The sequence below is a fragment of the Xenorhabdus mauleonii genome (assembly GCF_900113945.1).
GTDB classification, from domain to species: Bacteria; Pseudomonadota; Gammaproteobacteria; order Enterobacterales; family Enterobacteriaceae; genus Xenorhabdus; species Xenorhabdus mauleonii.
Map to the genome: position 1 here is coordinate 1 of NZ_FORG01000013.1, position 57,671 is coordinate 57,671.

A 57,671-nucleotide genomic window follows, 5' to 3' on the forward strand; every position below is an offset into this window, starting at 1 on the left:
GCGGCGGTCTCGCGCAAGCTGGATAAACCGCTGGCTGTGTTAATCCAGAGCAGCAGTGCGGCAGGCAAAAGCAGCCTGATGGATGCGGTGCTCAACCTGATGCCGGATGAAGAGCGTATCCAGTACTCGGCGATGACCGGGCAAAGCCTGTATTACCTCGGCGAAACCAGCCTGCAACACAAGATACTGGCTATCGCCGAAGAAGAGGGGGTACGGCAGGCGGCCTATGCGCTCAAGCTGTTACAGTCGGACGGGGAGCTGAAAATCGCGTCAACGGGTAAGAATGAGCAGAGCGGCGAGCTGGTGACGCGGGAATACAAGGTGCAAGGCCCGGTGATGCTGATGTTAACGACCACGGCGATCGATGTGGATGAAGAGCTGTTGAACCGCTGTCTGGTGCTCACCGTCAATGAATCGCGCGAGCAAACGCAGGCTATCCACGCCATGCAGCGGCACCGCCAAACGCTGGAAGGGTTGCTGGCTGACAGCGAGAAAGGGTATCTGACAAAGTTGCACCAAAACGCCCAGCGGTTGTTACGGCCGCTTAAGGTGGTCAATCCTTACGCCCATCAACTCACCTTTTTAAGCGACAAAACGCGGATGCGACGCGACCATATGAAATACCTGACGCTGATACAGGCCATCGCCCTGCTGCACCAGTACCAGCGGGAGGTGAAGACAGCGAACCATCGTGGGCAGGTTATCGAATATATCGAAGTCATCCAAGACGATATCGTACTGGCTAACCAACTGGCTCATGAGGTGCTGGGGCGCACGCTGGATGAAATGCCGCCGCAGACGCGCAAGTTGCTGTTGCTGATACAGGACATGGTGAGAGAGCAAGCGCAACGTCAGCACTGCCAACCCAACGAAATCCGTTTTACCCGGCGGGATATCCGTGACTTCACGCACTGGAGCGACAGCCAGTTAAAGAACCACTGCCAACGGCTCACTGAAATGGAATACCTGCTGTTACACGGCGGCAGCCGGGGGCACCTGCTGCGCTATGAACTGCTGTGGGATGGGGAAGACAACGGCGCGGCGCATCTGTGTGGCCTGTTGGACGTCGGAGGAACGGCAAGGGAAATGACGGGCGATGAACGAAAGTCTGACCTGAAGGAGAGCAAGTCTACGCCAAGTCTGGGTCAAGTCTGGCCGAAGTCTGGGGAAGAGAAAACCGCCCCCGACCAGACAGGGCAAGGGCGGAATGACGTTCAAGTCTGGGCAGATGAAAATACAGTAATAAAAGGCAAAAAGAAAACGGTGCCGTTGTCACTCCCCGAAGGGGAACACACGGCACAACCGGATATCACCGGCGATGATGGCAAGTCTGGGGTAAAGGCAGGTAAGTCTGCGCCAAGTCTGGGGCAAGTTCGGGTTAAGTCTGGGCAACAAAAAGCCCGTTCAGCACAGACAGGACAAGGGCAAAATGACGTTCAAGTCTGGGCAGAGGAAAATGCAGTAATTAACCGCAAAAATAAAAAAGTCTCGCTGCCCACTGCCCATTCGCAGACCGAAACGGAGGTGAATAATGGCAAACCGTAAACCGCGCAAGGGCAGCTTCCTGAGCGTTGATGAGGTGTACCGTAAGCCGGTCGGTCCGGCGCATGACCCGAAAAGCCTGTATGCCTTGCTGCTGCGCTTTGTGACGTGGCGGCGGGAGCGGAACTGGTCAGAGACTACGCTGAAAGTGCAGACCCACCATGCCTACCACTTTATCCTGTGGGCCACGGAGCGGGGCTTGTACTATGCCGCCGATATCACCCGACCCATCCTGGAGCGCTACCAGCGTCACCTGTTCCTGTACCGCAAGAAGAACGGTGAGCCGTTAAGTACCCGAACCCAGCGCACCCAGTTACAGCCGTTGCAGGTGTGGTTCAAATGGCTGACGAAACAGAACCTGATACTGGCGAATCCGGCGGCGGATCTGGAACTGCCCCGGGAAGAAAAGCGGTTGCCACGCTATATCCTGAGCATCGACGAAATGGAAGCCATCCTGAACCAGCCGGACTTAACCACGTTGCAAGGCGTGCGAGACCGGGCACTGATGGAGTTGTTCTGATCAACGGGTATCCGGCGCGGGGAAGTGGTCAGGCTGGATGTCTACAGTGTGGATGCATCGCGCAAAACCCTGACCATCCGGCAGGGCAAAGGGAATAAAGATCGGGTACTGCCCATCGGGGAACGGGCGCTGGGCTGGCTGCTGTATTACCAGAACGAAATCCGGCCACAACTGCTGGTCAATCCTGATGTCAAAGCGTTGTTCGTGGCGATGGACGGGCAGGATGGCTTGCAGGCCAACGGCATCAGCAATATGGTGACCGCCTACATCAAAGCCGTGGGGATCGAGAAAAAAGGGGCGTGCCACCTGTTCCGGCCGCGATGGCTACACAGATGCTGGAAAATGGCGCTGATCTGCGCTGGATACAGGCGATGCTGGGACACGCGAGTGTCGAATCGACGCAAATCTATACGCAGGTATCGATACGGGCATTACAGGCGGTTCATGCCAGCACTCATCCGGCTGAGCGGCAGACGGATGAGCCGCAGGATAATGACGACACCGGCTTGCTGGCTGACCTGTACGTCGAAGAGCACCCCGACACGGAAACCCCACCGGACAATCCCACGCCGACCTCAACCCCCAAATCTCGCTGACAATCCGCAAGCCCCCGTTGAGTTGAGCAGGGTTCGGCGCGGGGGCAGACCGTGGCCGGACTGCCCGTCAGCCCCGGTGCGGCGGGGGTAAATAGGCAATGGCCGGCCTGACCTCAAGTGTCCCCGTTCCGTCTGGCGTGGCCGGGCAAAGCCTATTCAACATAATGTCGGGGAATTATACGCACTGCGCCGGGCAGCTTCCGGCGTTCACCTCCCCAACGCCAAGCGGCTTAATGCGTATAATACACATTATGTCAGGCGCCCCCGCTGTTCGGCCTCGCAGGGTGTGGCGCACAAGGCTGCGCCTTCTGCTCTAACCTCCTGAGCCAATCTTCGGCAAAAATCTGTGTTTTGCTTTAGCTGCCTTGCGGCGTCCGGCCAACATCCCTGAAGGCGGGTTGGCCTGCGCCTCCGGTTTTACCTCCCCCGCTGCACTGGCTACGCGCGGCTCGCACTGCGCTGCGCTCCGTTGCTCGTTGCCGTGCTTGCCATTTCAGCCCCGTGCAGCCCCCTGAGGGGGCTTCCCTGGCACAAAAGTTGCTGCCATGCAAACCGTGCGCCCGTTGCCGAACAGAGCGCTAAACTGAAACCCGGGCATCGGGAAAAGCCGGTGTTCAAGGGCAAAAAGTGCGTCAGGGGTTTTTGGGTTCAGCCGCGAGAATGCATCAGAAAAACTGGCCTATAACTTGCTAAATATGTAGGGAAAATCGATATTCGTCGGCCAACTTGACACTGAAGGGCGTTGTTACCGCCCAAAACGCCGTCGACCACAATGCGTTGGCTTCCCGAGATATGGGTGATTGCAGTACGTTGTCACCGGAAGCGTGTGGCAAAGCGAAAGAGCTGAGCCAGCGTATTCTGGATAAAGGTCTGCCGTCAGTGGAGGACATGCGCGGTAAACTGGCATCGTGTCAGGATGACAGCTGCCGTAAAGGGATTTGGACAGAATACCGGCGGGCCAGTGACGCCACCATTAACACCCTGAAACAGAAGGAGTTGAATGGTGAGTTAAGCCGTGAAGAGCTGGCCTTTATCAACAATGATTTGGACAGAAAACTAGCGGTCTCGGGCTATCGAGCCAATGACAAGCTAGGCCGTTCAGAGCAGAGCAGTTGGCTAAATGGTGGCGGTGAGCCACTCTCCGGGTTCTTCAACACGGAATTGAGGCAGAAAGAACGGGAGAATGCAGGATTATCCCCAACAGATGCCGCGCAGTATGTGAAAGAAGAACAGCGGAATTTGATGGTGTTGGAAACAGCGGCGGGAGTTATTGGGGCAAAAGCCAGTAATAAGGTTCAGACAAATTCATCGTCAAAAGTTTCTTATTCTAATACTGATGTTTGGAAAGGATCAGTTGTTCAGTCAAGAGTCAATGTTAGAACGGGAGATAGTTCAACGGGGTCTGGTTTGGATTATGCATGGAAAAAGCATGGTGGTAATTGGGGTGCAAACAAATCTCATTTCACTGTTAATAAGGATGAATTAAAGGTTATTCTCCAGTCAGACCGTGTAGTTACAACACCAGTACACTATTCTCAGACGACAGGAAATTATATGCGTTTTGTTGATATGGGGCGTCCAATAGGAATTGATGCAAAGAGCGGGGGAAATCCTACTTCTGTAATGACTGTGATTACAGATAAAAAAGGAAATCTAGTCAATACTTTTCCTGGCAGAACATCGGTTAACTGATTATGTATACGTTTGTATTGTGGGATACGGATAAATATCAGCCAATTAGGCTGATTGAAAAACACGCAGGAAATGAATTTTTTTTAGTTCAAACTGATAGGGAGAAGTATCCTCTTCTGTCTGAGCTGTCGGACTGTGATGAAGAATTTTATAATGGTAATGAAATCTTACAAATTCTACTAACAGAAATTAGTGAGATACAAAAAGGGGTCAATGACACAGAAACACATATTTATTTTCAACGAATTATTGAATTGATTCTAGAGGCGATTAATACAAACAAGAGTGTGGTGATCACTCCATTTGCAGATTAAGTTAAATTATCTCTCTAATTTAAAATTAATTTTTTGATTAAACATTGCAGTAGATTCATATATTGCTGCAATGTTTTGCTATAGAAAACTGAAATTAGCTTCCCACCTGTATGAACTGCACCTTAATTAGTTATGTCTAACTTTTGCGTCTCAGCCAGTTTGCGGCAAAAAAACTCTTTCTGCTTTAGTGGCTATACCACCGTCCGGCCGCTATTCACCCGTTGCCGAAAGGGCGCTACACTGAAACCCGGGCATCGGGCAAAACGGGTGTTCAGGGGCCAAAAGTGCATTAGGGGTTTTTGAGTTCCGCGGTGAAAATGCATCGGCAAAGACAATATGTAACTGTATGATTTAACAAGTAAAATAAGTGTTATTCTGTGAAATTCGCACTGAAATGAGTTGTTGTTGAGCATAACGCGCTGGCCTCCCGAAATATTGGTGATTGCAGCACGATGTCACCAGAAGCCTGCGGCAAAGCGAAAGAGCTGAGCCAACGCATTTTGGATAAAGGTATGCCGTCAGTTGAAGACATGCGCGATAAACTGGCGGCTTGTCAGGATGACAGCTGCCGCAAGGGCCTCTGGACGGAATACCGGTAGGCCAATGATGCGACCAATACCCTGAATCAGATGGCAGTGAATGGCGAACTGAATCGTTAAGAACTGGTTTTATCAATCATGAGTTGGGTAAAGAGCTGGAGAATGCAGGGTTATCCCTAACAGATGCGCATAGTATGTAAATTTAGAACGATCGTGGAAAAACTTGATGGCGGCCAGAGTCAGTAAATGCCAAAAATATACCAAGGTTGTGTTTAAGAATGATGGCCATGTGAGAGAAAAGTAACTCGTTGGTAGGAATACAATCTGCAAGTAGAAAAAACATCTTTGGGTCATATTTGTCATGGCTCCTATTCCCCGCGCCCAACAATGTAGAATGCAAAGAGAAATTCAATGCATATCCGATAAAAAATTATACCCGCAGGCTTGTTGCTATCCTGTTGCTACACAAAAAAACGATTGTAAATATCAGAGGCATTACCGGAGCTTTTTGTTCTTCAATTAAATAATTATCGAACGATTGTTTCATCAGTTCACTGAAGGGGGAATAAACTCTTTAACAACCTTACCGATGGATGGCGCTTAAACAGTTCATTTCCAGTGAGCTGTTGATCTCAAAATGGAATTAATTTTTGGCAAAATCAGCGATATAAAACTAAAGTATTCCAAGATGATGACGAAACCACATTCAGGCACTGTTAAAACCGTTCTAAACTTTTCACCTAATTTTGAGCGTATTAGGGCGAGTTAGAACCGTATAATTGCGCTTATGGGGTTTGGTTGTCTCCAATGAGTATTTTACTTGTCCAATTAACATAATGGCCCCTACATATATACTATAAGAAAGATAAATTTTAAAAATGGATATGAAAAAACAGCGTATTTTGATAATAAGAATAGATTTTCTTGGCGATATGATATGCACAACACCGCTGATTCATGCCATAAAGAAAAAATTCCCAAATTCTGAACTTCATGTTTTAGCTAATAAATACAATGCGCCCATACTGGATAGAAATCCGGATGTTGCATTTGTTCATACTTATGTTTATAGCAAAAATCGTGAAAGAAATGTCCGTTCCGGAATATTCAGTTCGTTGATAAATAGGATTGCATTAATTTTCAAATTGCGAAGAATGCGCTTTGACATAGGAATCATTCCAAATGGCGGGTTGAATAAAAATAGCATTCAGTTTATTCGTCAATTAAATATACCCGATTGCCGCTGGCACACAAAGGAAAGTGAATTTGATGACAGGAATGTTGATCATGTCGCTAATCGGCCAATAAAGCATGAGGTTTTATCTGGATTTGATTTGATTCCTGAAATTGAAACACCTGAGATCAGTACATTAAAACCTTATGTCTATCCTGACCCGTTGTTACGTGACGAATGGATGAAGAAAATAGGTTCGGCAAACCAACCTAAAATAGGCCTGTTTATCTCGAATAATTCGAAAGACAGGAAGTTGGATATCAGTAAATGGGCTGACTTAGTCAGGTTGATAGGAAGTAGGGCTGAGTTTTTTATTTTTCATGATCAAAGTGAAGAAATAAAAAGACAGTATTTTTCTGACCTTCCAGTGCATTACCTTGATACCACAAACGTTCAAGATATGATTGCCGCCACTAGCTGCATGAACATGATTGTTTCAGCTGATAGTGCGCCGGTACATCTGTGTTCAGCATTACAGATACCGGTGGTATCTTTGTTTGAAAATAGGCCTGAAAAATATTTACGCTGGCATCCCCTTAATGTTGAAAATGTTCTTCTAAGGGAAGGAAAGATAGTGAATGACATTGATGTAATAAAAATACGTGATGCCGTTAATTTTTTATTGAAAAATATTACAGCCAAGGCTAACGGGAATATTTAAACAGAAATTTACCGTTTTATCTTCATTGCTTTTATTTAAATCGCAAATGAGGCTATAACACATTGCCTGTTCATGAGGTTATTGCAGAAAACGGAATTTAAAGCATGTCAGGCAAGGGGTAGCTTGTGGCTTCATTGTCCGCGGTATGTTTCATATAAACTAATAGTGGATGAATTTACTCATTGTCTTGCATAGGCTTCTGGCTTTTTGCACTTATAAGTCAATATGTTTTTATTTGTAACAAAGCCGCCCGAAGGCGGCCAGCTGAATAATATCGCCGCATTTCAAATTGTATCAGGCCCGTTGTTCTTTGAGTGGCTTGGCACGATCTTGATAAGACTTGATGGCGACCAGATACTGGTTAGTACCAATGTAGAGGTCGCCATTTTTGTTGAAATAAATGCCGCCATACTCATGACAGTAATTAACCCCTCTGCCGAGAGGGATTTGCCAGATAACCCGGCCATCAAAAGAGTCAAGTGCACTAACGTAGTACATTCCTCCTTTTGACGCTGAAATATCATCTGACCAATTGCAGGTGTGCGCGAAAATGATACCGCTTCCACGACAAAGCATGTTCATCGCGTAAAAATGAACATCCGGCACAGTCCATACTTTTTCATCGGGTTGTGTAATCTTTGTCTGATCAATTCGGATCATTTCCATGCCGGGAGCATTAGGAACTAATTGTGAGAACGGCCATGTTGGATAGTGACCAAAATTATTTTCAACGACAAAGGTATCTCCGACACCAATTAACGACGCTTCATCAGCACTTCTTTTTTCTAAAAAACACGGTGTTTCGGAGATGATACTGCCATCCTCACGATTACAAACTAATACGTTCAAGCGGGGATCGTCATTATCGGTGATAGCAACCAATTCAGTCCCATTTTCCATTTTAGTCAGTGTCGGCGTTGTTCCTGAACCAATATTTTTCTGACCCGGTTTCATGTATCCGGCATTCTTGTAAGGAGTCTTCCAGCGAATGGTAATCGCATTGTCTTCCAGACCGAATGCCCACAGATATCCTTTTGTCGATGCGTTCTTGTTATCAATGCCATTGGTGACGATATATGCCCCTTTCTCGTCAACAGCGAATGTATTGTTATTCCACTGTTTTTCCAGCTTCATCGCATCAATCAGCTCTGTGTTTCCATTGATTGGATCTATTTGGACAACTGCCATCCATGCGGGAGACGTGAGGGTGCTATTTGGATAATTCTGATAGTTATATTCACCTGAAATCAGGCACCAATAAAGATTCGGGCGATTTTCATCCCAAACCGGCAGTGATGAGTAAAGGGTATTGCCTTCGGCTGATTGTGTGACGAGTTCGACGATATTACTGCTCTGCCAGTTTGGCATGAGCGGGTAAATTTCACCCTCTCTCGGTTGCACATTCTCTGTTGGATAGCTGACGATTTGGTTATCCTGGACAACAATCGTGTTGTTTTTGTCGTCGAGATAGAAATAACCGCCGCTGAAAGTATTGTTGGAAAGCTCGCCCGCAGGAGTGGCTGAAATGATGTTGCAATTCTCATCGAACACCACTACCCAAAACTGGGATGATGTATAATCCAGCGATACACCAATCATTTGATTATGACTGTTACAAACCATATTTGGTGTATATCCGAAAGGATTATATTGCTCGATAAGTAGGAGATTGTCACTTACCGGGCCGTTGAGCGATACGGACTCAGAACACCAGCTATCTTGATGCGGGCTGCCGAAATCATTCGGTGCCATCCACGGATTTTGTGGAATGATGTGATCAGCAAAACGATTCAGTGTGCTTTGTGCGGCGGGAACGCGGAACAGCTCTTCTTTCCTCATCGGAACGATATGATTGTATGGATTCATGGTTAGGCCTGTATTTGTGTTGGATTGAAAATGCCAATCCCGGTATTCAGGATCGGAATGTTGAATCTTGAATCATGCTTTACAGTCAGCCATTCGAATTTTTTGTTGTGGGGGTAGGGAATTATTCTCAATTATTACTTAAGCAATCTCATTTATTGGGCTGACTTAAGACGAAGTTTTATATTTATAAAAAAGGGATAAAAGGTAAATTATAAAAATAAAAAGAATATTATACTTTTTATATCTTTTAAAAAGGAATATTAATCTTTTTTTTGTTACAGTTCATTCTCAGTAAGTACAAAAAACCATTCCAAGATTATGTTTGGCAGTGGTGGTTTTTATATTGGGAAAACAGAGTAATGATAGGAAATAGTTTGCTGTAAATTACAATTATCTTATGAAATCAATGCAATAGAAAAAAATAAAGCCAGCATTAACTGGCTTTATTAAGATACCTCAAGAAAACTTATTCATTATTTATTGAGGATAATGCACTGAGGATTTCCCCATTAATGATGGAAACGTAATTAATAATGTTTTCATGATAACTATCTTCAACTAAGATAACCTTCAATGGCGTATTAATCCATTGTGGGATATTATTGTCCGGTATTTTTCTGAGTAATTGATTTATCAACAAATCAACACCTTCTTTATGGAGAGGGTTTATTTTCCCAGCTTTAAATAGAGTGACTTTTGAATGTGTCAATTTTCCACTTAAATCACAATTAACTATCTTTCCTTCGACAGGAACAATCTCCAAAGCTTTATTGATGTAAGTATCGTTTGCCCCTTTTTCATGTAGCATATTGGTGATTTTTTTGTATATGGATGGCATATCCAAATGACTTCTAAGTTTTTTTATCTCATCATTATTCATGATGGTGTCTAATAAAAATAACTGAATATCCCTTGCTCCGACTCTCTCAAGCTGAAAAGCAATTTCCATCGCCAACTGTCCGCCCAATGACCAGCCTAAAATACGGATAGGTTCATCAATGGATGTTTCAGTCAGCATTAACTTCATGTAGAGCTGTGCTATTTGTTGCAATGAGTCGATGTGTTCATCGGTACAAAGATTATAATTATCGATACCAATACAGTTATAGGTATCAGATAAGGTATTTGCCAGAGGCTCATAAACTTCACTGCCACAGTTGGCGGCATGGATCATAAATAATTTATTTTTCGCCGTCGATTTTGGCGTTAAGTAATTCAGTAAACTGGATTTTAAATGCCCTGACTCCAGCCACTCCGATAATAACGAAATCGATTTATAGTTAAACAGGATGTTTAAAGGAATTTCCACCCCCAATTGATTTCGCATGGCGGTAGTCAATTTGATTGCCATCAGGGAGTTACCGCCAATGCGGAAGAAATTATCTTCAATGCCAACCTGCTCTAAATCCAATACCTCTTGCCAGACAGCACATAACTGGTTTTCCAGTTCATTGCGTGGCGCAACATAATTGTTCCGATTTCCCCAGACAGGTTCTGGCAGGGCATGGCGGTCCAATTTGCCGTTCAGGGTTAATGGCACGCCGTCAATGCGGGTAAAGCTGGCGGGAACCATGTATTCCGGCAAACGGGCGGAAAGGTGTTTAATCAGGCTTTCATCAGACAGTTCGCCGTCTGCAACCTCGGCGACCAGATAGGCAGCAAGAATACGGTTCCCTTGATGTTCATGGTCAATCACCACGGCCTGTTTGACTTGTGGGTGTGTGGACAAGGCGGTTTCAATTTCCCCCAATTCAATGCGATAACCGCGGATTTTAATCTGAAAATCGTTGCGCCCCAGATATTCCAGATTCCCGTCCGCCAACCAGCGTACTCGATCGCCGGTTCTGTATAGACGGGTATAACCCCGGGCTTTGTCTTCGTCAGTAGCAAACGGATTATTGACAAAATATTTTTCCGTCAATTCCGGGTGATTCCAATAGCCACGGGCCAGCCCGGCACCACCGATATACAGCTCACCGGGAACACCGATGGGAGACAGTTCACCATGAGGAGTAAGCACATAGAGACGGGTATTATGGTGTGCTTTACCTATCGGGATATTGACACTGAGGTCATCAGTGACATCAAGGTGAGTGACATCAATGGTTGTTTCTGTCGGGCCATACAGATTAATTAATGTGCACGAATGACCATTTATGGCTCTGAAGGCGTTGACATGTGACATTGTCAACGCTTCTCCACCACACGGCACATAGCGGATGGAGCGGGGCAATTGCTGCCCGGCATCCCATACTGCCTGACAAAAAGCACCCAACATGGAAGGAACAAATTGAAGGACAGTTACACCGGTTTTTTGTATTAATTCATATAACACCTCAGGTTGTTTATGCACATCCGGCAATGGCATCACCAGACTGGCGCCGAACCAATAAGTGGCAATCAATTCCCAGACTGAGGCATCAAAAGTATAAGGGGTTTGTTGCAGGACTTTATCCGCAGTATTTAATGGATACTCGGATTGCATCCAACTGAGGTGATTAATAACGTTGCGATGAGTTAATTCAACGCCTTTCGGTTTTCCGGTCGTGCCGGAAGTATAAATTATGTATGCCAAATCCGTACTTTTATTCATTGGCACCAGATTTTTTGCTGGCTGGCCTCGGGTGACAGCGAGATCATCTGTGGCAATCAGTGCCGGCTGATGAGTTAGGGTGGATATGCATTGTTCCAGTGCCGGCAAATGGCGCTGCTGAGTCAGCACGCACGGGCTGTCCGTATCTTGCAGAATATACTGAACCCGCTCAGGTGGGTATTCAGGGGAAATGGGCACATAGGCACCACCGGCTTTCAGTACAGCCAGAATACTGACTACCATCTCCGGGCTGCGGTCGAGGTAGAGGGCGATTGGCGTGCCCGCTTGCATTGGCGTATGGTGCTGCTGCAAGTAGTTCTCGCGTATCACGGCGGCAAGCTGATTTGATTTTTCATTGAGTTGACGATAGGTCAGCATCTCCTCTTCGAATATCAACGCGACATTATCTGGATTCGTGGCTGCCTGGATTTCAAACTGTTGTTGTAACGTCTTATCCTGCGGATAGGGAACGTCAGTTTGGTTCCAAGTATGCAGCAAGATATGGCGTTCTTCTTCACTGAGGAACGAGACTGACGTATGTGGCTGGTATGGATCGCTGGCGACGGCATACAGGATACGCTCAATCTGACCAAGCAAGCGTTGCGCTTGTTTATTGGTTATCCATTCTTCACCATAACTCAGTGTGACTTTCAGACTGTTGTCCGGCTCATAAGCCATCAGTGACAAGGGATAATCGGTTTTTTCGATGGCATTGCGGAACGTTAATCTATTTTCGATACGGTTATTGATCTCGTTACCGCTTCCCCCGGCTGAATTATCGCCAATGACAGGGGCGGGGTAATTTTCAAAAACCAGCAAGGAATGGAATAAACGTTCTCCATCAGATTGTAAATTGGTGAGTGATACGGCGCTGTAGCTGTTGAGTGAAGCAATATCTTTCTGTATGTCTTGCAGCACGCTGATAATATTACTGGCTTTGTCCCACTGAACCATCAGCGGCAAGGTATTGATATACAAGCCAACACTGGATTCAATACCGGCTACCGGTACATCGCGACCGGATACCGTGGTGCCGACAATGGTTTGCTCATCGCCGGTGTAACTGTGCAGGAGTTTATGCCAGGCAAATTGCAACATGGCATTCAATGTAATGCCGTGTTCCCGGGACATTTTTTTCAGTCGCTGATAAATATCTCCTTGTAGGATGATCGTTTGCTCCATCGGGCTTTCTATCGATTTTATCTGTGCTAAATCAACATGATGACTTAACAAGGCAGAGAGGTCGTTTATGCCGTGGAATTGTGCCTTGCGTTCAACCCAATACGCTTCAACCGCTGACTTATGATTCAGATAGTATTGCTGGGCTGCCAGATAGGCATGATCAGCCTCGATTTGGGGAGTACGGCCTTGTGCCAGTTCATTGTAATACTCATGCACTGTTTGCAATAAAATCGGGTTGCTCCAGCCATCGATAATCGCGTGGTGTTTTGTGATCAGTACGGTGACCAGATGCTCATGCTGTTTAATGACGGTAAAACGAATTAATCCGGGCTGACTGAAATCAAACGGCAGGGTACGGTCATGCTGCTGGAGAGCATCAATCGCGCTGTTCCGTTCTTTTTCCGGCAGGTGGCTGATATCGCTGGTCGCGAAATTCTCCGCACGAATACTTGCGCCTTCGGTTGCAATTTGCAGCACCTCTTTGTCCCAGTTAAATGCGGTTCTGAGAATGGGAAAACGCAGTGAAGCCAGCGCCCATGCTTGTTGATAAGCAGTAATATTCAAATTGGCATGATAATCCAGCATCAGTTGCACGCGGTAAGCATCGTCTTGCGGCTGGGATAAGTGATGATAAATAAACCCTTGTTGCAAGCTGGTGGCAGGATACAGCGCTTCAATCCGGTATTTCTGCTGAAGGTGACGCAACAGCGGAATAGAAATCCCTTCAATGCCATAATCGCTTGGTGTTTTTATCCCTCCCGATTGCGCCTGTTGTTGACCTGCTGTGATGACCGCATGGAGTGCCTGTTCCAATGCGGTGATAAATACCGTTGTCTGTGCTTTCGGCAGACGGGAACCGATGTTGAATTGCAACGTGCCCGCTTGGATCAAGCCGTTAATATTCATCAGCAAGTGGCTATGATTATCGCCAGCTACCGCAATTCCGCATTCATCGCTGGTCAGTGACCAATTTTGACCGTTTTCTCCACCCAACTGACCGAGGTAATTGAAACTGATCGCAGGCAGTTCTCCGCCCAGATATCCGGCCTGACGCAGTGCGCCATAGCCAATGCCTTTATTTGGCACTGCACGGAGCATCTCTTTGGTATGAATAATCGTCTCAGCAATATCGTCTTGCATAGTCAGACGAACCGGATACACGGTGGTAAACCAGCCCACGGTTTCCGAGACATCCAATGTGTCATCAATGGCTTCCCGACCGTGGCCTTCAAGTGTGATGTGGTTGACGGGACTTGAGAAAACGGCTTGTAATGCCAGTGTGAGTGCACTGAGCAGTAAATCATTAATTTCAGTCTGATAACCCGAATTGGCTTCACGTAGCAGGATATCAGTCAGTTCAGCGGAAATGTCCAGCGTGTGGTGACTGGCTTCGCCTGAAACCGGATGAGCGGAGTTTCCTGCAACAACTTGCTGCCAGTAGGCAATTTCCCGTTGCTGGTTTTCTGCATTATAAGCATAGTGGTGAACGGCATTGACCCATTGCCGGTAGCTGCTGGTTTTCGCCGGCAGCGCTTCACCTTGCAATAGTCGGCGTATATCTTCAGCAATGATCCGCCATGATACGACGTCAATAATCAGGTGATGAAATGCGAAAAATAGGCGGGCGCTGCCATCCGCATATCCGGTCAGGTGACCCGCTTGCCACAATGGCCCTGTAGAGTAATTAAAGCCACTTTGCCATTGGGTTAATTGCTGCTGTTTCTCAACTTCATTCAATGTGCTGACATCACAATGCAGCAATGAGGGAAGCCAGGACGGCATGCTGGCGGAATAACACTGGCGATGCTTCTGAATTATTCCGGCAGGGGTTGTGGTATCAGGGGTGGCCGTGCTGAAGTTGGCGCGTAGTATGTCATGCCGTTCGGTCAGGGAGATTAACACCTGCTCAATTGCAGCATGATTGATATCACCGGGCAGACGGATCATGAATGCCTGATTCCAGTGATGTGGGCTAGGCAAGTTCCAATTGAAGAAGTCCTGCTGGATAGGTAACAGATCAAACTCTCCGTTCAACAGTCCTTGCTCTGCAACGATTTTTTCTGTAGCAGCAGTCTGGAGCAACAATTGTGATAATTGAGCCACGGTCGGTGCTTCAAAAATCGATTTAACCTGAAGGGAAAAACCCGCCTGACGCAGTTTGGAAACCAATTGAATGCTGACAATCGAATCCCCGCCAATGCGGAAAAAGTTATCCTCTATGCCTATGCGTTCTAGCCTCAAGACGTCTTGCCAAAGGGCACACAGCTGAGTTTCCAGCGCATTGCGCGGAGCAACATAATTATCGTGATCCCCCAAGACGGGTTTGGGCAGGGCATGGCGATCCACTTTGCCGTTTCGGGTCAGAGGCAGAGTTTCGATACAGGTAAAACTGGCGGGGATCATGTATTCCGGCAGCCGATCAGATAAGTGCTTGATCAAAATCTCATCTGACAATGCCCCTTCGGTGATCAGATAAGCGGCCAGCCCTTTATGGCCGTTGTAATCATAGTCAATCACGACCGCCTGTTTGACTTGCGGGTGGGAAGTCAGGACATTTTCGATTTCTCCCAGTTCAATGCGGAAACCGCGCAGCTTGACCTGAAAATCATTGCGGCTCAGGTATTCAATATTGCCATCAGGCAACCAGCGGGCGAGATCGCCGGTTTTGTACATTCTGGCTTCTGGCTGTGGCGAGAACGGATCAGGGAGAAAACGTTCCGCTGTCAGTTCAGGGCGATTCAGATAACCGCGGGCAACGCCATCGCCGCCAATGTGGATCTCGCCGGCAGCGCCGACAGGAACGGGCTGGCCTTGTTGATCCAGAATATAGATGCGGGTATTGCTGATTGGCCGCCCGATGGGAAGTTTCCTGTCTTCATTTTCAATCAATGGAATTTCATAGGTTGTGGCGAACGTGGTTGTTTCTGTCGGCCCGTAAACATGCAGCAGGTGTTTTGGTGCATGTTCCGCTCTGAGACGAATGGCGGAACGGTGATCAGCCTGTTCGCCGCCGAACAGGACATAACGCAGGCCAGACAACGACGGCGCAATTAAGCCCGCATATTGGTTAAACAAGGCGGTGGTCAGGAACAGTGCGCTGACATTTTCCGATGACAGGCACTGACCAAATTCAGCGGGATGCAACAGGGTTTTTTCAGGGATCAGCAGAACGCGGGCACCATGTGTTAATCCGGACCAAACTTCCCAGGTCGCGGCATCAAATGAAATATTGGCACAATGGGCGATGCAATCATCGGGGCCAATGTCAGCAAAACCATTATTGTTGATCAGACGAAGTACACTGCGGTGTTCCACCATAACGCCTTTGGGCTGTCCGGTGGAGCCGGAAGTGTAAATAACGTAAGCCAGATGGCGCGACGTCAGCCCTAATTTTTGGGTATCGGGATTGGTGTCCGGCAGGGTTACAAGCAATGCTGCCTGCTTGTCGAGCAATACTGTGTTGTCATGCAGTCTTGCAGGTACGGAACCGCTCAATTTCTCGGCTTGCGCTGTCTGGGTCAGCAAAGCCACGGGGCCAGAATCTTCCAGCATATAGGCCAACCGTTCCGCCGGATAAGTCGGGTCAAGCGGTACGTAAGCCCCGCCAGCCTTGAGGATCGCAAGTATCCCCACGACCATCTCCGGGCTGCGTTCGAGACAAAGGGCTACCCGGTCATCCGGCCGCACGCCCAGCGCAATCAGGTGATGGGCCAGACGGTTGGCGCGCTGGTTAAGTTCGCCATAGCGGATCCTTTGTTCTGCAAATATGACGGCAATGGCATCAGGGCGTTGGGCAACCTGCGCCTCAAACTGTTGTTGCAGGGTCTTGTCCTGCGGATAAGGCGCTTCGGTTTGGTTCCAGTTGTCCAGCAGGGTATGGCGCTCTTCGTCACTGAGGAGGGTTATTGAGGTGTGTGGCTGGTTCGGATTATATGCCACCGCATGCAAAATGCGCTCGAGCTGGCACAGCAGGCGCTGGGCCTGTTTTTCCGTCAGCCAGTCTTCTCCATAACTGAATTTTATGACTAAACGGTTATCGTGTGTGTAAGCCATCAATAATACCGGATAATCCACTTTTTCGATGGCACGACGGAATGTCAGCGTATGTTCGATGCCTTCCTTGGTTTCACTCGCTGCGGGAATCGGGTAGTTTTCAAAAACCAGCAAACTGTGGAACAAGCGCTCGCCATTGGATTGCAGGCTTGATAGTGAAACGGCGCTGTGGCTGTTGAGGGCAGCGATATCTTGTTGGATGTTTTGCAAGACGGCCGCGATGCTGTCTGTCTGCTCCCATTGCACCATTAGCGGTAAGGTATTGATATACAGGCCAACGCTGGACTCAATGCCTTCCACCGGCACATCGCGTCCGGAAACAGTCGTGCCGACAATGGTTTGCTCATCGCCGGTATAGTTGTGCAGGAGTTTATTCCAGGCAAATTGCAATGCCACATTCAGGGTAATGCCTTGTTCCCGGCAAGTCTCCTTGAGTTGCTCGTAAGTGTTTCCCTGGATCGTGAGTATTTGCTCGGCGGGCTTTTCAATGGTTTTTATCTGCGCTAAATCAACGCGATGGCTTAATAAGGGCGACAAATCATTCATTCCGTGGGCGTTCATTGAGTAGAATTGTGATTTGCGCTCACGCCAATAAGCCTCGGTTTCAGCTTTATGATCCAGGTAATATTGCTGGGTTGCCAGATAGGCCTCATCGACCACTACCTGCGGGGAATGCCCCTGTATCAGTTCGTTGTAATACTCATGCACTGCCTGCAATAAAATCGGATAACTCCAGCCATCAATGATGCAATGATGCAAAGTGATCAGCACGGTTGTCAGTTGATCTTCCTGTTTGATAAAAGTGAAACGGACTAATCCGGGCCGGCTTAGATCAAACGGCAGGGTGCGATCATTTTGCTGGATAGCGTCAATGGCTGCATTTCGCTCTTTTTCTGCCAACTGGCTGATATCTTTGGTCGTAAAGTTCTTTGAATTAATGCTGGAGCCTGTAGTGATTAGCTGCAGTATTTTTCCTTTCCAGTCGAATGCGGTTCTGAGGATAGGAAAACGCAGTGAAGCCAAAGACCAAGCTTGCTGGTAAACCGCAAGATCCAAATGGGCGCGGTAATCCAGCAAGAGTTGTACACGATAGGCATCGTCTTGTGGTTGGGCCAAGTGATGGTAAACAAAGCCTTGCTGCAAGCTGGTGGCAGGAAATATCGCCGTGACCTTTTTTCTGGTCGATGTGGACGAATCAACGTGATTTTCGCTGTCTAGATTTTCATCAGCAATGTTTTCGTTGAAAATGAAATTGTTGAATTCATCTTCAGAGAAGATATTTTTTTCGTTTAAAAAATCGACTATGCTTTCTCTTCTTTGTTTTATCTTATCAATAAGTTGAACAGGTGGATTATCCCCTGTAAACGCCAGTTTTAACTTATTTTCACAGACCCAGACTGATACCTGATTTTTATTTAGTTCTTTAAATAGCATCAACATTTTTTACACGTCCAAAATAGTTTTCTTTTCTGAGTTGAGAGGCGAGCTTTCATCTTCAACAAGATCAAATTGATGGGTAAGTTGGTTTAATTGCTCCATCGAAATGCCCTTGATGCCGAAATCACTGGGGGTTTTTATGCCACCGGATTGAGCCTGCGTTTGACCTGCCACCACGATGTTATTGAGTGCTTGTTCAAATGCCCGGAGAAATACTTCTGTCTGGGGTTGCGGCAAGCGGGAATCCACGTTGAACTGCAATTTCCCTGCCTGCACAGCGCCATTGATGCCCAGCAATAGATGGCTGCCGTTTGCTCTGGCTATCGAGTCTCCGCAATCATCACTGGTGATCGTCCAGTCTTGATGGCTGGAACCGCCTAACTGCCCGAGGTAGTTGAAACTGATGGTTGGCAATTCGCCGGTCAGGTAGCCCGCTTGATGCAATGCGCTGTAACCGATGCCTTTGTTCGGGATGTCACGAAGCATTTCTTTGGTGTGAATGATGGTTTCTGCGATATCCGCTTGCATTTCCAGACGAACCGGATACATGGTGGTAAACCAGCCGACGGTTTCGGAAAGATCCAATGCGCTGTCAATGGATTCTCGGCCGTGGCCTTCCAGAAGAATGTAATTCACAGTGCGGGAGAACGTTTCTTGCAAGGTCAGAGTCAGGGCACTCAACAGCAAGTCATTAATTTCCGTGTGATAACCCGTGTTGGCTTCATGCAGCAGGATATCGGTCATTTCTGCGGAAAGGCTTAACCGGTGCTGGGTGTTGCCAACTGTAGCCGGCATAATGTTGTTGCCGGCGACGACGTGTTTCCAATAAGAAACTTCATGTTGGTGCTGCTGCGCATAACGGTGAATAGCGGCTACCCATTGCCGGTAGCTGCTGGTTTTGGGCGGTAAGCTCATGCCCTGCAATAACAAACGCATATCTTCGGCGATAATTCGCCAAGAAACGGCATCAATGATCAGATGATGGAAGGCGAAGAATAACCGTGCGCTGCCATCCGCATATCCGGTCAGGTGGCCGGCCTGCCACAATGGCCCGTTATTGTAATCAAACCCGCTTTGCCATTGGGTTAATTGCTGATGCAGCGCTTCCTTATCCAATCCCCTGATATCACAGTACCGTAAAAGAGAATGTGAAGATGGAGCTTCCCCTGAATAGAGATAGTCGTGGGCAGCATCGTGCTTGTCGGAATAGCACTGGCGATAACCGTTTTCCGTTTCTATAAAGCGGGTACGCAACATATCATGCCGTTCAACCAACTTGTTTAGGGCGTGTTCAATCTGGCCGAATTCAATATCACCGGGGATCTGAATCATGAATGCCTGATTCCAGTGGTGTGGATCTGATAAACGCCAGTTGAAGAAGGTTTGCTGGATAGGCAATAAATCAAATTCCCCGCTCAATAATCCCTGTTCAGCAATGATTTTTTCTGCGGATGATGATTGTGACAGCCATTGTGCCAGTTGAGCCACGGTCGGTGCCTCAAAAATCGATTTAACCTGAAGGGAAAAACCCGCTTGGCGCAGTTTGGAAACCAATTGGATACTGACAATCGAATCCCCGCCAATACGGAAAAAATTATCGTCAATGCTGATGCGCTCCAGCTTCAATACCGCCTGCCAGATGGCACATAACTGCGTTTCCAGCGCATTGCGCGGGGCAATATAGTTGTCCTTGTTTCCCCAGACCGGTTCCGGCAGGGCGCGGCGATCGATTTTTCCGTTTTGGGTCAGGGGAATGGATTCAAGACGGGTAAAGCTGGCCGGTATCATGTATTCCGGCAGGCGCGAAGCGAGATATTTGATCAAAGTGTCATCAGACAGTTCATCTTCAGCGACCAGATAGGCTGCCAGTACTTTATTTCCTTGCCCGTCTTTATTTCCTTGATCCCCTTGATGAGTGCGGTCAATCACCACCGCCTGCCTGATTTGTGGATGGGATGTCAGGACGTTTTCGATTTCCCCCAGTTCAATGCGGAAGCCCCGCAGCTTGACCTGACTGTCATTGCGGCCGAGGTATTCGATGTTTCCGTCAGGCAACCAACGACCCAGATCGCCGGTTTTGTACATGCGGGCATCGGTTTCTGGTGAGAAAGGATCGACGAGGAAACGTTCTGCTGTCAGCTCAGGGCGATTCAGATAACCCCGGGCAACACCATCGCCACCAATATGAATTTCGCCGATGGCACCGATTGAAACCGCTTGCCCATAAGGATCGAGCAAATACATGCAGGTATTGGCAATGGGACGACCAATCGGAATGGATTGATTGACATCAACCGGAGAAGTGATCGCATAAGTAGACGCAAAAGTTGTCGTTTCTGTCGGGCCATAACCGTTAAGCAGACAGGTTGGCTGGGTTTCTGCTGACTGTACTTGCCTGATTTTTTGCGGGTTGAGGACATCCCCGCCGACAATCAAATAACGCAGTTGCCCGAAGATCGGGAGCAATGTCTCAAGGTATTCGTTAAACAAGCCGACGGTCAGCCATAAGGCCGATACGTTTCCTTCAATCAGTGCCTGACGGAAACGTATCGGTTCGAGCAATGCTGCCGATGAAACAATATACATCCGCCCGCCAGTGAGCAGGGCAGACCAAATTTCCCATGTGGCGGCATCGAAAGAGGTATTGGCGCAGTGGGCAATGCAATCATCAGGGCCAATGTCAGCAAAGCCATTGTTGATGATAAGACGCAAAATATTGCGATGCTCGACCATAACGCCTTTGGGTTGTCCGGTGGAGCCGGAAGTGTAAATAACGTAGGCCAGATGGCGCGACGTCAGCCCCAATTTTTGGGTATCCGGATTGGTGTCTGGCAGGGTTGCAAGTAATGCTGCCTGCTTGTCGAGCAATACCGTTTTATCATGCAGCTTTGATGGTACGGAACCGCTCAGTTTCTCGGCCTGCGCTGTCTGGGTCAGCAACGCCACGGGAGCGGCATCTTCCAGCATGTACGCCAGCCGTTCCGTAGGATAGGTCGGGTCGAGCGGTACGTAACCCCCGCCGGCCTTGAGGATGGCGAGTATTCCCACCACCATTTCCGGACTGCGTTCGAGGCAAATGGCAACCCTGTCATCCGGCCGCACGCCCAGCGCAATCAGGTGGTGAGCCAGACGATTGGCACGCTGGTTAAGTTCGTCATAACGGATCTTTTGCCCTTCAAAGACGACGGCAATGGCATCGGGGTGTTGGGCAACCTGCGCTTCAAACAGTTGTTGCAGGGTTTTGTCTTGCGGGTAGGGGGTTTCAGTCTGGTTCCAGCGTTCCAGCAAATGCCGCTCTTGTGCTGACAGGATATTAATCCCGAATAGTGGCTGTTTTTGATCAGCGACAAAAGCCGCCAACACGTGTTGATAGATGCCTGCCAGCCTGACGATTGTAGCCTCATTGAACAGGCTGACGGCATAGTTCAGGCAGCAGGTGATATTGGTTTGCCCGTCGGATACAAACAGGCTCAAGTCAAACTTGGCCGGACTGTATAAAGTTTCTGGCAATGCCACCGGACTGAAAGGCAAATTGAGTCTGTCCGACTGATTTTCAGCAAAACGGTGCAAAGTGAACATCACTTGAAAAATCGGGTGTCGGGAGGTATCCCGTTCGATGCCCAATGCTTCGACCAGTTGTTCAAAGGGCATATCCTGATGGGCTTTGGCTCCTGCAACCAACTGGTGGATCTGCCCAATCAGTGTTTCCACACTGGCGGTTTGCTGTAGTTGCGTCCTTAAGGCCATGGAGTTAACAAACATACCTATCAGGGGCTGGGTTTGGGCATGGTGACGGTTATCTGTAGGCGTGCCCAGCACAATGTCATCCTGTCCGGACAGTTTTGCCAGCATGACATAAAACGCACTGAGCAGCACGGTATACAGGGTGGTTTCCTGTGTTTTCGCCAGTGTCCGTAGTTGGTTTGATAAGGCATTTTCCAGCGTGAAATTGAAATCACGACCCTGATAATTGACGTGGGCAGGTCGGGAATGATCGGCAGGCAAAGCCAGTGGTTCATAACCCGCCAGCGTCTGTTGCCAGTAAGCAAGCTGGCGTTCTCCCACTTCGCCCTGTAAATAATCCCGCTGCCATGCCGCATAGTCGCCATAGGTGATATCCAGTGGCGGCAACTGACTGTCACGGCCTGCTGACAGGGCGTGGTAAATCTCTGCCAGTTCATCCATGAAAATATCAGCTGACCAGCCATCAAAGGCAATGTGATGCCACAACATCAGCAAGTAATGTTTCTCGCCGATTTGCTTGTTATGGATCTGATAATGGCGCAAGCGCAGGCTCGGCTCTGTGGACAGATCAAACGACGTGGCGATTTCCGCGCGAACCAAGTCCAGAAGCCCGTCAGCATCTTCGCAAACTTGTGCCGGCCGGATAACCAGTGGTTCGTCCAGCTGTTGCTGGTGGATTTGTCCGTCATCGTGATTGAGGTACACCATCTGTATGACTGAATGGCGTTCAGCCAGTTGATTGACGGCGGTTTCTAACAAGGGCAGGCAAGCTTCGTTATCCAGTTGAACCAAATAAGGAATGTGGTAAGCGTCGGTGCCTTGTTCAAACTGCTCAATAAACAACATCCGTTCTTGGGCAAATGACAGGGGATAATGGCCTGAGTTCAGGTGAGGAATAACCGTACAGGTTTGTTGCTCCGATTCAGATGAATACTCTATGCCGGCCGCCAAACCGGCGACAGTTTTCCGTTCGAACAATTGAGCCAGTGTAACGTCCGTTGCCAAACGTTGGCGGATAGCAGCCGTCAGCTTGATTGCCATCAACGAGTTGCCGCCAATGCGGAAGAAATTGTCATGAATGCCAACCCGTTCCAGCCCCAAAACCGCCTGCCAGATGGCGCAAAGCTGGGTTTCCAGCGCATTGCGGGGTGCGACATGATGGTCTTGGCTTTCCCAAACGGGTTCTGGCAGGTTCTGGCGATCCAGTTTACCGTTCAGCGTCAACGGAATGGCGTCAAGGCGGGTAAAACTGGCCGGTATCATGTATTCCGGCAAATGGGCGGAAAGGTATTCAACCAGACTTTCATCGGACAGCTCATCGCCTGTTGCCTCGGCAACCAGATAGGCTACCAGCACATCGTGGCTTTGGTGTTTATGGGCAATCACCACCGCTTGTTTCACCTGCGGGTGGGCTGCCAGAACGCTTTCAATTTCCCCCAGTTCAATGCGGTAACCGCGGATCTTGACCTGAAAGTCATTGCGTCCCAGATATTCCAGTTCACCGTTCGGCAACCAACGCACCAAATCACCGGTTTTATACAGTCGGTTGTAACCGAGGGCTTTTTCTTCGGCACGGGCAAACGGGTTTTCGATAAAACGCTCCGCAGTCAGTTCCGGTCTGTTCAGATAACCCGGCGCCAACCCCGCGCCTCCCACATATAACTCACCGGGAGCGCCAATCGGGACAAGACGCCCGAAATCGTCCAGCACATAGGCCGAGAGATCGTTTAATGGCCGGCCAATGTTGGAGGCGGTCACGGTGTCGTCTTGGGTTAATCTTTTATAGGTCACATGAACTGTGGTTTCAGTGATCCCGTACATGTTGACCAACGCCGGTGAGTGTTCCCCGTATTTGTTCCACCACGGATGCAACTGAACCGGATTCAGTTTGTCGCCGCCAAAAATGACCAGACGAAGGCGGGGATATGTCGCATCGGCATTCAATGAAGTATCGATGAAGGCATAAAATGCCCCCGGTGTTTGGTTCAGAACAGTGACTTTTTGCTCAATGCACAGTTGGCTGAACTGGACAAAATCTTTTGTGCATGCAACGGAAGGAATGACCAGACGCCCGCCATACAACAAGGCTCCCCACAGCTCCCACACACTGAAATCAAAGGTATAAGCATGGTACAGCACCCAAGTGTCGTGGTGATTGAATTGATATTTTTCTTGGGTAGCGGTGAATAGCCGCATCACATTATGGTGGGTCTGCAATACGCCTTTGGGTTTTCCGGTCGTCCCTGAAGTGTAGATGACATACGCCAGATCATCTCCGCGGCTGATAGAGGTTGGATTCTCTCCGGATGGAATACGGGACAGGGCTGGATCATCCGCGGCAACCATCAAGCAACTGTCAGGCAGTGATTGGGTATATTCTGCCAGTACCGTCAAATACCGTTGCTGGGTCAGTACGCAGGGTGTCTGGGCATCTTGCAGAATAAAACTGACCCGATCTGATGGGTATTCCGGTGAAATGGGCACATAAGCACCGCCGGATTTCAATACCGCCAGAATGCTGATCACCATTTCCAGACCACGGTCAAGGTACAGGGCGATCAGTGTGTTGACCGGCATTGGTTCTTGGTGCTGCTGCTGGTAATTTTCACGGAGTACCAAAGCCAGTTGGTTTGCCCGCTGGTTAAGCTCACGGTAAGTGAGGGTTTCTCCCTCAAATACCAGCGCCATATTATCCGGCATTGCGGCAACTTGTGCTTCGAACCGCTGTTGCAGGGTCTGGTCTTGGGAATATGGAGCAATGGCAAGCGGGTTCCATGTGTGCAGCAGTGTATGACGTTCCTGCGGGGAGAGAACATCAAGTTCAAACAGCGCCTGTTTCTGATCTGCCACAAAAGCGGTCAGTACACGTTGGTAGATATCGGCCAGCCTGACAATCGTGGCCTCGTTGAACAGACTGACGGCATAGTTCAGGCAACCGCTGATATTGGTGTGCCTGTCGGAGACAATCAGGCTCAGGTCAAATTTGGCCGGGCTGTACAGCGGCTCAGTCTGCTCAACCGGACTGAAAGGCAAATTGAGCCTATCCGGCTGATTTTCATCAAAATCATCCAAGGTGAAGACAACCTGAAAAATCGGGTGGCGGGAGGTGTCCCGTTCGATGCCCAATGTTTCAACCAATTGTTCAAAGGGCATGTCCTGATGGGATTTGGCATTCGTAACGCTTTGATGGGTCTGTTTAATCAGTGAGTTCACACTGGCGGTTTGTTGCAATTGCGCCCGTAATGCCAGTGTATTGACAAACATGCCAATCAGCGGTTGGGTTTGGGCATGGTGGCGGCTGTTTGCAGGCGTGCCCAGTACAATGTCATCCTGTCCGGACAGTTTTGCCAGCGTGACATAAAACGCACTGAGCAACACGGTATACAGAGTGGTTTCCTGTGTTTTCGCCAGTGTCCGTAGTTGGTTTGATAAAGTATTATCCAGCGTGAAATTGAAGTCACGGCCTTGATAATCAACATGAATGGGGCGCGGGTAATCGGTCGGCAGAGTCAGAGGCTGATAGCCTGCCAGCGTTTGCTGCCAGTAAGCAAGCTGGCGTTCACTGAGATCGCCTTGCAAATAATCCCGCTGCCATGCGGCATAATCGCCATAGGAAATATCCAGCGGGGGCAGTTGGCTGTCGCGGCCTGCTGACAGGGCGTGGTAGATCTCTGCCAGTTCATTCATGAAGATATTGACTGACCAGCCATCAAAAGCAATGTGATGCCACAACATCAACAAGTAATGTTTCTCGCTGATTTGTTTGTTATGGATTTGGTAATGACGCAGGCGCAGGCTCGGCTCCGCGGACAGATCAAACGGTGTGGCAATTTCTGCGCGCACGGTATCCAACAACTTGTCAATATTTTCACTGGGTGGAATTGACTGGATGGGCAGAGCGGCATCCAGCTTTTGTTGGTGAATTTGCCCGTCATCATGGTTGAGGTACACCATTTTCAGTACCGGATGGCGTTCAGCCAACTGATTGATGGCAGCTTCCAACAAGGGCAGGCAAGTTTTGTTATCCAACTGAACCAAATAAGGAATGTGGTAAGCGTCGGTGCCTTGTTCAAACTGCTCAATAAACAGCATCCGCTCTTGGGCAAATGACAGGGGATAATGTGCCGTGTTCAGGCGCGGGATCACGGTACAGGTTTGTTGTTCCGACTCTTGGGAGTGCGCCATTTCAGTTGCCAGACCGGCGACAGTTTTCCGCTCGAACAATTGAGCCAGTGTGATGTCCGTTGCCAAACGTTGGCGAATGGCGGCCGTCAGCTTGATTGCCATCAACGAGTTGCCGCCAATGCGGAAGAAGTTGTCATCAATGCCAACATGCTCCAGCCCCAAAACCGCCTGCCAGATGGCACAAAGTTGTGATTCCAGCGCATTGCGGGGCGCGACATAGCTGTTTCGGCTTTCCCACACGGGTTCCGGCAAAGCACGGCGATCCAGCTTGCCGTTCAGCGTCAATGGAATGGCATCGAGTCGGGTAAAGCTGGCCGGTATCATGTATTCCGGCAAATGGGCAGAAAGGTATTCAACCAGACTTTCATCGGACAGTTCACTGTCTGTGACCAGATAGGCTGCCAGTACATCTATCAGCGTGTCATGGCCTTGGCGCTTATGGGCAATCACGGCAGCCTGTTCCACTTGCGGATGGGCTGCCAGAACGTTCTCAATTTCCCCCAGTTCAATGCGGTAACCGCGGATCTTGACCTGAAAATCATTGCGTCCCAGATATTCCAGTTCACCGTTCGGCAACCAGCGCACTAAATCGCCGGTTTTGTACAGGCGGGTGTAGCCGAGGGCTTTATCTTCTGCGGTTGCAAACGGATTCGCGATAAAACGTTCAGCAGTCAATTCAGGTTGATTTAAATAACCCCGCGCCAATCCCGCGCCACCAACATGCAATTCTCCCGGTGTGCCTATCGGGGACAGGTTGCCGTAACTGTCCAGAACGTAGAGGCGGGCGTTATGAATCGCCGTCCCGATATTGGTTGGCGTGTCCCCGAGTTGATACTGCTTTTCAGTCGCACAAACGGTGACTTCTGTCGGGCCATAAGAATTCAGTATCTGGCTGTGGCGGCTAAAGTGTTCAAGGAAATCCAAAGAAGGGGATTCACCCGCAGTCACTAAAACCTGCAATGAGGGCAGTTCAGTCTCCGTCATTAATTTCAGGATAGCCGGTGGTAACGCGGCTATTTCAATGCCTTCCTGCTGAATAAGTTTCACAAGTGCAGGAAGATGGCGTTCTTTCTCACTGCAAATGTAAATTGTCAGCCCATTAAATAGGCTGGGGAATAACTCAAAAACAGAACCATCAAAGATGTAGTTGGCAAACATCAATGCCTTGCTTCTTCCCGGCGCATTGAAGAATTTTTCTTGTGCAGCCGCCATATGGATGACGTTTCTGTGTTCAGTCATCACCCCTTTTGGCTGGCCCGTCGTGCCGGAGGTATAGATGATATAGGCCAGATCGGTAAGTTTATTGATCGGTGGCAGATTTCCGGCAGGCTGGCCGGCGGTGATGGCTTGATCGTCTGCGGCTATCAGCGTGGGAGGTTCAGCAAATAATTCGGTGTACTCAGCCAGTGTTGCCAGGTGTTGCTGTTGGGTGATAACACACTGTGTCTGGGTATCTTGCAGAATAAAATTGACCCGCTCCGGCGGATATGACGGAAGGATGGGCACGTAAGCGCCGCCGGATTTCAATACCGCCAGAATGCTGCTCACCATCTCCAGACTGCGGTCAAGGTAAAGGGCGATGGGGGTATCTGCCGGCATGGGGGCATCAAATCGTTGCTGGTGGCGTGCACGGATCACTCCAGCCAATTGGTTCGCGCGTTCGTTAAGTTGATGATAGGTGAGCGTTTCACCCTCAAAGACCAACGCGACATTATCGGGGTTTTTCTCTACCTGATCTTCAAACAGTTGTTGCAGGGTTTTATCCTGCGGGTAAGGCACATCAGTTTGGTTCCACATGTGCAGCAGGGTATGGCGCTCCTGTGCAGAAAGGGGATCGAGTTCAACGAGTGCCTGTTGCTGATCTGCGACGAATGCTGCCAACACTTGTTGGTAGATATCGGCCACTCGCGTGATGGTGGTTCCATCAAACAGGCTGGTGGCGTAATTGAGACTGCCGGTCAGGTTGGTTTGCCCATCGGAAATAAACAGACTCAAGTCAAACTTGGCCGGGCTGTACAGCGGAATACCGGTTTCAACGAGGCTGAATGGCAGGTGGCTGCCCGGCAGATTTTCGCCAAAATTCTGCAATCCAAACATGACCTGAAAAATCGGGTGACGGGAGGTATCTCGCTCAACCTTTAAGGCATCCACCAATTGCTCAAAAGGAATATCCTGATGCATCTTGGCTTCAAGGAGGGTGGAGTGAACTTGCTTAATCAGCGTGTCTATACTGGCGGTTTGCTGAAGTTGAGTCCTCAATACCAGTGAGTTTACAAACATGCCAATCAGGGGCTGGGTTTGAGCTAGATAGCGGTTGTCTGTAGGCGTACCCAGTACAATGTCATCCTGCCCGGACAGTTTTGCCAGCGTGACATAAAACGCACTGAGCAGCACGGTATACAGGGTCGTTTCCTGTGCCTTTGCCAGCGCCCTTAATTGGTTGGAGAGTGTACTGTCCAGCGTAAAGTTGAAATCGCGGCCTTGATAATCGACATGGATTGGGCGGGGGCGATCGGTCGGCAGAGCCAGAGGTTCATGACCCGTCAACGCCTTCTGCCAGTATGCCAGTTGCCGCTCCTGAACTTCTCCCTGTAAATAATTCCGTTGCCATACCGCATAGTCGCCATAGGTGATATCCAGAGGAGGGAGCCGGCTGTCACGTTCTTCCCGCAAAGCTTGGTAGGTCTCTGACAATTCATCCATAAAAATATCAATAGACCAGCCGTCCACGGCAATGTGGTGCCACAAGAACAAAACGTAATGTTGATTGATTGGCACTGTTTGATGGGTTGAAGTTGTATAGCTAGTTGTATAGCTGTGCAGACGAAAACCCGGTTCATTGACCAGATCAAACGGCTTGAGCAGTTCAGCGCGCACTGTTTCCATCAGTGCATCAATGCTATTGCAAGACTGCGGCCTGAGTACAAGGTTATCTTCCAGCACATGTTGATATTCATGACCATCATTGTGGGTACGGTATACCGTTTTCAGCACGGGATGGCGCTCAACCAGCCGATTAATGGCCCTTTCCAGCAACGGCAGGCTGGCATTGGCATGGAGTTGTACCAGATAAGGAACATGGTATACGTTAGCGCCCTGTTCAAAACGTTCGATAAACAGCATGCGCTCTTGGGCAAATGACAGGGGATAATGCTGCAACCCAAGATGAGGGATAACCGTATGTATTGGCTGTTCCATATGGGCAGCCAGTCTGGCGACAGTTTTCAGCTCGAATATCTGGGCCAGTGAAACTTCCCGCGCCAAGAGGCGGTGAATGGCTGCAATGAGCTGAATAGCCATCAGGGAATTGCCGCCAATGCGGAAGAAATTATCGTCAACACCGATGCGCTCCAGCCCTAAAACATTCTGCCAGATAGCGCAAAGTTGGATTTCCAGTTCATTGCGGGGGGCAATGTAATCGTCCTGATTTCCCCACACAGGTTCCGGTAGAGCGCGGCGATCCAATTTGCCATTCAGGGTTAAGGGAATGGATGCAAGACGGGTAAAACTGGCAGGGATCATATAATCCGGCAGACGGCTGGATAAATGTCTTATTAATGTGTCATTGGATAGCTCGCCGTCTGTGCCTTCAGTTACCAAATAGGCTGCCAGCACTTTGTTCCCTTTATGCTCATGATCGATCACTACAGCTTGTTTGACTTGTGGGTGCGAGGCCAGAGCACTCTCAATTTCGCCCAGCTCAATGCGGTAACCGCGAATTTTGACCTGAAAGTCATTGCGCCCCAGATATTCCAGCTCACCGTTTGGCATCCAACGCACCAAATCACCGGTTTTGTACAGGCGGGTGTAACCGAGGGCTTTATCTTCTGCGGTCGCAAACGGGTTTTCCACAAAACGTTCTGCGGTCAGCTCCGGCCGGTTTAAATAACCCCGGGCCAGCCCGGCACCACCGATATACAGTTCACCCGGCGCGCCGATCGGGACAAGATGACCGGCGTTATTCAAAACATAGGCATGCAGGTCATTTAATGGCTGACCAATAACGGATGATGCTGTGGGATCGTTTTGAGCCAGCTTCTTATAGGTAACATGAACCGTGGTTTCTGTTATCCCATACATATTGATTAAACTGGGTGACTGATCGCCATAATGCACCCACCAAGGTTGCAGTTGCATCGGATTGAGTTTATCCCCGCCGAAAATCACATAGCGAAGATCAGGAAACTCAGCGCCCATATTTAATGAGGCATCAATAAAGGCATAAAATGCCCCCGGCGTTTGGTTCAAAACGGTGACTTTCTGCTGTGAACAGAGCTGGCTGAATCTGGCAAAGTCTTTTGTGCACTCAACGGTCGGAATAATCAGGCGACCGCCATAAAGCAGTGCGCCCCATAACTCCCAGACACTGAAATCAAAGGTATAGGTGTGGTAAAGAACCCAAGTATCTTTTTGGTTAAATTGAAAATGTTTATGGGCAGTCGTAAATAACCGTGAGACATTCTGGTGGGTTTGCAATACCCCCTTGGGTTGCCCGGTCGTTCCTGATGTATAGATGACATAAGCAAGATCGGAAGGCACATCTGTCTGTGCCAGATTGGCTGTTGGCTGGTTTTCCGTTAACGAAGGATCATCCGCCGCGATCAATTTGGGTTGGAAAGCCAGAGATTGCGTGCTTTCGTGCAGGGACAGCAAATGTTGTTGCTGCGTTATCACACAAGGGGCGCGTGTGTCTTCCAGAATAAATTGTACCCGTTCGCTGGGATATTCTGGTGAGATAGGTACGTAAGCGCCACCGGCTTTCAATACTGCAAGGATACTGACCACCATTTCCAGACTGCGGTCAAGGTAGAGGGCAATTAAGGTATCAGCTTGCATTGGTGCATTGTTTGTTGGCTGGTCTTGTTGCTGACATTGTTGTTGCTGGTATTGTTCGCGGATCACACAAGCCAACTGGTTCGCCCGTTCATTGAGCTGGCGGTAGGTCAGCGTTTCCCCCTCAAATAGCAACGCAACATTATCTGGCGTGATTGCCGTCTGTGCTTCGAACTGCTTTTGCAACGTACTGGATTGCAACGCCTTGTATTCAAGGGGATCGATTTGATTCCAGACACCCAGCAGAGTCTGGTGCTCCTGTTCTAACAAAAGGGGGAGTTCATTGACGAGAGAAGACGGTTTATCAATAAGGGCTATCAATAAATTCTCAAGCCGTGCAAACATATTATCGACATCTGGATCGCTAAAGTATTTTTGTAAGTAATTGATCGAAATTTTTAATTCCTGATCAATACCATAATCTTTTAAGCGAAAAGCGATAGGGTGAGTCTGTATTGCTGGATTTATATAATAATCATGAACATGAGACATTTCAGCCGCAGGATCTGAGAATTTCTCATAAGCGATAAGGATATTAGGTAAAAAAAAACCTTGATTATTGGCCATCCGGACAAGGTGGGATTGCGGGAATGAGCAATGTTGATAACTGCGTTTTATTGCCGACTCTATCTGTTTAATTTGTTCGGTCACACTGAGGGCGTCAGAGATACAGCAATGTACCGGATACATGTTTGTATGCATGCCAATGGTATATTTCTCTGATTTTGTCTTTCTTCCGTGTGTCACGGTATTAAACGTCAATTCTTGTTGCCCTGTCAGCGCTGACATCATAATACCGACAAGGCATGAAAAAACGGAACTCAGGTTACTTTGGTTTTTTTCGCAAAAAGCGTACAAAGGTTCTTTGACTGAAAGTGGCAATGTTATTGTTTTGTTATTGGCGCCATGATTTTGGTAATAAGGCATTAATTGGTGAGGTTCATGTTCTTTTAAGAAATGACACCAATAGTTATTGTCTTGTTTGTAATTATCGGAAGTTAAATACGCTCTTGCTTGAGTGACTGAATCTAAATATTGAGGTATTTCAGATAACCAGGCTGTTGATGTTTCTGCTTTAAGGCATGAATATAATCGATGAACATATTCATGCAGGCGGAATAAACCCAATCCATCAATAATAATATGATGGAATTTAGTGAGGAAATAATATTTTTTATCGGTGATTAATATCAATGAAGCTTGATATAGGGGGCCATTTTGAAGATCAATCGGAATATCGACATGTTGTTGTATCCAAAGATTTGCTTTTTCTTCTGCTTCCGGTTGATTTGAAAAATCATGAAATGTAATTGAATTGGGTTTCGATTTATTCTCAATGTATTGTGTCGCTTCATGGCCTGAATCAATCGATATATGCAACCGAAGTGCATCAATATGCTGATGTAATAAATTCCATGCCTGTTGCAAAATAGCAATATCAACGTCATCCTCCATCAAGGAGTACCAGCCTATATTGTGCAAGGTACTGTCTTTATAGAGTGTTTGTTCATAAAACACATCTTCTTGAGCAGGATGAAGATTATATAAATTTGAACTTACTAAATATTCAGATTTTGTCATAATGAATTATACGAATCGTTCCGTTCAAAAGTTATTTTCAATCCACAATTGCAAACAAGTGGATAACGAGTTTTTAACAAATTTATAGTGTTGATTTTGACATCAGGGAGAATGAATTTTCATCTTTCTACTGTGATTTGGTATATAACAGTAAAAATAAAGACAGACCACAAGGCTATGGGATGAAATATTAAGGGGGCAATATTCATGTTTATGGTCATATAATGTGGCGTTCCTTCTGTAATTATTTTTGAGGGGATAGATTTATACCAAATGCTTTTATTCTGTGAAAATTTATGTTACCTGCTGTTGTATGAATATGGTTTATTTTGCAATATGGCTGATTCTCCCTTATGAAAACAATTAAACTCTGTTTAATTTAGTGAATAAATTGTTTTATTTTAGAAATAACCATTCCGTATCATTAAAATTATTCGTGAATTTTAATGTCAGTGATTAGTTCTCCTTATTTTCTGCTTTGGGATATTAATTTGGTCTGCATATTGATTGTTATTCAGATTTAAGTCTATATTATTTTTTGTTTAATATGCCGTGTTATTTTATTCAGTGATATATTTTATTAAGCAATGGCAATTAATTTTATTAAACAATAAAAAAGATAATTATTAAGGTGATGCTTGCTATAAAGCAAACATCACCAAAAAATAACCCATTACAGGTTTAACTGGGACTGTATTTTTTCTATCTCCTCTGCCCATTGTTGTTGAAGGTGCGGCTTCTGGTGGGTGATCTTGCGTTTCAGATCAGCATCCAGTCTTTCTTCAAGGTGAAACAGGCGCTCCAGCAACTGTTCTTCCAGAGCCAATAAGGATGGCTGCAAGCCATTATTGGCCGTTTGAGATGTATAAGGGCCGTACTCTTCCTGTTTATTTTGCAGTTGGCTCATCTGCTCAATTTGTTGATAGATAGCCTCAACGTCGTGATACTCTTCCAACTGATTGTTATTGATAAACCAAAAACGCTGACAGCTATTTTCGATAAGCCAGCGATCGTGACTGACAACGAGCAATGCACCAGCGAATGTTGCAATTTGCTCACACAATGCCTCTTTACCTTCAATATCCAGATGGTTGGTCGGTTCATCCATCATAACCAACTCATATTTTGCCAGACTCAGCCCGACAAAAAGCAACCTTGAACGCTCACCGCCGCTGAGAGTTGCTACTTTTTGCTGATGGCGCGGATAAGCAAAACCTGCACCGATCAGCGCCATCTTGCGCTGTTCGTCAGTCAGTGGCGCGAATGATCGCAATGCATCTGTCAGAGTGTCGTTATCATGCAGTTGGTGTAGCTGCTGGTCGTAATAACCCGCGGCTATGGCTGGATGAAACTTGATTGCAGAGCTGTGGTGTATCTCTGAAAGATAAAGTTGCCACAACAGTTGCAAGAAGGTTGATTTACCACAACCATTGGCACCGATGATCGCTATGCGATCCCCACTTCTTACCTGATGAAAACGAGTGGTAAACAGTGGGGTGGCGTTGCCCGGTATCTTGATAGTTGCATGGTCAAGTTCAAGAACGCGGTCAGCCTGAATAGTCTGGCCGGTTAATGTCAACCGCCACTGATAACCTTCGGTCAGCGCTGTTTGTGTATCTTTCAGGTTCTGGATGTGTTTTTCCATCTGCTTGGCTTTGCGTGAAAAACTCTCGTTATCATAAACCTGTCCCCAGGTTGCAAGGCGTTTGGCACTGATAGTGATGCGATCAATCTCTTTTTGTTCAGATTGATTGCGATGTTCATCAGCCACATCTTTTTCTGCCAGTGCCTGACGGGCCTCAGAGCAGGGCAAGCGATAGAAATGGAGCGTTTTGTCGCGCAATATCCATGTGCAATTGGTGGTTTCATCAAGCAGGGTCTGGTCATGGGAAACCAGAATAAAACTCCCTTTCCAAGACTGAAGAAAATTGCGTAACCACCATAGCGTAGGTAAGTCCAGATGGTTACTTGGCTCATCCAGTAATAACAGATCAGGTTCTTGTATCAATGCCCTGCCCAATAACAGGCGCGTGTGCTGACCACCACTGAGCTGATTGACTGCCTGTGTCCACAGGGATTCAGAAAAGCCCAATTGTGTCAGTAAAACTTCCGCGCGCCAGCGTTCAGTCATGCGTTCGTCAGCCGGTAATTTTTGCAAAACGGCCTCAACCAATGGCTGGCTTTCCACTTCTTCTGGTAAATGCTGCTCGATATAGGCAGGCACACAGTGATTGGCGTAGTGAACAGTGCCAGAATTGGGCGCTAATTGCGCTGTCAGTAATTTTAATAACGTACTTTTTCCGCTGCCGTTATGGCCAATCAGACCGATGCGGTCACCCGCCTGAACAGTGAAAGAGACGTCATTCAATAAAGTTGTCGTTGAAGTGTCATAACAAATTGATTTTGCAGATAGTAATGTGCTCATGGCTTACTCATTTTTCAGGCATAAAAATGCCGGGTCAAGTCAGGCGACAACCCAGTAAGCTGAGGAAGGTTTGTTTTGGGTATCTTCGCTCAGGCAGGATTATCGCAGTGAAATACTGTGAAAGCCTGAGCTCTGGCGATTACCAAAGAAGTGTGAATATTCAATCAAATCACACAACAACATAATTAGCCTCCTTATTTTCTAGTTAGATTGAACAGTGCTGGCATCATAACAATGCCGTTTGCAATAAGCAAAAGTATAAAACGTCAACAAAATCCTTTGCCGTTTCGATGTTGATGTATTGGGTAATGCGGCGGTCAATTTTGCACTGCTGGGCGGCATATTTTGCCCTCATTGGCATGAGAGTTATTCCGCTATAAAGCGCAGTGCAAAATAAAACAACGCATTAAGATCAGGCTGTCCCCGGCGCGTTAACCGTTAATTTACTGCCCGGTCAAAACGATATTGCCCAACCTGCTGGCTTTAACGGAATTAAAATTGAGGTTGGGTTAGTCGTGCAGAAGAGGGATTTTTCGAAAGAATGGCTGGCAACAGCCATCATTTTCACAATCAGTTAGAATACTGAACTCTTTAGCTGCATTTCGTTTCGGTGGTGTTCTATCGCTAGCTCAATAAGCCGGGTGATTAGATTTGTATAGTTAATGCCACTGGCTTCCCAGAGTTTTGGATACATGCTGATGCTGGTAAATCCCGGCAGAGTGTTAACTTCATTAATCACAATTTGCTTGTCTTCAGTCATAAACACATCCACACGAGCCATGCCAGCACACTCAAGCACCTCAAATGCTTTTAAGGCGACACTCCGTACTTGCTCGCTGGCGTCCTGACTTATCTGGGCAGGTATAGCTAGCTTTGCACCTTCACTTTCGATGTATTTGGTTTGATAAGAATAGAAGCCGTTGCTCAGTACAATTTCTCCGCATACACTTGCTTCAGGATATTCATTACCCAGTACCGCACACTCAATTTCTCTTCCAACAATGGCTTTCTCTATTAGCAGTTTGTTGTCAAAGGTGAAGGCGAGATCAAGTGCTATTTCAAACTCTTCTGGCGTCGTTACTTTGCTGACACCGACAGAAGAACCTTGGTTAGCCGGTTTTATGAATACTGGCATGCCTAGTTGCGCCTGAACTGTTTCAAAGCTCAGTTCGTGGCGTTTATGGCGGTTAAGACATATGAAAGGTGCCACTGCCAGCCCTGCATCGCGAAGCAGGCGTTTAGCCACATCTTTATCCATACATACGGCAGAACCAAGTACCCCGGAACCAACGAAAGGGAGATTAGCCATACGAAGCAATCCTTGCAATGAACCATCTTCCCCCTGTGTGCCGTGCACGATAGGGAAAATCACATCTAATTGTGAAAGCAATTGGGCATTGCTAGATTCGATCAGCTGGTTTTGTTGCTGTCCTGGGACAAGTGCAACGTGCTTTCCTGACTGATTTAATGCAATAAGAGAGGGATTATCAGCATTGAGCAAGAATCCGGAAGTTTCGTTAAGATGCCACACGCCTTCTTTGTCTATACCAATAAGGGACACATCAAACTTTTCTTTATCTATAGCATCAAGGATATTTTTTGCTGATTGGAGAGAGACTTCATGCTCGGAAGATTTCCCTCCAAAAAAGAGTCCCACATGGGTTTTGGACATCTGAATATCTCCAGCGAATTTGAGAGAAGATAAAATTAATAATAACAACCAGAAAGGTTGCTTTCTGATGAGTTTAGCAAGCTTTTGAAGTGTTCGGAATTACCTTACCGTTCATTATTGGCTAATTTGTGCAATTATTCGGTAAAAGTTAGCCTAACCTCTTGTGGACAGCCAATTTCTCACATTGCTAAAGGTATCATGAATGGGCATCTCATGGGGAAAATCAGAAAAATTGCTTGCACTTATCTTCTTAGGATTTTTTGTATTCTTCAATGGCAATAAAGTGCTCACACCACAGATAATTGCACAAATTCATACTATGAAAATGTTAATGAAATAATGCTGGCTAGCCCGATTAAGCTAAGGATAAATGAAATGCCCAAAGGCGTTGCTAAACGTCAACAGGGTTCTGTTGACGTTTTAATACTAGCCATTTTATGGTTAACCATAAAATTCATATCAATATCTATAATATTGAACACCATTTATATCCTATTAACTCCAAGTTGCAGGAAGCAACGTATTATCATCCCGCGTCGCGGGATGATAATACGTGCACATTGAAGTACGACGCGTATAGTTCTTGATGTTTTTTCTATTTTAAAATGACCATCAGGAAATAGGATAATGATATCACTAATTCCTTTTATTCCCGTTTTTATGGCCGAAAAATTATATTTTCCTAATGGAGATGAATTGCATGCATCTTCATCTCCAGTTTTCTTGTATCATTCTACGCTATCATATGAAAAAAATATTTTTCCTTCGTGGTTAAATTGAGCCATCTTGATTTTCCACTTGTCGTTATAATCAGTTGCAAGGCAAGCAATCTCTTATTTTTTTATCTTTCCCACAGGGAGTAAGGATGTGCAAAATAAATGTTAGAATATCATTTATTAACACATATCTTTAAAAGGATTAGTCTTTGACAAAACAATAGGTAATTCGTAGCCTGGCAAATAAATTTCCTCTTCGTTTATATTAATGTCTTCTTCATTTATCACATTCTCGCCAAATCTATATATTAAATCAAACTCACCTGAGTTAGCTTTTTTACTGTAATTAGCTTGGTTTGCTTTAATCTTAAGATTTTTAGCATAATAAGATTTAACAGCTTCGATACCATGACGTTTAGTAATCATGCCAAGTGCCACGCTTGGAGACAAAAGTGGGGCAGTTGCATTATTGCCGCCAAATCCTTTCGAGTTGACAAAGGCTATGTCAATTGCCTCGGTATGATAGTTCGATGTTCTAATGTCAAGGTGCTCTGCATAAACGTCATCGGCGACTTTTTTTATCGTAGTGATACCAGGAATGATATTGTGGCTGAATATACCAAGCGCGACTGCTAATTGATCACCGCTTGACGCGGCTAAAGTATGGCCTACATAAGCTTTTGGGGCAGTGATTTTCCAATTTGAAATACGAAACGCTTTTGCGACAGAGTCATAGACTTGTGATTCAGTCACTCGATTTTGTGGTGTACTTGAACCGTGTGCAATAATACAGCTCCGAGTTCGAACAGAATCTTTGCTGGTGATGTTGGCTGCCAATGATACAGCCTTAGTCATGGTAATATAATTACCCGCTCCCGGGGCAGTAATGGACTTTTTAATCCCATCCGCATTTATAAAAACATCAGGGACAGCAGCCATGATATGTGCTCCCAAAGAAATAGCTAAAGCATCATCCATCAGCACGATAAATTGAGCACTTTCACCTATTGTAAAGCCGCAATTATTGCCAAATGGTCGGCTTATTCGACTTAAATCTATATTTGCTTCATCCACACCGTCTAACTTTTTAAGACTATCAAGGTCCGCCAAAGCACCCATATTCGCAAAGCCCTCGATAATTTCTGGCGTGATTGAACAGTCTGCACTTCCCACAATAGCGACGCGAGTACGTCCTCCTTGTATATCATTGACTGCAGCTTTCAAATTATAAAGAAATGTTGCACATGCACCCGTCGTTGAAAAAGTGGTGCCTACACTTCCAAGAACATAGGCATTTATAAAGTCTGTAGACATAGAATTTAGCCCTAATGCTAAATTCTTACTATTGCTTCTCTCACCTCTGAGACGACTTCCCATTACCCCGCCAAACCCTTCCTTTTGCATTTGACCCGTTAGGGAAGCTGAGTAAGTACCAATTTTGTCTGGTTCGACCAAAGCGAGAACTTCGTCCCAATCTAACCCACATGATTTCATAGCATCAGTAGCTGCAAAAATAGTCGCTTGTAACCCTCGGGGGTGGCTACGGCTTTTATATAATTTTTCGAGTTCAAACCCCTTGGGCAATTGGCCGGCAGCTTTAATTCTATTGTCCAAATAAGCATCGTGCATGACACAAAGATCGCCGTGTATTGTAACTTCCACTCGATTATTTTCGAGCGAAATAACTTCCCAATTCCGGGGCACCGGCGTAGGCAAAGAAGAAGTTTCAGTTTCAAAAACCAACCTATTCCCTTTTTTCGCGCTGAGTGTCATCTTTTTCTGCCAGTGTGTGGCATCTACATCAAAATGAGACTTATCTATTTTACGAATCAACGTTCCTTGCAATATTTCTTCACCATACTTGGATTCAATTTCATGCAACATGATTGGTTGACCTTCATGATCGATAAAGCCATTTTCACCAATTGAAACTAAGTTCATTAACGTCGCGAGGCCCCAAAAAGTCTCTTGGCGCGCTTCTTGGCTTAATTTATCAATAACAATACGACGAAATCCTTGATGAAATGACGTTCTCCCAGCAGCGTTTATACCACCAGCGCCAACAATAACGGGCAAAGCAAGCATATGACTTTCATTCCTATGAAAACTGACTAGTTGATGAAGATTCTAATTCAATTTAAAATGTTCCATTATGAAAAAAAAGCCAATGTTTTATATTTTTGGGCCAATTAATATAATTGATAATATATGAAAATAAAAAATGTACACATTGTTATTTTTCCTAATCTCCTGACTAGCAGCATTACCTTACCTATTGAAATGCTTCATGCTGGTTTAGCTTCATCACAAATAGAAAATAAAAGAAATAATATCAATGTTAATTATATCTCAGACAAGGGTTATGATATTTCATTGTATGAAAACTTTAATATTAAGGCAGATTCATCTGCTGACTCTGCCTCCTATGCAGATTTAATAATTGTTCCCAGTATTTGGCGAAACCCAAGGCCTATTATAAAAAAAAGTAAGGATATCTTGAGCTATTTATTAAATCAGTGGGAAAATGGAGCAACAATAGTTGCTGTTGGTACTGGAGTATGTTTGTTAGCGGAATCAGGTCTATTAGATGGCCTCGCTGCAACGACGCATTGGCATTACTCCAAACAATTTAAAAAAGACTATCCCAAGGTAAACTTAAAGTCAGAATTTTTCATTACTCAATCAAATAGAATTTACTGTGCAGCTAGCCTCAATGCACTGGCAGATGTTATGGTTCATTTAGTTTCTCTTCTTTATGGCAATAAAGCGGCCAAAAATGTACAACGCAATTTTTCTCATGAAATACGCCGGCCATACGAAGAACAACGGTACCTCGACGGTGCAGTAGATAGACACCCAGATGAGTTAATAAGCGATATTCAATCTTGGTTAAAAGATAATATTAAAGAAGACATGAATCTTAATAAACTGGCCGCTTACTTTGCTATTTCGCCACGGACATTGACACGACGATTCAAAAGCTCTACAGGAGTATCTACTAAAAAATATATACAAGAGATACGGTTAGATATGGCAAAAGATCTTCTTGCCAAGACTAATTTAACGGTACATGAAATATCTGTATCAGCCGGATATGAGAGCCAAGCTTACCTTAGTAAAGTGTTCAAGCAACATTTTGATTTAAGTCCGACAGAATATCGACACATGGTCCGAAAGAAGCTATTTACACTTTAATCAAAGCATCATGACTGTGATTTTTATTAGTCATGCGGCAGATGTAATTAGCGATGATAATCATCCAGCCAAAAATAAATTTTGGTTTATGTTTTCTTTTCACCTTTCCCTTCCTGAAAAAGAGCCAATGAGAATAAAAGTGGGTTAATTTGGTATTACCTCTAAAAATTAATTATTTAAACTACTGATGCCCACTCATCTATTTAATATAAGGGATATTAAAGCAATAACTGTCTCAGTTGAAATTATTAATGAAATTTTAATATTTCTTTCATTTAATGTTTCCAATGTTATTTGTTATGCTGAAATTTTAATTTATCCGTGTTTTCCTGATGTTATTTTTGGGTTTATTTGATTTCGCCTTACATTATTTTATATGTGTTATGGTATCCAAATGGTATTTTAAGTGTTTTTTTAATTTTATTCGTTAATCGATAGTTAATGTTATTGTGAGATTAAAATTATTACGCTTTAATAAGGTGAAGCATACATTTATTATTAAGCTCAAGCGCAAAAAGGCTGTGATAATCTTGCTTTATTTAGCTTAATAGGTTTTTTGTTATTTAATATATTTTGTTAATAGGGTGTGATTTATTGATTGAAATAAATGCATCCAACCCCAGTGATGCTGTTTTTTATTCCATTGTTATGAATTTTATTAATTAACTATCTTGAGAAAGAAGTCATGAAAAATGGTTGAATTTAATTGACTGTTTTATGAATTATTTTTTATATATTTTTAATTTTCCTAATAAATGAAATTTCTCCCTGCATAGGTAGTGTCTGCTCTTCACTAAAACGAGTATTTAAACCATGAAGAAGGCGATTTTTGAGTTGTCAAGATCACAGCAAGCTGTTTTCAAAATGGAAGCGTTTCATCTGACTGGCTGTCCATTTTATTTAGGTGTTGCAGTGCGTTTAAATGGGAATATTCCTCTGGATGGGCTTGTGCGGGCAGCCGAAGCCGTTCGGAACTCAATGGATATATTTCATATCGGTTTTGAGTCTGATGATGTGGAAGGAAGTGATTTGGCAACACATTGGCATGGTATCCGCCGCTTAACTCCCCATTCCGAAGTAATACAAGTCAATTTCAGCAACTACCCGGACTCTAAACAGGCTTTCGAGCGTTGGGCAGACCGCCAGATGTTGATAAAAGAAGATTTGTCACTGACTCCGGTGCGGGTTTTTGCCGTGCATTTTGAACAAGGGCAAACAGGATGGTTTATTAAGGCTCATCATGCCGCTATGGATGGGGAGGGATTTTCAGTACTGATTGAACATTTGATGATGGCTTTGGCAAAAGAAGAGCCGGATACAGAACCTCTTTTATTCTCGGTCCATGCAGAAGGGGAAAAGAATTATGAACACTCCCGGCGCATGCAACGAGATGAAACATATTGGCGGAGTATTTTTAGTGACAGCGCCATTAACAGCGGCGGCTCTGATGGGCAGGAACCTGATGGCTCGGAATCATCTCATGCCAACAAAATATCGTGCCGTTACCCGATAGGCGACTATCGCACATTAACGCCCCGATCCAAGCGAGTACATTACAAACTGAGCAAAACCCACAACGATACGTTGCGTCAGTTTAAAAAATCGGGCGGTTCTATTTTCAGATTGTTTTTCGCTGCTGTTGCCTATACGCAAATGGTCATTGAAGATGGCAATGGGGTTTTATTACAGGCACCAATGCTCAATCGTTGGAGTAGTGAAGAGAAACGTTCTGCTGCTATGGCAGTAGCCCCTGTTTTAATTCCCGTGTTTCGTGAAGCGGGTGAGGGCGTGGTAGGTTGCTATCATGCTCTCAAACAACGTTTGCAAAAAGCGGTCGCTCATTCACGTTATGCGCCAGGCGCTCGCTGGAGCAAGTTTGCGTCACAGGATTGGAAGAAAATGATTCCCGCTTTTGGTGTTTCTTACCAAACCGGCATATTTCGGAAAAATGTTTTAGGTGCCGACGTTTCGATTGAACACATGCAGGCAGTAGAGGCACTTTTCGCGACAATACATATCCACGATCGCTTTGAAGAAGGGGATTTTAAACTTGAAGCAGATTTCCGCCGGATATGGACATTAGCGCAGTGTCACGAATTTTTACGCATGGTTACCGATTATGCAATGGAAGCGGCCTGCGCAGTATTAAAACAGCAAGAAACAGAGCAACAAGAAGCGGAACAGAAACCCTCAATTAAAAACAAGCCAGAAACCGCTTTTTGGGAAGCGCCTTCAATAATACCTGCAATGCCAATTGGCGTTCATTTATACCATGCGTTTGAGCGTTATGCTGAGAACCTGTTATTCAAGCAGGCAGCTGATGTTGTGACCTATCGTCAGGGTTGGCACTGGATTAACCAATTCAGGTTAAAGTTGCGTGATAAGCTCAATGAACATGATACACACGGCCCGGTCTTCATTGTGGGCAGACGTACCCCTGAGATCACCCTCGCTTATCTGGCATGCCTGATTGAAAATATTACCGTAGTGCCCGTTTGCCCTACGATGCCTGTAGCCAGATTATCGGTAATTGCCCGTAATTCTGGGGCCGCTCTTTGCATTTATACGGAGGCTGACAGCAATATTGCAGAAAGCTTGGATTTGCCTTTATTGCCGCTTTCCTTAAGTAAGGTAGAGTTGGGTAAAACAGGGGCTGAAATTGTATCAAGTTCAGAAAATGGAACAGCATCTGCCCACGATAATCCTGCTTATATTTTGTATACCTCTGGCTCGACAGGAGAGCCTAAAGGTGTGGTGATTTCTCCAATTGCTCTGGCAAACTATGCCCTTGCAGCGAAAGAGGCTTATACTGCTGAAACACCTTTTAATGCGCCTTTATTTACATCCTTTGGTTTCGACTTAACACAAACAACGCTTCTGCTGCCTGTTTTATCAGGTGGTTTCATTCAGGCTCATGAACAAGATATTCGTGATAATCCTGAATTGCTGCAAACCCTGCTCGCTGACGAGTCATTAACCGGCGTTAAATGCACGCCTTCGCACCTTGCATTGCTGATTGAAAACAGTTCGGTGCGCAGTAATCCGTTAACGTTTATTGTTGGCGGAGAAAACTTATCTACTTCTCTGGTAAAGAAAGCCCTCAATTATTTTCCGGCGGGCAGCAAAGTGATAAATGAATATGGGCCAACGGAAACCACTGTCGGGTGCTGCATTTATTCGGCCAGCAGAGAGAAAAAAGAAGAAAGAGAAGAAAGTCATCTCGGCAGAAACGATACAATAAATACGGCGGTGATGCCGATTGGCCAGGCACTGGGCAAAGCTGAGATAGCAATCAAAGATTCGTGGGGGCAAACAGTGCCCCGAGGGTTTAAAGGCGAGATCTGGATTGGAGGCCCTGTACTGGCTGACGGATATCTCAACAATGCTGCCCAGACAACCGAAAAATTTATACACGGTGTTGATGGCGTGAGTCGCTGGTATCGCACTGGTGACTTGGGGCTATTGGATGAACAAGGTGTATTCCATTGCCTTGGACGTATTGATGATGAATTTAAGGTACGTGGCTATCGAATTCATCCGGCGGAAATAGAGAAAGCGGTCGAGGATGTGCTGGTCAGTTTTGATGAGAATAACAGCGACAGTTGGAAATTGAAGGCGCTGAAATTGACCGTTGATGAAATGGATGGCGTTGAAAAATATGAAACCATTGCTTTGTGCAGCAGCCAACCTCTATCCCATGATAATCCTGAATTTCAACTTCGTTTGAAAGCAAAAATCCCGGATGCTTGGATGCCAACTTTGTATTGCACTGTACAACCCTGGCCGATTAATGCCAACGGTAAGGTTGATACAGGCGCCTTAACGGTTGCAGCTAAAACACAATTGATGGAAAACGGTTCTGCATTGCTTGGTTCGGTAAATGAACAAGGGCAGAAAGTAACGGGCAGCTATCAGCTTCCGGTCTGGTTGAATGAAGCGTTCCTTAAACCTATCTGGCCACAATCTGTTGATTTCACTACTTCGTTTTTGGAACAGGGTGGGGATTCGATCAAAGCCATCAGGCTTGTTGCACTGTTAAGCAGAGAAGGTATCCGAATCAGTGCAAGTGAATTGCTGACGCTGAATTCCCTGGGCGCTGTACTTGAAAAGGCCTGTATTGAACAGTTGGAAAAAGACACCGCTGATTCGGCAATATCGGCAGAAATAGAAGCAAGCTGGATTAAGCATTTACCCAGCATCAGTTGGTTCCGGCAACAAAATTTTAAATATAGCAATCGGTTGCAACAGGGAATGGTACTCGAATTGAAACCGGGCCTTTCTGCTGAGGAAATCAATGCAGCGATTTCAGCGGTTAAAGCAAAGCATAAGATTTTTTCCCTGAGAGCAAATCAGGCGCTGACTGAATTCTATTTCGAGCCGTTAAAAGCGGGCAGTGAAACGCTGATAGAACGAGAAACGCTGGCCTCCGGTGAATCGCTTGCAGACTATCTGAATCAACTTCAAAATTTGGTGAGTCTGGAAACCCAACCCAGTGTACACGCCGTCGTATTTGATGCAGTTTCACAAAAAAATTATCTGATTTGGGTCTGTCATCACCTTATTTGTGATGTTCACTCATGGATTTTCTTATTGGATGAACTGGATCAAGCCATCCAGCCTATTACATCCCGACACAACACAGCACACGATACAGAAAAGGAAACAGTCGAAGAACAAGGTGCCTTCCTGTGGGGGAAATGGTTAAGTGAATATACGTCTGGTACGGACAGTTTGCCATGTAGTGACACCATCCATCATCCTGCGGCTGTTCCTGTGACATTGGCATTGTCAATTTGTAGCCGTGATTTTAAGTTGATTGAACAACGCCTTAAAGCTGAACGTTCGCAATTGATTGTGTCTGCGTTGATGGCGGTTATGCAGGATAACGGAACATTGCCTTCACAGCCTGTCGTCTTGCTAGAAAATCATGGCCGCCTATTCTCTGAAGCCCAAATACCGGCTGGCTGGAATGCTGAAATGGCGAGTGCGGTGGGATGGTTTACCGGTTTTAATCAGTTAGCGCTTGATGTGCCGGTAGACCCATCTGTGCCAAATTCCCAAACAGCTTTTTTACGGATTTTAAAGTCGGGCCTGTATCAAGCTAACCAAAGCTGGACAGCGCAACTCGGCCTGAATAACACCGTAAAACGCCCATTGATTTGCGTCAACGATATTGGTTTCGGGTTGGATGGCAGCAGGACGTGGGGCCATTTCAGTTTGGAGCAAACGTTGTCGGGTGGGTTCCGGCATCCGGAAGAAAAGAGTACGGCTGACTTTGACATTCTGATCCGTGATTGTCTTGAGTCTGGCGGTGTATTGGTTGAATTGCAGTTGGGTACGCCTGACGCTGACAGCGATAACGCTCATCATTACTTAGCACAGTTGAATGAGAAGTTATTGGCTTGGTGTGACGCCCAAAATAATGCATTGCGAGATCCACCGGTTGAACATCATTTGGAACAACCTTTGATTCCGGCTGATTTTCCGCTTTGCCAGCTTGCTCAATCGGAATTTGATCCCCTTGTTCAGGGTGTTTTGAAAACGGCGATTGATTCAACAAATACGGCGTTCGACAATAACTACCTTGAAGAATTGCTGGAAGCAACACCCCAGGCGAATGGGTTGCTGTTTCACGCTTTAAAAGATGGGAATAGCGCTTATCACATTGGCGTGGCATTCAGTGTGAAAGTGAATATCGATGAAAAAGCGCTGCTTGAGGTATGGCAGCAAATACAGCAATCGCAACCTGCTTTAAGGTCGATTTTTGTCTGGGAAGGTATTCGCACTCCCCATCAGGTTATCTATGCTTTGCCCCGCATTCCGTTCGAATATGTCCGGGTTGATTCAACAACACCGCATCTGCCCTGCAAGCAGCGTTGCCTCGATTGGCTGGCAGACTCCAAGGCCACACCATTTGAATTGAATAAAGAAGTCTTTCGTATTGTCGGGTTCCATGATGTCAATGCAGGAACATTAAGTCTGGCTTTCTCTTTCCACCATATTCTGATGGATGGTTGGAGCAGCTCGTTGCTGATTTCCCTGTGGTTACAAGGATTGCGTCAGCAAAAGATTGTGCCTTTGGATGCACGGAATTATTCACAGCAACTTTGGCAAGGGTTAAGTCCGGAAGCGTTGATGCACAGTCGTGAATACTGGCAGGACGTTTTTCAGCACCTGCCTAGCGGAGACGCGTCTGCAACAACAAAATTACTGGCAGAACCTTTGTTCAGGGCCGATGAGCAGGATCACGCGGCAAGAAACACAAATGCAAGGCTCTGCGTAAACAGTTTATGGTGCGAGGAGCGCAGAATCGCGATCGAGACACTTTGTCATCGTGCGGGAGTGACCCCGGCCAGTTTCATTTACCTGTGTTGGGCATTGACACTGGCTAAGTTCACATTTCAGAAAACGGTTACATTGGGATGCACGTTCTCCGGCAGAGGAAGGGCGTTGACACAAGGTGTCGATCGTCAGCCTTTAGGCTTATTCATTAATACTGTTCCCCTGATCCTGACACTTGAAGGCCAGTGGGATACTGAAGCCGCGTTGCGTTCCGTTTTTCAGGCGTTACAACAGGCGCAACAATATGAAAAAACGCCGCCTTTATTAGTCCGTGAGGAAGCGGGAATAAACGATGAACTGTATGATTCCATTGTTGTTTTTGATAACTATCCGATTGATGCGACATTAAAGGATGCCAACTGTGGTGCATTTCTGACGGATTTACACAGCGAAGAAACGACACATTTTGGTTTGACATTAACGGTATCCGGCACGGAACAATGGCTGGTGGAATTAAGTACCGGAGAGATGTTTAAGGGCGCGTTGGATTCAGTAAAAACCGCGTTTAATGCCTTTGAATCCTTGGCAGAAGATCTGATTGACAACACGGCAGGGACATTGATTGAAGATCTCTTTTTAAAGCTGAATGCAAAAGACCCGGAAGAAACCTCGTTAAGCATCGGAGAGATCAAGGAATCCATGCCGGATATTAATTCGCTGCTGGCAGGCATTTATCAACGCCTTGACGGGGAGCCTCAGGAAGTCAGTTTGATCGACGGGCAGTATGCAATCAGCAATTGTGAATTATTGAAGGCAATGGGTGCAGTACAGGAGCGACTACGCTCATCGGGCTTTATTCCCGGTGATCGCGTGGCAGTTCATCTTGAGAAAGGCTTTTTATCGACTCAAGCCATACTGGCGATCGTGTTCAGTGGTGGCAGTTATTGCTATATCAATCCGAAAGATCCCTTGCAACGCAAGAAAAAATTGCTGGAGTTGGCGAATTGCAACATGGTGTTGTGTGGGACTGCGTTTAATCAGGAAATCGGTACAGAGACAAATTATTTATTGCTGGATATTGAGGACAATATTTTACAGCCAACGGAAGACAAACCCACTGTATGGCTTAACCGGCAACCTGAAGATGAATTCTATTTCATTTTTACCTCAGGAACGACGGGGACCCCGAAGGGAATTTCTATTCGCAATGAGTCAGTAGCCAACCTGTTGGATTGGTTCATTGAAGAAACGGCGCTGACCGCGGCTGATAAAGTGCTTGGGCTGACTGATTTGAATTTCGATCCCAGCGTAGAAGATTTGTTTGCAAGTTTTGTGGTTGGCGCGACGTTAATTTATCCCTCTCCTGAAGTCTTGCTGGAGAGACAAGCGTTCATTAACGTGGTGCAATCCGCATCCATCACCTTAATCAACTTTATTCCCGGGGCCATCTCGCAGCTTATTCAAGACGCTCCCTTCTTCCCGTCCATGAGATTGTGGATATTTGGCGGTGAAGAATTACCTCAGCGTCTTAGGGATGATTTGCTGCGGCAAGGATATGCGGTAAGCAATCATTATGGCCCGAGTGAGACAACGGTGGATTGCCTGAGTGCCAAACAATCCTTGGCGGCAGAAGTTGCCATTGGGCGGCCAATTCAAAATGTTATCGCTTACTGTGCCGATATCTTTGGGCAACCATTGCCTGCCAATGTCCGGGGTGAACTTTGGGTAGGAGGCAGGGCAGTGGCCCGTGGCTACATGACTAACCCCGTTGAAACTGCCAAGTATTTTGTTAAGCCGGAACATTTGGCGCACTACAGCCAGCATCCTTTTTATCGTACTGGCGATATGGTGACTTTTTCCGCTGAAACAGGTTTTCACTATCTGGGGCGAATTGATGATCAGATAAAAGTAAACGGTGTCCGCATAGAGCCTCGTGAATTAGAGCGAGTGGTTGAGACACTGGCGGCGGTGAAATCAAGCTGCTTATTGCCTGCCACGACATCGAAAGGAAAACGCCAGTGGCATCTTTTTGTCGATAGCATGGAACAGCCTGCACTGTTGGAAACTCGGGTGAGGGAGCATATCCGGCGTCATTTCCCCGATGCCTGGCTCCCTTCACTGATTGTGGTTGTCGATGGGTTTAAACGTACCATTACCGGTAAGATTGATCGTCAGAGTTTACAGGAACATGCGCTGCAACAATTGCAAGTAAAACCCGTTGAAGATCACCTGTTGCTGGCTGATCCGGCGGCGATAAAAGTGCGGGCGATTTGGCAGGAAGTCCTCGAAAATGAAAGAGTGGGAACAGAAACGAATTTCTTTGAAGCCGGTGGCAACTCGATAAAGATAATTACATTGCAGTCTCTGTTGCAGCAGGCATTCAATCGTGAAATTCGAGTCACCACTTTATTTGAACATCCGACTATTGCCTCTTTTACAAACTGGATTAAACAGGGCCAGTCATCATGCGGGCAAGCAAGTGGCGCGGAATTGGCATCCGCATCGGATAAAGTGTCTTCCCAAGCACATTTACAACGTTCGCTCCAATCAGGAAAAAGCAGATTGGCTGACAGACGACGTAAATCCACCGGGAACTAAGGCGAACTCACTTAACGAATAAAGCCAGACTTTTTCAGACGGTGTGGATGAGGCTGGCTTTTGCTGAAAAAGCATTAATGAAGAGAATTTCAAATACAACTATTGGGAATAGTTATTTTGTCTATAAACAATCGAGGCTCATAATAAATATTAGTTATCATATAGGAAATAATGATATGTGTTTGTGAATTTTAAATTGGCGCTTATTTCTTTTTGCTTGATAAAATGAGTTTGCATCTTTTTCTATTGTGTTAATTCTAAAGAATTAACAGGGTTGGTATTTTGTTAAAAATAAGTTGTTACATTCGTAACATATACTTTTGAAATTAAAGATATATAGGCTGTTTGAATTGTCCAAGTTTTTTGTAGAAAAAATTGAGATTTTTTTGAATGGTTTTAAGGCCGTTACTTAAGGGCGGTAGCGTACTTAAATAACACTCATGAAGTAGAGTATCATTTGTTTTTTCTACGACCTAATTTTCAATTCATTAAAAATGGAGGCTGTCGTTGAAAATATCAATTATTGGTGCTGGTGTTATGGGGCTGGATACGGCAATAACATGCGCTGCATACGGTCATAATATATTGCTTATAGATACATCTTCAGATGTTCTGGCTAACCTTGATGCAAGAATGTCACGTGAATTCCGTTCATACCGAATGCTGAGTCCTGAATTCAAGGCCCTGAATTTGGCAGAATTGAAAAATAGAATTCAATTTGATTCGTCTTATAAAGAAATTGAAGGCAGTGATTGGATTATTGAGAATGTGACTGAAGACTGGTCTATTAAACAGAATGTTTATGAAGTGATAACACAGTACGTTAAACCTGAAACTTATGTTGCTGCAAATACAAGTTGTATATCTATCACAAAAATAGCTTCTGTTTTACCGTTCCCCCAAAATGTATTGGGATTACATTTTATGAACCCAGTACCGATTAAAAAATGCGTTGAAGTCATCCAAGGTTTTCATACTTCCAAACAGACATTAAATGATGCAAAAAAATTCTTACAGGGAATAGGAAAAAATCCGGTTGTTGTGGAAGATTTTCCTGGATTCGTTTCAAATCGGCTTTCTCATTTATTCATGAACGAAGCGGCATTTCTTGTACAGGATAATGTGGCAAGCCCGCAAGATATCGATCGTATTTTCAAAGAAGGGTATGGCCATGCGATGGGGCCACTGGAAACCGCAGATTTGATTGGTTTGGATACCGTTGTTAATTCTTTGCACGTTCTTTATGAAAGCTATCAAGATCCGAAATACCGCTGTTGTCCTCTGTTAAAGAAAATGGTGGAAGCGGGAAATCTGGGCAGAAAAAGTGGTAAAGGATTTTTCAATTATAAAAATTAGGAATATTGATGATGGACGATTTAATCAATAATCAGGTAAACAGCGAAACACCGGTAAAATGCATCATTTGGGATTTGGACAATACATTATGGGATGGTGTGCTTTCTGAAGGTGATGATATTAAATTAAAGCCAGGAATAGAAAAAATTATCGACCAATTGGACCAAATGGGTATTTTGCAATCCATTGCCAGCCGGAATGAAGCCTTTGATGCCCTGGATATGCTGGAAAAATTCAATTTAAAGCATTATTTCATTTATCCCCAAATTCACTGGGGAGCCAAATCCGCCTCCATTGAAAACATCCAGAAAAACTTAAACATAGCCGCAGATACTTTTATTTTTGTTGATGACCAACCTTTAGAACGAGATGAAGTTAAGGCTAAATTTCCGGAAGTGACATGCATTGATGCTGTGGAATATCAATCAATACTGAACTTGCCCCGAATTGCCAACATGGAAATATCGGATGATGCAAAATTAAGGAGGCAGAGATATCAGGAAGATATCTTGCGGAAAGAAGAAGAAGAGGAATTTATCGGCACTTCTGAAGAATTTCTTAGCCAACTTGATATGAAGTTTTATATTTCCAAAGCCAAATCAGAAGATCTCCTGCGAGCAGAAGAGCTGACGCAAAGAACGAATCAACTTAATTCAACCGGTATTACTTATAGCAGAGAACGGCTTAATGAATTAATTAATTCAGATGAATACGGTGTATTTGTTTTTGAGTTGGTCGATAAATATGGCTCTTATGGCAAAATAGGATTGGCATTAGTTCAATACAAAGGAGAGGTTGATTATATTAAATTGCTGCTAATGTCTTGCAGAACTTTGTCCCGTGGCGTTGGAAGTATTGCATTGAATTATATTATGCAGCAGGCGAAAGCAAAATCGCACAAATTGTATGCTGAATTTAAACGCACACCCCGAAATCGGCAGATGTTTGTTACTTATCAATTTGCGGGCTTTAAAGAAATAGAAAAACTGGCAGATGAAACAATTATTTTTGAGCATGAATTAAAGAATGTACCTGATTTTCCTTACTATGTTGATGTGATTATAAATAACTAGGATATGCTAATGAAAGATCTGGAAACTATCGCCAAAGACATACGTGAATTTATTGAAAACAATATCTCTGTATTTGATGATGATGTTGAATTACTGGATGACACCAATATATTTACCAGTGGTTTAGTCAATTCGCTTTTTGCTATGCGTTTGCTTTGTTTTATTGAAGAGAAATGCGCACTCACCATCCCTGATGAGTACATAGAGCGCGATAATTTTGTTTCAATAAATGCAATGCTGGATCTTATTAATAAAATCAGAGGCTAAGATTCACATGGAGCGATATGAAATGCATCCTTTGGTGGATGTTGCAAAAAATTTTTCAGATAACATATTAAGGCCATCCGCAGGTTTGATTGACACTCAAGGTAAAGTGCCTGATGAAATTATGGCGGAAATGGCAACGCTGGGTTTATTGGGCGCCATTTTTCCAAAAGAATATGGTGGTCAGGGCATAGATCCCCTGTCTTATGGTTATTTGACTGAAGAAATAGGCAAGGGGTGTAATTCGACACGTGCGCTGTTGACGGTACACACCAGTTTAGTGGGTGAAACGCTAGTAAAACTGGGCAGCCAGACGCAAAAAGAAAAGTACCTGCCTGCAATGGCAAAAGGGGAAAAAATAGCCTGCTTCGCCTTATCAGAACCTGAGGCCGGTTCTGATGCCAACGCCATTAAAACACGGTATGAAGTGACAGAAAATGGCTTCAGAATCAATGGCAACAAGAAATGGATCACCTATTCAGGCATTGCTGACTTATTCCTTGTTTTTGCCAAGTGTGAAGAAAAAGTGAGTGCGTTTATCGTCGAGTTCGGGGTTGATGGATTAACGAGAAAGCCGATGCCCGGTTTAATGGCAAGCCGTGGCGCTTATTTATCGGAACTGAATTTTGATAATGTCGAAATACCCCAAGAGAATTTAATCGGGCGCGAGGGAGAAGGTTTCAGCTTTGTTGCAAATACCGCGCTTTATTTTGGGCGTTACAGCATTGCCTGGGCGGGGGTGGCGATTGCCCATGCAGCAATGGAAGAAATGGTGACCTATGCCCGTAAAAGAAAACAGTTCGGCCAGAAAATTGCCCAGCATCAATTGATTCAGGGGATTATTGCGGATTCTGCGACCGCTTTTTATGCCGCCAAAGCTGCCTGTGAAAAGATCGGGCACATGAGGAATCAAGGCGATCACAATGCCATTATGGAAACCAATATCGCCAAATATAATAGTTCTGCTGTCGCTATGCTGGTCACCAATAACGCGGTGCAAGTGCTTGGCGGAAATGGGTTAATCAATAAATACCCGGTAGAAAGATTATATCGTGAAGCCAAAGTCTTGGAGATTATCGAAGGAACAAATCAAATTCAACAAATGCTGATATCACAGCATGCCTTGCGTGGCTTTTATAGGAAAGGCTCGGTTATCGAATAATACCGTTCAAAATACACATCCATACATTTCATCTTTCAAACTGCCTCTTTATTGGTTGCGCTCGTTCACCCCGGCCACATAGTTAGTTTTGTGGCCGGGGATGATGATACGTTGCTTCCTGAAACTTGGAGTTAATAGGGTATATATATCAGAGATTCCCAAAAATTAAATGATTAGAGAGATAAATCAATTTGGAAAAATCTGAATACTGAAATTCATTATGAATTTTAAGTTTTGAGTCAAATATACCCGTCGTACTTCAAGATGCATTTATGTTCTCCCTGCAATTTGAAGTTAATTGCGTATATATAATTCTCTATTTAATGGGAATTATTAATTATTTAAATTGAAAATGATCTTTTCATTATCAAATAATTATATTAAAGGTTAATTATGGTAAACAATGTCACTGGTCTTGAAGTTGCTATAGTTGGAATGGCTGGTCAATTCCCTGGCGCAGACAATGTGCATGATTTTTGGAAAATGCTCTGTGATGGAAAAGAAGGTATTAGCCGATTTACTCAAGAAACATTAGAAAATAATGGGATATCGCCTGAAGAGTATTTAAACGAAGATTATGTTCCTGCTAAAGGTATCATCAACAAACCCTACCATTTTGCAGCCGATTATTTTGCAATTAATCATCCGGATGCAGAAAAAATGGATCCTCAAACCCGCTTGATGATTGAAACTTGTTGGCAGGCGCTTAACCATGCCGGTATTGATGCCAAAGACTATCCGGGGGAAATTGGTGTTTATGCAGGAGCAGGTAATCAGTGGTCGTGGTTTAAAACATTAAACACTGAATTTAACTCTTCTGCCGAGCAATTCCATGTTGCAACATTAAATGATTCTGCATTTTGTTCGCGTATTTCCTATTTACTGAATTTACGTGGCCCGTCCGTGACGATACAAACGGCCTGTTCAACCTCACTGGTGGCGGTGCATACAGCCTGTCAGGCCTTGCAAGCCGGAGAATGTGATATTGCTTTGGCCGGCGGCGTCAACGTAACGCACCCGCATCAAGCCGGATACATGTATCAGGAAGGGATGATAAATAGCATTGACGGCAAGACACGGGTATTTGATGAGCAGGCGGGGGGAACGGTATTCAGTAATGGGGTTGGTGTTGTTGCCCTGAAAAGATTGGCGGATGCGATTGAAGACAACGACAGAATTTATGCCGTGATTAAAGGCAGTGCCATTAACAACGACGGTAATGACAAAATCAGTTTTACCGCCCCCAGCGCCTTAGGGCAAGAAAAGGTTATTCGGGCGGCATTGGATGTCTCGGAAGTTGATCCGGCCAGTATTAGTTATATAGAAACGCACGGAACAGGAACGGTATTGGGTGATCCGATTGAAATTGCCGCGCTGAATGCCATTTTTCACGGGCAGCAATCTTGCGCCATTGGCTCGGTTAAATCCAATGTCGGGCACTGTGATACCGCCGCAGGGGTAATATCACTGATAAAGCTGTCATTGTGTATTTATTTCAAGACACTCGTGCCATCCATTCATTTTAAAAAAGCCAATAAAAAATTAGCACTGGAAAAAACACCTTTTCATGTTAATACGCAAACAAAATCTTGGGTCACCAAAAACAATGCGCCAATCTATGCCGGCGTCAGTGCTTTTGGTGTTGGCGGAACGAATGCCCATCTCGTTTTACAAGAATTTTCGGAGAGAACGGAATCGGCATCAACAGAACATCTGAATTATCAAGAATTGCCCAATCGAATTGAATTTAAGCCTTCAATAAAAAAAGAGATGCCTGCTGCTTTTAATGAAAAGCAACACAATGAAGAACAAGATAATGAAGAGCAAGAAGTGTCAGTCGATTTTGCAGAGAAAATAGATATCAATGTTATTTTGAAAGAGATGTTGAATGTATTAACAACGTATTTCCCAAATAAAAGTATTTCCAAAGATGATAATTTCTTTGATGCTGGTGCCAGCTCGTTAGATATTGTTCAGTTACACGAAAAAATAAATTCGCATTATGCAATTAAATTATCAATTAATGATTGGTATCGTTATACCACCTGCCAGAAAATTGCTGAGAAAATATACGAGGCCATCAATGAAACACCACGAAAAACGCCTCGTGAATTGAAAAAAGCAGTCAATGGAAAAACATCAGATAGTGTAAAAGCGTCAGGCCGTATAAAAACAAGCCATCATGATTATCCTGAAAATGCCATTGCGGTTGTTGGCATAAGCGGCCGTTTCCCCGGCAGCCATAATGCACGGGAATATTGGAAAAATATCTTGTCCGGCAAAGAAGGTATCTCTTTCTTTACCGATGATGAATTGATTGATGCGGGAATTCCGGAATATATTTTCAAAAATAAGCATTATGTCAGAGCAAAAGGCATTGTTGAAAATGCCTTGGATTTTGATAAAACCGCATTTGGTTACACCATGCGTGAAGCGCAATATATGGACCCACAATTCCGTTTATTGCATGAAATAACGTGGGAAGCATTGGACGACGCAGGATATGGTAATCCAAGGTATCGCCCGATAACGGGCCTGTTTGCTTCTTCTGGCTCTAATTATGAATGGTTAGATCGGGTGAAGGAGGAAGTCAAAGATACAACAGAACAGTTCAGTATCGGGCTGTTAAATGACCGTGAATTCCTCACAACCCGAATCGCTTATAAATTGAACCTTACTGGGCCAGCCGTGACCGTTCAGAGTGCCTGTTCCAGTTCTGCGCTGGCTATCACGCTCGCCTGCCAAAGTCTGCGGGTTAATCAATGTGATTTAGCGTTGGCGGGGGGCGTTTCCATTACTGTTCCCGTGAAAAATGGCTACATGTATGTCAATGGCATGGTGAATAGCGCAGATGGGCATTGTAAGCCATTTTCAGAGGATGCCAGCGGGACAGTGTTCAGTGATGGCATTGGCATGGTTGCCTTAAAAAGATTGGAAGATGCGATCGACAGCAACGATCACATCTATGGCGTGATTGCTGGCTATGGCGTCAATAATGATGGTTATGAAAAAGCCGGTTTTACCGCGCCAAGCGCCAATGGGCAAGCGGCCTGCATTAAACAATCTCTGGAAATGGCCGGTATTTCTGCCAACGATGTCGGCTATTTGGAAGCGCATGGTACAGCGACCTTGGTAGGCGATGATATTGAGCTGGAAGGGATCAAAAGTGCGTTAAGCGTTACAGACGATAATCCCACTATTTGCCGCATTGGCAGTGTTAAATCAAATCTCGGTCACACCGACAGTGCCGCGGGCGTTGCTGGTTTCATCAAGACATTATTGGCAGTGAAGCATAAGCAGATCCCGCCAACTTGCCATACTGAAAAAGAAGATCATGCGTTGCTGGAAGGAACACGATTCCGCTTAATTCATACGGCAACTGATTGGGGCAAGCATAACGCGATCAGAACAGCAGGCTTGAGTTCATTTGGCATTGGGGGAACCAATGTCCATATCACGATCCAATCGATCTTAGATAACATCAGTCACGAACAAGATCGCCCAGAACTGATCACACTCTCAAGCAAAAGCAGAGAAGGATTGATTAAGACGGCAGAAACATTAGGCCATTTTCTAGATGAAGAGCCACATACCACCGCGCTTTCTGATATTGCTTACACTCTCCAAATTGGGCGAGGAGAGCATGAATATCGCACATCGTTTGTGGCAGACAATGTAGAAGGGCTAAAAAATGCCTTATTGAAAGTCAAAGAGACAAGCAAAATCGCTGAAATTTCCCCTGATCAAACATCGGGTATTGTATTTATGTTCCCGGGTCAGGGGGCGCAATATATCAATATGGCGAGGGATTTATACAATGAATTAGGGGTGTTCAGAAAGGTTCTTGATGAGTGCCATGAATTTCTTTTCGAGAGATTCGGCATGAATTTACTGGCATTGCTCTATGATGAAAACCATCCAGACAGTGCAGAAAAACTCCGCAATACACAATTTACCCAGCCCATTATTTTTGCCATCTCTTATGCCCTGGGCAAGAGTCTGGAAACGTTAGGCATAGAAGCCAAGGCGATGATTGGTCATAGCATCGGTGAATATGTGGCTGCTGCAATGTCAGGGGTTATGACATTGGATGAGGCGTTAGAGCTTGTCGCTGTCAGAGGTCTTATCATGCAGGAATGCAAACCGGGAGCGATGCTGAGTGTTTCTGCCGGCAGGGAAGAGGTTGAGCCTTATTTAACGGATGAAGTGACCTTGGCAACGGTGAATTCATCAACGGCCTGCGTTATCGCGGGGCCGCAAGATGAAGTTGAAAAAGTTCAGCTTTCGTTGGCAGATAAAAATTATCGTACCCGATTATTGGAAACCTCCCATGCGTTTCATACAGCAATGATGAAA

At 45.6% G+C, this 57,671-nt stretch carries 19 protein-coding genes and 1 pseudogene (1 of these 20 running past the window's edge); 13 read left to right on the forward strand and 7 right to left on the reverse strand.

Going from position 1 to position 57,671, the window contains the following annotated elements; translation table 11 throughout:
- A partial coding sequence (locus BM100_RS13125; RefSeq protein WP_244896538.1) for a PAS domain-containing protein occupies nucleotides 1–1,545 on the forward strand: 1,545 nt, incomplete at its 5' end.
- Nucleotides 1,532–2,658 (forward strand): annotated as a pseudogene (gene xerC, locus BM100_RS13130) (site-specific tyrosine recombinase XerC). The gene BM100_RS13125 and the pseudogene xerC, both read left to right, overlap by 14 nt.
- 356 nt (nucleotides 2,659–3,014) lie before the next feature.
- Here xerC and BM100_RS13135 read toward each other — a convergent pair.
- Nucleotides 3,015–3,209 carry a hypothetical protein gene (locus BM100_RS13135; RefSeq protein WP_092511662.1) on the reverse strand — a complete coding sequence of 65 codons (195 nt, stop codon included), beginning with the start codon at nucleotides 3,207–3,209 and terminating at the stop codon, nucleotides 3,015–3,017.
- Nucleotides 3,210–3,384: 175 nt separating this feature from the next.
- Here BM100_RS13135 and BM100_RS23075 point away from each other — a divergent pair, with 175 nt between their 5' ends.
- The 4 genes from BM100_RS23075 (at nucleotide 3,385) to BM100_RS13155 (ending at nucleotide 7,098) form a co-directional block, all read left to right on the forward strand.
- Nucleotides 3,385–4,350 (forward strand): hypothetical protein, encoded by a 966-nt coding sequence (locus BM100_RS23075; RefSeq protein WP_175494958.1) that lies wholly within the window; start codon nucleotides 3,385–3,387, stop codon nucleotides 4,348–4,350.
- Nucleotides 4,351–4,352: 2 nt separating this feature from the next.
- Nucleotides 4,353–4,664, forward strand: a complete 312-nt coding sequence (locus BM100_RS13150; protein ID WP_092511664.1) for a hypothetical protein — start codon at nucleotides 4,353–4,355, stop codon at nucleotides 4,662–4,664.
- A 452-nt stretch (nucleotides 4,665–5,116) separates the two neighbouring features.
- Nucleotides 5,117–5,263, forward strand: a complete 147-nt coding sequence (locus BM100_RS23080; RefSeq protein ID WP_169924727.1) for a hypothetical protein — start codon at nucleotides 5,117–5,119, stop codon at nucleotides 5,261–5,263.
- An 818-nt stretch (nucleotides 5,264–6,081) separates the two neighbouring features.
- Nucleotides 6,082–7,098 carry a glycosyltransferase family 9 protein gene (locus BM100_RS13155; protein ID WP_244896539.1) on the forward strand — a complete coding sequence of 339 codons (1,017 nt, stop codon included), beginning with the start codon at nucleotides 6,082–6,084 and terminating at the stop codon, nucleotides 7,096–7,098.
- A 294-nt stretch (nucleotides 7,099–7,392) separates the two neighbouring features.
- Here BM100_RS13155 and BM100_RS23610 read toward each other — a convergent pair whose 3' ends face one another.
- From BM100_RS23610 to BM100_RS13190, 6 genes are all read right to left on the reverse strand, one after another.
- Nucleotides 7,393–8,964, reverse strand: a complete 1,572-nt coding sequence (locus BM100_RS23610) for a hypothetical protein (protein WP_244590658.1) — start codon at nucleotides 8,962–8,964, stop codon at nucleotides 7,393–7,395.
- A 466-nt stretch (nucleotides 8,965–9,430) separates the two neighbouring features.
- A complete protein-coding gene (locus tag BM100_RS13170; protein ID WP_092511666.1) occupies nucleotides 9,431–18,232 on the reverse strand; it encodes a non-ribosomal peptide synthetase in 8,802 nt (2,933 codons plus the stop codon).
- 3 nt (nucleotides 18,233–18,235) lie between these two features.
- The gene (locus tag BM100_RS13175) at nucleotides 18,236–32,572 is read right to left on the reverse strand and encodes a non-ribosomal peptide synthetase (RefSeq protein ID WP_092511668.1); all 14,337 of its coding nucleotides are present in this window, start codon (nucleotides 32,570–32,572) and stop codon (nucleotides 18,236–18,238) included.
- A 673-nt stretch (nucleotides 32,573–33,245) separates the two neighbouring features.
- Nucleotides 33,246–34,997, reverse strand: a complete 1,752-nt coding sequence (locus BM100_RS13180; protein ID WP_092511670.1) for an ABC-F family ATP-binding cassette domain-containing protein — start codon at nucleotides 34,995–34,997, stop codon at nucleotides 33,246–33,248.
- Nucleotides 34,998–35,571: 574 nt separating this feature from the next.
- Nucleotides 35,572–36,669: a D-alanine--D-alanine ligase gene (gene ddlA, locus BM100_RS13185; RefSeq protein ID WP_092511672.1), complete on the reverse strand. Its 1,098-nt coding sequence runs from the start codon at nucleotides 36,667–36,669 to the stop codon at nucleotides 35,572–35,574.
- An 896-nt stretch (nucleotides 36,670–37,565) separates the two neighbouring features.
- Nucleotides 37,566–39,470 carry a beta-ketoacyl synthase gene (locus tag BM100_RS13190; RefSeq protein WP_092511674.1) on the reverse strand — a complete coding sequence of 635 codons (1,905 nt, stop codon included), beginning with the start codon at nucleotides 39,468–39,470 and terminating at the stop codon, nucleotides 37,566–37,568.
- 123 nt (nucleotides 39,471–39,593) lie between these two features.
- Between BM100_RS13190 and BM100_RS13195 the strand changes: the two genes are divergently transcribed.
- The 7 genes from BM100_RS13195 to BM100_RS13225 all read left to right on the forward strand — a co-directional run.
- Entirely contained in the window at nucleotides 39,594–40,580 is a 987-nt protein-coding gene (locus BM100_RS13195) for a GlxA family transcriptional regulator (protein WP_092511676.1), read from the forward strand.
- Nucleotides 40,581–41,414: 834 nt separating this feature from the next.
- Nucleotides 41,415–49,460 carry an AMP-binding protein gene (locus tag BM100_RS13200; RefSeq protein WP_244590656.1) on the forward strand — a complete coding sequence of 2,682 codons (8,046 nt, stop codon included), beginning with the start codon at nucleotides 41,415–41,417 and terminating at the stop codon, nucleotides 49,458–49,460.
- A 507-nt stretch (nucleotides 49,461–49,967) separates the two neighbouring features.
- On the forward strand, nucleotides 49,968–50,816 hold the full coding sequence (locus BM100_RS13205; RefSeq protein ID WP_092511680.1) for a 3-hydroxyacyl-CoA dehydrogenase family protein: 849 nt from the start codon (nucleotides 49,968–49,970) through the stop codon (nucleotides 50,814–50,816).
- Between the two features lie 11 nt (nucleotides 50,817–50,827).
- Complete coding sequence (locus BM100_RS13210) at nucleotides 50,828–51,889, forward strand: HAD-IIIC family phosphatase (protein WP_169924729.1); 1,062 nt, start codon at nucleotides 50,828–50,830, stop codon at nucleotides 51,887–51,889.
- A 9-nt stretch (nucleotides 51,890–51,898) separates the two neighbouring features.
- Nucleotides 51,899–52,156 carry an acyl carrier protein gene (locus BM100_RS13215; protein WP_092511684.1) on the forward strand — a complete coding sequence of 86 codons (258 nt, stop codon included), beginning with the start codon at nucleotides 51,899–51,901 and terminating at the stop codon, nucleotides 52,154–52,156.
- Between the two features lie 7 nt (nucleotides 52,157–52,163).
- On the forward strand, nucleotides 52,164–53,315 hold the full coding sequence (locus BM100_RS13220) for an acyl-CoA dehydrogenase family protein (RefSeq protein WP_092511686.1): 1,152 nt from the start codon (nucleotides 52,164–52,166) through the stop codon (nucleotides 53,313–53,315).
- A 393-nt stretch (nucleotides 53,316–53,708) separates the two neighbouring features.
- Nucleotides 53,709–57,671, forward strand: the beginning of a protein-coding gene (locus BM100_RS13225) for a type I polyketide synthase (protein WP_092511688.1). It continues 6,336 nt past the right edge of the window; only the first 3,963 of its 10,299 coding nucleotides appear in the window; the start codon lies at nucleotides 53,709–53,711; its stop codon lies off the right edge, out of view.

Coding starts and splice junctions, on each gene's coding strand:
- BM100_RS13150 (WP_092511664.1), top strand. CDS start 4,353: ATGTATACGTTTGTATTGTGGGATACGGATAAATATCAGCCAATTAGG.
- BM100_RS23080 (WP_169924727.1), top strand. CDS start 5,117: ATGTCACCAGAAGCCTGCGGCAAAGCGAAAGAGCTGAGCCAACGCATT.
- BM100_RS13155 (WP_244896539.1), top strand. CDS start 6,082: ATGGATATGAAAAAACAGCGTATTTTGATAATAAGAATAGATTTTCTT.
- BM100_RS23610 (WP_244590658.1), bottom strand. CDS start 8,964: ATGAATCCATACAATCATATCGTTCCGATGAGGAAAGAAGAGCTGTTC.
- BM100_RS13170 (WP_092511666.1), bottom strand. CDS start 18,232: ATGTTGATGCTATTTAAAGAACTAAATAAAAATCAGGTATCAGTCTGG.
- BM100_RS13175 (WP_092511668.1), bottom strand. CDS start 32,572: ATGACAAAATCTGAATATTTAGTAAGTTCAAATTTATATAATCTTCAT.
- BM100_RS13180 (WP_092511670.1), bottom strand. CDS start 34,997: ATGAGCACATTACTATCTGCAAAATCAATTTGTTATGACACTTCAACG.
- ddlA (WP_092511672.1), bottom strand. CDS start 36,669: ATGTCCAAAACCCATGTGGGACTCTTTTTTGGAGGGAAATCTTCCGAG.
- BM100_RS13190 (WP_092511674.1), bottom strand. CDS start 39,470: ATGCTTGCTTTGCCCGTTATTGTTGGCGCTGGTGGTATAAACGCTGCT.
- BM100_RS13195 (WP_092511676.1), top strand. CDS start 39,594: ATGAAAATAAAAAATGTACACATTGTTATTTTTCCTAATCTCCTGACT.
- BM100_RS13210 (WP_169924729.1), top strand. CDS start 50,828: ATGGACGATTTAATCAATAATCAGGTAAACAGCGAAACACCGGTAAAA.
- BM100_RS13215 (WP_092511684.1), top strand. CDS start 51,899: ATGAAAGATCTGGAAACTATCGCCAAAGACATACGTGAATTTATTGAA.
- BM100_RS13220 (WP_092511686.1), top strand. CDS start 52,164: ATGGAGCGATATGAAATGCATCCTTTGGTGGATGTTGCAAAAAATTTT.